This window comes from Paenibacillus sp. J31P190 (genome assembly GCF_059692075.1).
This window is the reverse complement of sequence record NZ_JCAUAS010000001.1, coordinates 115,343-173,013: the sequence shown is the minus strand read 5'-3', so window position 1 is coordinate 173,013 and position 57,671 is coordinate 115,343. Positions and strand designations below refer to the sequence as shown.

Below are 57,671 nucleotides of genomic sequence, written 5' to 3'. Positions count from 1 at the left end.
CTCCAGAAGGGGTTGATAGAGCGCGTGAACTCGATGTGACGATTGCTGTCTATAGTAGGGATGTTCTCGAAAAGCTTTGTTTTCAGGGGCAAATGAAAGACGAGGCGCTTCAAAAGAAGCTAAAGATCCATATTAAGCTGGATACTGGCATGGGGCGGCTTGGTTTGCACACGGAAGAGGATGCTATTCCATTCATTGAGGAAGCGTTGACGCTGCCGAATGTGGAAGTTGAGGGTTTATTCACGCATTACGCGAATGCAGATGAAGTAGATAAGAGCTATACAATGGAGCAATATCGCCGTTTTGAGCGAATTGTGAGCTATTTTACGGATAAAGGTGTTACATTTCCATATATACATGCAGGCAATAGCGCAGCGGCCATAGATTTGCCGGGATTGACGTATTCGATGGTGCGTTTGGGGATTTCGATGTATGGTTTATATCCTTCTGAGGATGTCGATCAATCGAAAATTGAATTAAAGCCAGTGCTTAGTCTCAAAACAGGGATTGTTCATCTTAAAACGTTGCCTCCAGGCTCTGGGGTTAGCTATGGAACGATCTATCACACCAAGGGCGAAGAACAAATTGGGACACTGCCGATTGGCTATGCGGATGGGTATTCTCGGATGCTTTCGGGTAAAGCTGAGGTTCTTGTTCGGGGCAAAAGAGTGCCAATCGTCGGTAAAATCTGCATGGATCAATGTATGATTAATGTATCGAATGTGCCAGATGTTCAGTCTCTGGACGAGGTTGTGGTGATCGGGGAGCAAGGCGGAGAGCGCATTACAGTTGAAGATGTGGCTCATCAGCTCGGTACTGTTAACTATGAAATCATTTGTATGATTTCACATCGTGTTGCTCGCGTGTATGTTCGCGACGGCAAACGTATAGATGCAATTAATCCTCTCATGCGGCATCGCTACTAAAAATATCAGATTAAATTACCATTTATTTTTTGTTCTGCATGGAGAGGATTTTCCGAATTGGCCATCGAATACTATGTAAGTAGGATTCTTATATCCAAGTGTGTAACATATTTGATATACTGGATGCATATATCTATTGTATAAATTGGTTTTTGGAATGACATACTGGTAATATTGTCTTTGTATCGTTTCTGGGGGTGCGAAAGTGTGAGCAATGCGCATAATACGAAAAGGATCATGATTAGCTTGCCTGACAATCTGTTGCAAGAAGTGGATGGTATTGTCGAGAAGGAGAATTCTAATCGCAGCGAATTTATTCGCCAGGCAATGAAGCTGTATTTAATTGAACGTAAAAAGCGCAGTCTACGCGAATCCATGCAGCGTGGGTATATGGAGATGGCGAAAATAAATCTCAGCATGGCATCTGAAGCTTTTCAAGCGGAGGAAGAAGCGGACGGTACGCTTGATCGCTTAGTAAGCGGGGTGTAAGCAGTGATTGTCAAACGTGGAGATGTTTTTTTCGCAGATCTTTCGCCGGTTGTAGGGTCGGAGCAGGGAGGGGTTCGTCCTGTTCTAGTGATCCAAAATGATATCGGCAACCGCTTTAGCCCAACCGTGATTGTTGCAGCGATTACCGCTCAAATCCAGAAGGCGAAGCTTCCCACGCATGTGGAAATCGATGCGGAAACGCATGGTTTCGACCGAGATTCGGTGATTCTGCTTGAACAAATCAGAACGATCGATAAGCAACGGCTAACGGACAAAATTACGCATTTGGATGAAGAAACGATGCGCAAGGTGGACGACGCTTTGCAGATTAGTGTGGGACTGATAGAATTTTGAATAAGATCAGGAACGGACGAGGGTGATAGGTTCCCTCGTTTTTTGGTTTGTATACATACATATGAATAAAAATGAATAGAAGTGGGGGAACTGTTTGTGGCAAATACGGAAGAGTTGAAGATTAAGGATAATGAAATGGAAGAGCAACAGTTGAGCGAGACTGAGGGAAAGAAGATAAAGGCTAGTGAAGTGGATGAGACAGAGGGGAAAAAGACAAAGGCTAGTGAGTATGAGGAACCAAGGGAGAAAGTACAGATCTCTGAAGAAAAGAAAGCAGAGATCCAGGAGCGTATCCTGAAGCAGATCTCTGCTGAATTGCAGCTGCCCGCTGGCAAAGTGAAGACAACGATGGGGCTGCTGGATGAGGGCAACACGATTCCGTTCATCGCACGTTACCGCAAAGAGATGACAGGCGAGCTAGATGAGAATCAGCTGCGAGATATCGAGGAGCGCTTGCAGTACTTGCGCAACCTAGAGGATCGTAAGATCGAGGTTGTTCGTTTGATTGATGAGCAGGGCAAGTTGACGGATGAACTGCGCAAATCGATTGAAGGCGCTGCGAAGCTGCAGGAAATCGAGGATTTGTACAGACCGTTCCGTCAAAAGCGCAAAACGAGAGCGAGCGTTGCCAAAGAGCGCGGTCTCGAGCCGTTAGCGGAATGGATTTGGAAGCAGCCTCGCCAAGGCTCGCTGGATCAAGAAGCTGCGCGTTATGTGAACGCGGACAAGCAGGTAGGAAGCGCCGCGGACGCGATTCAAGGCGCAATGGATATTCTTGCGGAGAATATCGCGGATGATGCTAAGATTCGAGCTTGGGTGCGTAGGTATACGCATGATCAGGGGATTTTGCGTACCGAGGCAAAAGATGCTAAGGCTGAATCCGTATATGAGATGTACTATGCCTATCAAGAGCCTGTCAAACGCTTGCCGCCTCACCGCATTCTCGCGATTAATCGCGGGGAGCGGGAGGATGTCTTGAAGGTTGGATTGGATGTTGCCGTTGATAAAATTCACGATTATATGGCTAGGCAGGTCGTCAAAGGCGATTCTGTTGTTCGCGAAGTGCTTCGCTCCGTTGTAGAGGATGCTTATAAAAGGTTACTCGCACCTTCTATTGAGCGCGAAGTGCGTGGTGAAATGACTGAGATGGGCGAGGAGCAAGCGATTAAGATTTTCGCAGAAAATCTGCGGAATCTGCTGCTCCAAGCCCCGGTCAAAGGGCACGTGGTGCTGGGTGTCGATCCAGCTTACCGGACAGGCTGTAAGCTGGCCGTCATTGACGACACCGGTAAAATGCTTGAAATCGCCGTCACCTACCCGACGCCACCGAATAATAAGGTGGCGGAAGCGAAGGCGAAGTTCAAGCAGCTGATCAGCAAGCACGGCGTCGAGCTGATCGTGATCGGTAATGGGACGGCTTCCCGTGAAACGGAGCAGTTTGTTGCGGAGCTGATTAGCGAGATCAAGGAGCAGAAGCTCAAGTACTTGATCGTAAGCGAAGCGGGGGCGAGCGTGTACTCCGCGTCGAAGCTGGCGCAGACGGAGTTCCCGGAGCTCGACGTAGCCGAGCGCAGCGCGATCTCGATCGCGCGGAGGCTGCAGGACCCGCTCGCGGAGCTTGTGAAGATCGAGCCGAAGGCGATCGGCGTCGGGCAGTACCAGCATGACGTTTCGCAGAAACGTCTGGACGAGAACTTGAAGGCCGTCGTAGAGTCGGCCGTTAACCATGTCGGCGTGGACCTGAACACGGCGTCCCCGTCCTTGCTCTCGTACGTGTCGGGCGTGAACGCGACACTGGCGAAGAACATCGTCAAGTATCGCGAGGAGAACGGCAAGTTCAGCTCCCGACAGGAGCTGTCGAAGGTTCCGCGCCTTGGCGCGAAAACCTTCGAGCAGTGTGTCGGGTTCATGCGGATTCCGGGCGGCCGGAACCCGCTCGACAACACCCCGATCCATCCGGAGTCTTACGACGTGGTGGATCGGCTGTTCAAGGAGCTGCGCCTGGAGCTCTCGCAGCTTGGCTCACAGCAGCTGCTAGCGCTGCTGCAGACGCTGGAGCCAGAGGAACTGGCTCCTAAGCTGGGCGTAGGTGTCCCGACGATGCGGGACATCCTAGACAGCCTGCAGCGGCCTGGGCGAGATCCGCGGGACGAAGTCCCTGCGCCGATCTTCCGCACTGATGTGCTGCAGCTTGAAGACCTTGTGCCGGGCATGGAATTGACCGGCACGGTGCGCAACGTTATCGACTTCGGCGCCTTCGTCGATATCGGCATAAAGAACGATGGGCTGGTGCACATCTCCCAGCTCAAGAACGGCTTCGTGAAACACCCCATGGATGTGGTGTCCGTTGGGGACATCGTCCAAGTCTGGGTGCTTAACGTAGACGAGAAAAAAGGTCGCGTTGGCTTGACCATGAAAAAGCCTCAGCAATAAGAATCAGCAGCAGTTGGTAGCGTTATGCTCCCAGCTGCTTTTTTTTGTTGGCTGATCGCTGGACAATTAGAGTCTCCAAAGACTGCTATTCCTCCTGTGTTATGCCATATTCGATAAATAGAAGCTCCTAGGGACTCTTATTCTGATATAAATAAGAATTTTAATAATGAAATTTACAAATAAGAGCTTTTAGAGACTTCTATTTCAATATTTTTGATCGAAATTGCTCAAATAACAGCCTTTAGGGACTCCTATTCGGGATCGAGGGGGTTGGATTAGGGCGTTATTCGTACGCCTAACCAATACCGCTACCAACATCAGCCAAACTCCACATCATCCTTACTTAAGTTACTCTCACGCCCGATCAAAAGACGTTACCAACATCAGCCGAACTCCACATCATCCTTACTTAAGTTACTCTCACGCCCGATCAAAAGACGTTACCAACATCAGCCAAACTCCACATCATCCTTCCTTAAGCTACTCATACGCCCAACCCAAGAGGCGTTACCAACATCACTCAAACTCCACATCATCCTTCCTTAAGCTACTCATACGCCCAACCCAAGAGGCGTTACCAACATCAGCCAAACTCCACATCATCCTTCCTTAAGTTACTCTCACGCCCAATCAAAAGACGTTACAAACATCAGCTAAGCTCCACATCATCCTTCCTTATGTTACTCTCACGCCTAACCAAGAGGCGTTACCAACATCAGCCAACCTCCAGCCAACCTCCACATCATCCTTCCTTAAGTTACTCACACGCCCAATTAAAAGACGTTACCAACATCAGCTAAGCTCCACATCATCCTTCCTTAAGCTACTCTCACGCCTAACCAAGAGGCGTTGCCAACATCATCTAAACTCCACATCATCCTTTCTTAAGCTACTCACAACGCCCACCTCCGAGCGTCATCTCCCTCACTTACCCGACATCATCCTCTCCAACAAGTATCATCAATACTCCCCGACCTGGGAGGTAAGAGTTTATTTATGAACTCGCCCCACATCTTTCAAAGAATAAACCATTACATTCCGCTGACCAGCGACAAGAGATAGCATCCCCTCCAGGGATAGTCGTTTCAACCATTCTGCAGCGATACGAATATTTACATTGCATTCGGCAGCGACGTCCTGCAGTCGAACTTTGCCACTGTGACGCTTGGCTATTTGGATGACTAGTTGCTTCCGCAACACCCACTTGTCAGCTTCTAGGATGGCGATAGGTGAGAGAGGCGGTATTTTAGCAGGAGCCTTTCGCGGTAACAAGGGATAAACATTATCTTTCTGATCTACACTTTTCTTGCCTTGCGCTAATCCTGAATGTTCTTGAACTACACTCATTTTGCCTTGCGCTAATCCTGAATGTTCTTGAACTACATTCATTTTGCCTTGCGCTAATCCTGGATGTTCTTGAACTACACTCATCTTGCCTTCTACTAATCTTGCTTGCTCATGTACAGCGTTCAACTTGCCTTGAACAAATGCAGGATGTTCTTGAACTTCACCTATCTTGCCCTGGACCAATCCCAAGTGCCCAAGAACAGCACAGTTCCTGCCCTCCCTCTCCTGAACTAACGCCATCTCTCTTAAATTCCCCCGCTGAACCATCCTTTCAGAACCACTCATCCAACCACCAAACCCGTGACGCCCCAATCCAAGTTCACGCATTTTTCTCAACCAACCTCTTGTTTTACGTGGCATAATAATCGACTCCCCTTTTTTATGTACGAAAAAAAGCACACCCGAACTGCAGAAATTCTGCAAGATCGAGTGTGCTTCACTCCGATAATCTATTACATTTATTTACAGTATAGAGGGCACATTTCAAATATGCAACCTTTTTTTAACAAATGTTTACTTTTCTCTGCAAGCAGTAAGTTGCTTTGTTTTGAATTTTTCTCTCCAAGCAGTAAGTTGCTTTTGAATTCACTTTTCTCAGCAAGTAGTACTTTACCCTGTTTCACTATATAAATCAGCATTGCAAAAAAGCCAGCACCCGCTTCGCAAGTACTAGCTCTTTTATCAAAATTTACGCTTGCCCGGTCCGTCCGTCGATTGGGTATCAGGCCACTCTTCTTGTGAGCGGCGGGTGCGGTAAAAGTACCAGCTATCATTCAGCAATCGGATTTGTCTGCGGTTTTTGTTCTGGAAGGCCCGCATTAATTGATTACAGAGCCATTGCGGCATATGCCCATCCCCTTCTTCGCCATGTAATAATAGCATATGAAGGATTTCTTCGATGGGTGCAGGTCCTTTTGATTTGCGTTACTTTTTGGGTTTGTCTTTCTTTATTGCTTTGCCGTACTCTTGCTTTTCCCTACTCTTGCTTTTCCCTACTCTTGTTTTGTCTTACTCTTGTTTTGTCTTACTCTTGTTTTGTCTTACTCTTGCTTTGTGTCTTACTCTTGCTTTGCCTTACTCTTGCTTGCCCTACTTTTTGCTTTGTGTGTTTAATCGCACTTTTAAAGATTAACCCTCAAATTCCTCTTCATACCACTGTTCCAGTTGGGCTTGAAGCGCGCGAATTTCAGTCAATAAGGAAATAAGCGGATACGACTTTTCCTGGATGCCTGCGAAGGTCTTTTCCAAATGATTGATGTAATCTAAACCTTGAATGAGGGTATGCGCTGTGCCAACCAATTCCAAGTCGTCGCATTCTGCAATAACACGTGGAAGCTGAGGGACAGAGTCAGCGGTCAATTTCTCTAATTCTTTGTGTAATCTTTGATTCAGAGCTGTCAATTGATAAGAGTAGGAAGATGGCATCTCAACGAATTCTACTTGTTGTTCGAGCTTAAGAATGACATATCGCATTTGCGGCATAAGGGTGTTCAAATCCTTTCTTTAGAAAGCTTTCGATCTTCTTTTCTACTTGACAGTATAGCCGTACATACGGTACAAATTCAAGTGAGAACTTGTCAAAGGAGCGAATGGGGATGGAGGATCGGGAGCTGCAGCAATGGATCGAGCAGATCTCTATGGCATCGTTTGGGAGGCCTTTTGTACATCAGGCGCGATTTAACCGGAGGTTAAGGTCGACGGGCGGGCGCTATTTTACCAAATCCCATGATATCGAGATCAGCTGGATGCAGTGGGAGACGTTTGGACGAGATGAGATTGAGAAGATCATTAAGCACGAACTTTGTCATTATCATTTGCATATATTAAAGCGTGGCTACCAGCATCGCGACAATGATTTCAAAACCTTGCTGGCGCAAGTCGGAGGTACCCGGTTCTGTCGTTCGCTGCCGCGGGCTTCCCAGAAACAGTCCTATAAATATAGGCTGGAATGCGTCAATTGCAAAACCGAATACTTCCGCAAACGCAAAATGGATGTACGGAAATATGCATGTGGAAAATGTAAGGGAAAATTGAAATCGTATACACTTGACTTAGGGACGCCTTCATAATAAAATAAAAGTTGTTCATTCCCTGATAGCTCAGTTGGTAGAGCACTCGACTGTTAATCGAGTTGTCACAGGTTCGAGTCCTGTTCGGGGAGCCATATCTTTGGAGAGATACCCAAGTGGCTATAAGGGGACCCTCTGCTAAGGGGTTAGACTGCGTAAGCGGTGCGAGGGTTCGAATCCCTCTCTCTCCGTATCAGAATTAGCTGGAATTAAGCTCAATGGCATTCATGCCGTTGAGCTTATTTTTGTTAGCTAATCACATTCATTTTTAACAGTTTTCTAACATCTATCAAACGATTTTCCGTTATAGTAATCAAAAATAGATCAATGATGGGGGCAAATTTTGTGGCAAAATTGTTATCTATACGTGTACGACTCCTTTTATTGCTATTAGTTCCATCCATGCTGTATTTAGGCACAAGTGTGTTTTTACTGCAGCAAAGTAAGTCCAATACGAAAGTATTGGCTTCATCCCTTTATGAGACCACGAATAAAAGCACTTCGCTTATCTTGAATGCCGATCGTGATATGTATCAGGCATTGACGGCCTACCAGCTGTTGGTTTCGGGAACGTTAACTGCGGAAGAGAAGACGAAGCAGCTTAAAGCTTTAAAAGACAATATCGATCAAACGAATACAAGGGTTGGACAAGCGGCTGATATTATGAATGCTAAACAGTTGTTACAAACAGCACATACAGAGACGAAGCTAACCATTGAGCAGAACATAGCTGGCTTTCATACGTCTTTTGACCAATGGGCGAAAGAAGCGAATGCTGTTGTTCAGTCCTCGAGTACAGGAAAAGGCGTTATTAATGATGCTAAATTAATAGCAACTTTCGAAAAAGGCCGCGAGGGCATGAATCAAATCGGTGAAATTTTGGATGCCTATGCGAAATCAAGTATTGAAGAGATTGAGAATCAAAATGATAAAATGGCAAAAACGATTTACATATCTATCGCAATTATTATCATTTTGCTCATGACAGCAGGCTGGATGGTTATTAGTCAAATAATGAAAACGGTCAAAAACATCGTGAAAATTACCGGCCAAGTAGCGGCAGGAGATCTTCGTCATGAGCCTCAGGTCAAGTATACCAAGTGCGAACTAGGGAAAATTACAGAATCAGTAGATATTATGGTTTCGAAAATTAAAGGGCTGATCGGTACGATCGCTCACAATACGCAGTTCGTACATGACGCTTCCATCGAGCTCTCAGATAGTTCTAAGGAATCGGCAACGGCCTCTGAGCATGTCGCTACCAGTATTCAAGAAATGACGCAGGATGTCGAGATGCAGGCAAGAAGCAGCGCAGAAACGAGCCGAGCTATTGAGGAAATGACAATTGGGATTCAAAGAGTGGCTGAAAATTCAGGTGTAATGGCAGAGCATTCCTCCCTAACTTCACGTCATGCCGAACTTGGCAATGACTTGCTTGGGAAGCTGCAGCAGCAGATCGTGAACATGTTGAGATCGGTCGAGCAGCTCTCACAAACTGTACAATCCTTAACACGTAAATCCGATGAGATTGGTCTTATTGCATCGAGCATTACCACGTTTGCGAATCAAACGAATCTGTTGTCACTGAATGCTTCCATTGAAGCAGCTAGAGCGGGTGAGCATGGCAAAGGGTTCAACGTTGTTGCGAATGAGATTCGTAAGCTTGCCTCGCAATCTATCGAGTCAGCAGAGGGAATTAATCAGTTGATTCATGAGACGAGAGTCGAGATCGCCAGTGTTTCTAATTCCATGAATGCAACCAAGCAGGAGGCTAGTGCCGGATCGAGCATGATGCAGGAAGTGAACCAAAGCTTCCATACCATCATGCAATCGGTGACACACATTGTGACTCAAATTCATGAGACATCGGCGATCACCCAGCAAATGTCGGCAAGCTCCGAGGAGATTTCTGCGACTATGGACCAAGCGGCAGCGAGTTCCACGCATATTTTGAACAAATCCCAAGGGGTTGCTGCTGCAACGGAGGAGCAGTTAGCGATGATGCAGAATATTGCTGCTGCCTCCGAACAGCTCAGGTCCGTAGTAAATACTTTGAATGAATCTGTTGCTTACTTTAAAATGAAATAGCTGCTAATAGGAAAAAGGCATTCCCTGTGATTGGTGGTTCACGGTGGAGTGCCTTTTTTCGTTAAAACCAATGCTTACGTTTGAAGTAGTACCACATAATACCGCTTAAGATGAGCATTAGAATCCAAACATACATATACCCATAATCCCAACTCAGTTCTGGAATATATTTGAAATTCATGCCGTATAGTCCAACGATAAAAGTCAGAGGAAGAAAGATCGTACTAAAGATCGTTAAAGTCTTCATGATTTCATTCATCCGGTCGGACTTCATACTCATTTGGAGCTCGAGAAGACCAGTTAGCGATTCTCGAAAAATGTCTAAAGAATCCACGACTCGTGAGATGTGGTCCATGATATCTAGGAAATAGACATCATCTTCTTCACGTGTGTAAGGGAAGGAGTGGTGCGCGATAGCGGAAAGGGTAATTCGTTCCTCCACAATGACGCGGCGCAGCTGATGCATAGTTCGTTTGAGTTGGAAAACATCCTGTGCAATGCGAATTTTAGGGTTGCGATACACAGCTTGTTCCATGCTACTCAAACGTTCATCAAAATGATCTGCAACGACGGAATAATCATCAACACAACGATCGAGTATCGCATGTAGAATGGCTCCTGGATGACGTAATCGACTTTCTACTTCTTGGCAGGTAAGGTAAAGTTGATCTATGAAGGGGAGTTTATCCTTGTATACGGTTATCACAAAATTCGATCCGATGACAATTCCTATTTCCTGCGGCTCAAGCTGCTCGGATACCGCGAAGAAGGTTAGAAAAATATGATTCTTATACGTATCCATCTTTGGTCGTTGGTTCAGCTTAATCGCATCCTCGATGAGTAGAGGGTGGCACTTGTATAAATCTCCTAAGACATGTTTAACCTCGTCAGGAGAGGGGTTCTCCATTCTCACCCAAGCTACTTCGTTCGAACCGGGAACGCGTACCGTTTCCTCATGGACCGTTCCATGAGTAGATTCATAAATTAACATGAATGACAAGCACCTCGAGTATTTTGAATTGGACTCAGCATACCATATTTGCCCATAAGCATTCCAGATTTTGTGCTTGTCAACTGCGACAGAATCTATTATAATTACAAATGTCGTCAAAATGGGCTGCAAAGGCTTACAGACATTCGTGGCCCGTTGGTCAAGTGGTTAAGACACCTCCCTTTCACGGAGGTAACAGGGGTTCGAGTCCCCTACGGGTCATTTTTACTTTACTACCTCGCGGTCGTGGTGGAACGGCAGACACACCATCTTGAGGGGGTGGCGCTCACAAGGCGTGAGGGTTCAAATCCCTCCGACCGCATCCCAAGAAAAACCCTTGATTATCAAGGGTTTTTCTTATTTTTACTTATATGATTAAGCATCGAATAAGCGCTGTATTTAAGTGCTTGGGGACGAATTGGGGACGAAACTTTTTTCGGTAATGTACGCGGGGTTAAGGCCATCAAATTTATTAGCAGCTTCGCGGCTGATTTTTCGTGTAACATGGGTGTAAATATTTGCGGTGGTCGCGAAATTAGCATGGCGAAGCCTTTCTTGAATTGTTTTCATATCTGTTTGTTTTTCAAGCAAAATGGTTGCAGTTGTATGCCTTAAACCGTGGAGCGAAATCTTTTTGAGATTGTGTCTATCAGTAAACCTCCGCCACCATTCGGAAGGGTACGTATAATACAGTGGTTTTCCAAAACCTCCGTGAAACACATAACTATGCTCTGCTCCGATCCATAAATCTTTAACAGCTCTTTTATTTTCTTCCCATTCAATATGATAAAGTCTTAATAATTCTATAAACCATAAAGGCATATCCACTTTTGCAATAGAGCTCTTGCTCTTAGGTTCTCCCAGAATCGCTTGACCGTTTTCTGTAAGTGAAATGCTTTTGTTGATCCAAATAGATTGTTCGTCAAAATTAACATCAGACCACTCCAGAGCAACCAACTCTCCCCTTCTGAAACCTCCGATTAAAGCCGCAGTGCAATATACCCTCCACATTAATGGCTCTTGACTTAAAGCCTTAATGACCTCTTGTGCTTCTACTTCTGAATAGTATTCGATCTCATTAGAAACAACCTTAGGTTTTTTAATTCCCGCCATTGGGTGTGATTTTAACAGTTTCCAATGGATTGCTTGATTAAACACATTTTTTATGACTCTATATATGTACTGGATTGTTCCGCTTGATAGTAATTGTCCTCGACCATCTTTGCGTGCACCGTTCTTCCCGAGATCTTCAAGTAATGACAGAATATGCATGGGTTGTATTTGATCTATTTGTTTATGGCCAATGACAGGCAGGATGTGATTCTTTAAGTGTACCAAATAATTTTTTAATGTTTTGGGTGCAAGTTCTTTTGAAGCGTACTTCTTCTTCCATTCCTCAACAAAGGAATTGAAAGACATTTTCTGAGGTGCGATGAATTCGCCGATTTCGATTTCTGTGACAAATTTGGCGAGTTCTTTTTCGGCCTCACGTTTTGTCATACTAGAAACGGTTTTTCTTCTTCGTATCCGTTTACCATTTGTATCAAATCCAAGTTCTACTGTAAGCCTCCATGAATCTGGTCCTCGCTTTTCTAAAGTTGCCAATACAAACCCTCCATATTTTCTAAGTTGGGTGTTAGTATTAACATTTAATTTGAAATAAAGACTTACATTTTTCCGAATAATTCCTATATTTAAAAAAGTATCGACCGAGAATGCTGTGATTTTTTATTTTTCTCTTTAATATTAATTTATTTGAAGTGGTCCAGAGAAAGCCGACTTGCTTCTTGAACTGAAAGGAACAACCATGGCAAGATTCCAAAGTCAAATTAATATAGCAATCTGATAGGTACCTTGGACGAGGCACAACTTTTCATACTTGAACCTCCAAGTACTCAAGTCCCCATTAGGAGAGCTTATGCAGCTCAAGTCCGTGATTAAGTACATCCAATTTGTGCTCCGGCATTCAATATTTAATAGTTAATAGCTGACTCATTGGTGGTATACTTAATAAAATTCATGGGAAAGAGCCGTCCGTATTCCCAAAAGAAAATTGCAAAATTACAAACGAGTTGAATCTGCAACTAGGGGGATGACACGTGAATATTAAAATTATCGTTAATCATAGCGATCGAAAGTCAAAAACCGCTTGCTATAAATATCTAATCGACAAATATAAAAAAACAGGAAAAGACCTTATGCTGGCAAGAGAGCAGGTTAATGATTCTGCAAAAAAATAATATATTGTTAATTCACTTGAGTGCCTGATATCGTTCACTATAATCCATCGCAGGTTTATTATGAATGATATCAGGCTCATTATATTTATAGAAACATACATTCGCTTTACTTGTGAAATCCTCTTGAAGGGGCTAGTTTTTGTCCGATCTTCAAATCGAGGGTAAAAGTTTCGATTACTTGCGTAAATGTAAAGAAGCCCTCGTCGGGTAGGCGAGGCTTCGTAAGTTTATTCATCTAATGTACCAGCAGAAACCATCGTTTGTGTCCAAACATTCCAAGTGCGGTTGTAAGTCGGTACGCAAACCTCTACCTCAAAGGGATACTGGAATAATACATCCAATTGCCGCTTAATACTTGAACCTTCCAGAACAGTAATCACGAGTTTCCTGCCCTGGAGAATAGAGCGGCACCTCTCGTGTAGCTGATACCGATCCTGGTCGGAAATCACATTATCAATCAACATTTCTACTTGGTTAAGGGGCTTTTGAAACGCCTTATCTGCAAATCGCAGCAGCATTTCATCCTTCCATACATGTAAACCTAGAAGCAGTAGACCGTCTTCGAACATCGTTTCCGGGTCAGGAATCCAACTATGACATGAGAAATGTTCCGCGTGCCCCCAGGGAATCAACGACCATCGAGCTACTCCATTCTCAGATAGTAACAACGTACCTTCTAGATTAACGAGACCTCCTTCATACGGATGGCTTTGTCCAATAAGGATTTGAGCAGTAATAGCTCCCATGTTACATCCCCCCTTTCAAAGAGGAAGTAACCGCTGTGGTATTCTGCAACTCCTCTATGCGCTTCTGTAAGGTCTCAGCGTACTTGAGCGATAGCGCCTTTGCGCCTTCCATAATGATATCCGCATAATCGCGATGCGGCGGGACCTCCTGTGCCAACTTGTTGGTCACCTCATAGGTGATCGCTGGGAAGAACAATCCATCGCACACAATGGGGACGGGAATTCGCCGATAACATAATGGCGCACCCTCCCTCTGGTCAAGCGTTTCCATCTGATCCTGAGGAATTAAGTAAAGAATCCCCTCAGCAACTTCACGAATCGCTGGGATCAAATCGGCTACACCACCAGACCGACTATTGGAATATCGGGTGAAGGCAACACGATAGCCCGGAATCTCCACCCGGCCAACCATCTGATACCCTGCTACCGTATTGGCTAAGGAAGCCTCACTCATGCAGCTACCATATGCAACGTAAGGCACTCGATCTTGACCGGAGCCCTGTGGCCATAGGCCAGCAGGTAATAACTCGTCTAGCGACAGTTCTTCTTTTCGCCCATTCGGAAACCGGTACATTTCACACGAGACAGATTCACCATCCATGGTAACCGCCATTGTAGTGATCCGTTCATACAAACCAGACGTGGGCCTCGCATGAATTACTCCCTCCAATTGGTCCATTGACTGGAACGCATCCTCTACCAATTCCGGAAGAAATTCCACAAGCTCTCCGTATACCCAACCGCTACCTTCTACAACTGCAGGGAATGGACCCAGGTTATAAAGCCACCCGCGCACCGCCGCTGGGGTTACACTTGCAATGTAATGCTCGATCAGTTGATGGTTGCCTTGGCCCCTTTTTAACGTACCGTAAACAAAGACTTTTCTCTTATGTGCCATTGTCATTTCCTCCTCAGTATTTGATAGCGAATCAACACTATCAGGATACCAAGGGTCATCTGACACGATCTGACTCTTTCCATTGAAGATCCAAGTCATGCTCCAAGCTTTCAGGATAGAGTAGGCAATACGTCGTACCAGGTGCCAGGGAATACCGTACAAAGGATAGAACTTTGGCCGAGAGCAATTTGCGCAACCTGCCGATGTATTTATCGATCCGATTTCGGGGTGCACGCTCTCCCTGGGGGAATTTCTCCCCATATCTTGCTAAATATATATTTGCGATGCTGCATTCCGAGCCTTTCAGTATCATCATTGCCAGTACGTTGGCGTCAACTCGTTTCAAAACTGTCAGTTTTCCAAATACGAAATATTGTTCCTGCACGAAGTCAATAAAAATGTCATATTGCTCCGGCCTTTGCCTCTGTCTCCAAAGCAGTTCTTGCCGGCCGCTAAGAAGTGATTGACTGTGTCTTCTTTCGGAAGTATAAGCGATCAATTCAGCCGCGTCGCTATCAGCATCCTCATCGGCAAATTCGTCTTCATAAATTGCAGTAAGATCCACTTGTTCCTGAAGCTGTTTGGCAGTCGGATCGGTGCTGGCATTTAAGCGTTCAAACAGCGGTTGGACTTCTTTGCTTCTAATGAAATCCTGAAAGTAAGCCAAAATGTAACCGCAAGAACGATCCCGAATATAATCCTCCTGATCCTCCGAACGAATCAGATTCATAAACATTGGATACGCCTCGGACTTCCTGCGAAGCGCATACAACAGCACCGCCTTTCGATACAACTGCAAGGGCCTCAACTCTGCCACACGTTCCAGTAAGGTCAATTTATGAAAGGCATTCTCCCTCAGATGCATAAAACGTTTCTCATATTCGACCTGCTGATCTGTCCATCGAATGAGAGCGGCAAGATCATCTTCTTCCCTGGTTTCGTCATACTTCTTTTGCAATGCGTGGTATTGTTTATAAAACTCTTCCTCTGAAACTCCGAAAAACATACCGTATCACCACCCAAATTAATCGCTGTTGTAATCCTTCCACCGTTTAGTAGCATCACTATGTATGAAGCGTCCGGTTCTATCAAAACTTGAATTGACAGGATTCTGTCTGACCGTTGATCTTTTGGTATCCGCTTTAATATCCCTTTCGATCATCTTCGATTTGGGTAACTGTTTCTGTGAATTGGTCAGCTTCGGTTGATTCGCACCTGTTATTGATATTGTTGTTTTGACCGGGATTATATAAGTTTTATATTTGTTTTGGATCGTTGTGTATGTATCTTTCGTAAGAAACCATTTGGAGCATGCAGAACAAAATAATGCTCGTGTTCTTTCTTCCAATTCCCTTTGAATATTGTTGGTTTTGATCATGAGTATGATTTTTTTCTTTGATAGTCCTCTTTTGCAAGTTGTGCATTCAGCACCTTTAGTAAGAATGTGTTGAATCTCTCTTACCACAATCCGGTTATCATTTGGGATTTTCGGGGCAGGCACAGCAGCAGGGGATTTGGACTTAATATCCTTAACAGGTGCAGCAGGCTCAAGAGCAATCCATAGTTTCCCATGCTGGTCTGTTGTTATCCTGAAAGCTTCCAAAAGATAACCCCGAGCACACCTTTCGCAAAACAACACATCAGTCAAAAGGTTTGCGGTAATTTTGCTGTTATCTATATTTCGGTAAGTCGCATCTAGCTTGTAGGCATTTAAAGGAAAAGAGCAGTCAGTACATGATGAGATTATATTTTTAATAAAATGAATTTTCTGTATTTTCGTCATAATCCTTCTCCTTCAGGCATTCTTAGCAAATGACATGTGTCCTAATCTATTTCGACTAATTCTTTTTTCTTCCTGCACTATTTATAAGGATACTACCTGAAAATGGTAGAGGGAAGGGTGAGGTCTGATAATCGAAAGTAATTCCAATTCCATTTTGATGTGTCTTTCTTTAAGCGGGAGGGATTGTTGAGGTGATACTTATCACAATTATTGGCTTTGGCAAGACCAAGGGATGAAATATTTAACGAGCTGCAATTGCTAAAAGGTAGAATGAATACGGGGTACTATCGTAACAAGGAGACGTGTGACTTTTTCGGTCCAAGTCTTTTTTATACGAACGAACATTCTCTGACATCATGTTGACCAAAGCCTATGCTACATTCATATCAAGAGATCAGATGAGAGAGGATTGTTGCACATGAGTTCACCTATCCAAACGACCCATGCATGGAATAAGGAGTATTGGCCAACGGGAGGAACAGAGAAAGCATTCTTGCTACTCGAAATGAAAGGGAGTGCTGGTATTCAATCGGAGCGGGCACCGATGAATGTATCTCTAGTCATGGATCGCAGTGGATCCATGTCAGGGCCGCCGCTTGAATTTAGTAAGAAGGCTTGTCAGTTCGTTGTAGATCAAATGAGTCAGGTTGATCAACTCAGTATTGTGGCATTTGATAATGAAGTCGATACAATATTTACTCCTCAGCCTGTGACGCATAAGGATTTATTGAAACAGAGGATAAATAACATCCGAACGGGAGGCTCGACTAATTTAAGTGGGGGACTGCTGCAAGGCATTCAATATGTGGTGCAGGGGAAAGTTGACGGCAGCGTAAACAGAGTTCTCTTATTGTCAGACGGACATGCAAATGCCGGCATCACGGATCCTGCTATGCTGCAATCCATTGCGAAGGAATTCCATAGCATGGGAGTCGGAGTCACCACGATGGGTGTCGGGGATGGCTTTGATGAAGAGCTCTTGGAGGGCATTGCTGACCAAGGTGGTGGCAACTTTTATTTTATTGAGCACCCGGAAGATATACCTGGGATTTTCTCAAAAGAACTAGACGGTCTATCCTCTGTCGTGGCACAAAATGTACAGTTAACCATACGACCATCAGGTACAACTCAAATCACCAACATATTCGGTTACAAAGCCCAGGATGTTAAAGAGGGATTGAAGTTGTCATTAGGGGATGTATTTGATCAAGAAGTGAAGTCCATCTTAATTGAATTTGCTTTCTTTCCGCACACTGCTGGGATTCATAAAATTGTTGATCTGCAATGGGACTTTGTTGATGTGACTGAGGGGGCTAAGATAGTTACCCTTCAGCATACGGTGGAATCCCATTTCACGAATGACCTCAATTTAATTGCAAATTCTTCGAACCCTCATGTAGAGAAACAAGTGAAAATTACCGAATCTGCGATTGTTATTGAGCACGCAATTACTGCTTTTGATAGAGGTGATGAGGAAACGGGGATCATGCTTCTTCAGCAGCAAGCTGATGAGATGTTGGTGGCTGCTGTTAAATCGGAGGATGCAGAGTTACGTGAGGAAGCACAAATGTTGTACAGCCAGCTAGAAAATTTCACTTTTTCAAGTAAAACAAGAAAGACACTTCATGAACAGAAGTACAGGCAAATGAAAAGAAAGAAATAGGCAGGACTCTCCTAACCGTAGGTCGAATTTACTATATCTAGTAGTTTGGGTATAAAGAACTAAAAGGGAGAGTAAACGACGTGAAAGAACGATTAATTCGGCTAATGCGAATGATTAATTTGATACAATCCAAACCTGGCATATTGGCAAGGGAGCTAGCGGATCGCTGTGAAACAACAGAAAGAACCATATATCGTGATATCTTGGCGCTACATGCGATGAATATCCCTATTTCAAATCACGGGCATGGGAAAGGTTATGCATTTATTAGTAATTTCTCCATGTACCCGCTAGATTGGACGGAGCAGGAAGCTTTGTCATTCTCGATGTTACCCTCTGTAATGGAACAAATGAAGTCATTATTACCGGAAGGTTTTGATTCTGCCTTGGAAAAGGTCATGGGTGTTCACAAGAAAGAGAAATCGAAGCGAGCCGATATTTTACAGCATGTGACGGATGTTATCCAAATGGGTACCCCCGCCTATCGCGAGGAAGACGGAAGTGCTTCGTTCCTATACGATATTATTCAAGCCAGGTTATCTCAGCAAACGATACGAACTGTGTATTACACACAAAGCCGCAATGAGGAGTCTCAGAGAGACATTGATCCTTATTATTTAGTACCTCGAGACCATCGGTTTTACTTAATTGGTTATTGTCATTCTGCAGGGGATATCCGAACTTTCCGAATCAGTCGGTTTCGGGATGTTATGCTGCTAAGTGAAACCTTCGATAAAGGTGATTTTAATTTGAAAACCTATATGAAGAACACATGGTCCATTGAGCGAGGCGCAGACCAGATTCGTTTTAAAGTAAAATTCCATGCGAACATCGCTCGCTATGTGAAGGAAGAAGAGCTTTTTGTGAAGCCGAAATTGACGCCTCAGAAGGATGGAAGTCTACTCTTTGAAGTGACGGTGAATCATGAACGTGAATTTATGAACTGGTTAAGTCAATATGGTCCGGAAGCGGAAATTCTAGAGCCTAAAGTGTATCGGGATGTCATGAGGCAGAAGCTAGATCAATGGAGAACCTTATACGAGTAAAAAGGAGCGAAATAGCATGGTATCAGCTTTTATTAGTAACTTACATGAGAGCTTCCGGACATTTCCGTTAACTAAAAAGGTACTTATTGCGCCACGTTTCGCTGACGGACAGATGTGGTTGCATCAAGTCTGTCGTGCCTACGGCCACGTTTTGAATGTTGAAGTACAAACGATAGAAAGTCTGGCGTTGAAACAGGCTGCACTTAAGATTTTTCAGCTAAAGAAAACAGTTATTCGGCCCCAGCAGTCGTTTTGGATTATTCAGCAAATCATGATGGAACTAACCAAGGGTGAGGATCCCTACCTAACGGAGGCGATGATCACGCCAGGCATGGTCTCCTGTTTTCATCGTTCCATTGAAGATTTACGGCAAGCCTTTGTTCAGGCCAAAGACTTAGAACTGTCTTATTTCATTGACCACCGTAAGGGGACGTATTTGAGGGAAGTCCTTCTACGATACGAGAAGATGCTACAGGCGCATCATTTCGTAGATCATATGCTAGTAACCCAGCTAGTAGATGCTGAAAAGGATGGCACGATCTTTATCATGCCTGAGAATAGCTTGCTTACCAAAGTACAGCAGACGATCCTGCAGACGATAGCTGGAGAAAGCTTAGTGAAGCCGATGTTTGGCTTACCGTTTACAGCATCTGAATCTGATTTCCCTGCAGATAAGGCACAGCTGTTCCATGCAACGGGTACACTAGCTGAGGTTCGCGAAGTGATGCGAAGGGTATTATTCAATGAAAATCCACTTGATCAGGTCGAAGTTATTGCATCGAACTATGAGGCATACGCGAGTGCGATTCATACTCTGAGCTCTGAGTTGGATATTTCTTGTACGTATGGGGGCGGGTTGCCGCTTCAATACGCTCGAATGGGCTGTACCTTACTAAAGTTGGTTCATTGGCTCGAAAATGATTTTCCCATTACGGATTTCATTGCTTTGCTGCGGGATGGAGGATTATCGTTTCGGAATATGGATGATAGCATTCGATCATCGGAGTGGATCCGTACATTAGAGAATCTCCATATAGGTTGGGGCAAAGAGAGGTATTTAGATTTGCTCGAATCGATTGAAGAAGAGGGAGCTACTGAAGAGAAGCCTCTGCTGGTGAATCTTCGAAAGGTATTTCAAGGGATATTTGCAAATTGGCCGAGTGAAAATGCATGGAGTCCAGCTTTTATCATGAGATGGTTACAGCAGATTGTCACGAAGTACGGTACGATTCAGAACGAAGATGATGCTGTTATTGTAAAAGAAATGGATGAGCTGGTAGCCTCACTATCTTCTGTGGATGCGATTTTGCCCAACCTGATGAAGAAAGACGTTGCGCTACAATATGTTTCACAGCTCATTTCAGGAATTCGTGTGAGTGCCACTTCAACACCTTCCCCTGGTGCTATCCACATTTCATCGCTTTCGGGTGGTGGCTTAACGGGAAGGTCATTCACGTATATGGTTGGCATGGATGAACATAACTGGTCTGTGGCTTCTCGTCAGGATCCGGTTCTTTTAGATGAAGAAAGGCAAAATATTAGTGCTCATCTTGCGTTGGCATCGGTAAATGGAAGACTTGTGAAAATAAATCAACATAAAAGGCTCGGGAGCCTAACTGGGCTTGTAACTTTGAGCTACTCTTCTTATCAGGTAGCAGAAGGAAAGCAAGCGAGTCCTGCTTTTGAGTTTCTGCAGATCTTCCGAATCAAGCATCAAATGTCTGATGCAGATTACAGCGTTATGGGAGAAGCACTCGGCATGCCAGTCAGTTATTTATCCCATAAGTCACTCAATGAGGAGAACATCCTGCATGTAGATAGTTCGGATTTGTGGACTGCAGCGTTGATGGATGGGTCTAATCGGATGCGTAACGGACGAGACATGTTGAATGCTGAATATCCTCATATGAGCAGAGGTAGTCAAGCTGTGATGAATCGCGTTTCGAACGCGATCAGCGCGTATGATGGCTACATTCAATCTGACACGTTAGTCACAGAAATGGGTCAACGAGCATTTAGTGCAAGTCAGTTGGAACGGTATGCCGAATGCCCAATGAGATTCTACTTTGGTTATGTACTAGGGATATGGTCCAAAGATGAAGCTTCCTATGACCGAACACGTTGGTTGGAACCCATGGATCGCGGGAACTTATTACATCGTATTTTCTACGAGTATTTAAAACAAATTACGTCGGGTGGCTCACTGCCAGCGAATCATGACAGACGTATTATGCAGTCCATAACAGAAGAGCAATTGGCGGATTACCAGCGAATAGTTCCCGCACCGAGTCAGCATATCCTGCAAAAAGAGTCTAACGAGATTCGTCAGGATGTGGAATGGTTCTATAACGAAGAACTAACAAAGACGACACGTCCTCTCTATTTCGAGCAAGAACTTACAATTGATGGAGAACCCATGCAGCTAAAGCTGACTGATGGTTCCTTCCTTACGTTAAAAGGATTTATTGACCGTATAGATCAAATTGGGCCGCATTCCTACCGGATCATAGACTATAAGACGGGGAGCCCAGGTAAATATCGCGACAATGCATATTTGGCAGGCGGAACGCAGCTTCAACATGCGCTGTATGCGTTAGCCGCGGAGCAGTGGTTGAAGGAAACGGGGAGAGATAAGGATGCACAGGTTACGGAGTCAGCTTACTATTTTCCGACGGCTAGAGGTGTTGGTCGGGAAGTGGTGCGTTTGCAAGATAAGCGTGAGGTGCTGACTGGAGTTGTGAGAAATTTGCTGACCTCCATGGAACAGGGTGTGTACATACCGACAGAGGATACGAAGCGTTGCCGTTATTGCGATTATGCGACAGTTTGTGTGAATCATGCATCCTTTATGGGAGATAAAAAGAAAGATCCCGACAATGCAGTGAGGCTGAAAGAGCTCTTGGAGGTGGAAGCCATTGACTAGACCTAGCGATTGGGAAGCTAGAAACCGTATCGTAGTTGATCTTGAGTCCAACTTATTAGTTGAAGCGGGAGCGGGTTCTGGTAAAACAACGAGTCTCGTAGGCCGAATGGTGTCTCTGATTCGAACAGGGAACGCACAGGTAGATCGAATAGCGGCGATCACCTTTACGAATAAAGCGGCAGATGAGCTCCGGGAGCGTTTTCGTTTGGCAATGGAAAAGTCGCTGAGCAGCGCGAAAGATGCTGAGGAAAAGCAGCGTTATGCTGCCGCGATGGAAGGGCTAGATCAGAATTTCATAGGTACCATTCATGCATTCTGTGGCATGTTGCTTCGTGAGCGTCCCGTAGAGGCGGGGTTGGATCCAGCCTTTAGAGAGTTAGACGAAATAGAGGGGGAGGAATTCCAAAGCCGTTGTTGGGACGATTATTTACTGCAGCTTGAAGAGCTTGGTCGGGTAAACGAGTTGGAGGAGCTTCAGCGGTATGGTATCAACGTGAACACACTGAAAGCTGTGTATGATCGCGTTTCCTTGTTTAGTGATGTGCGGGTATATGCGCCTGAAGTACCGCGTCCTGATTTCGATTTGATTCGTTTGTCTTTGCCTCGCTTGATGACAGAGGCGTGGCGCTATATGCCGACCTATGAGCCGGAGAGAGGTTGGGATGCTCTACAAAAAGTCCTGCGCTTAATTAAGCAAAAAGAGCGAAATTGGAGCTGGGAAAACGACTTTCATGTACTCTCGATGGCTATGGAATTCGATAAGAAGCTGGACGTCACGCAAAATCGCTGGACAGAGAAGGCAATGGCCAAGGAAATGCGGGATCGATTTCAAGACTGGCAGATAACCGTTCTCTTCCCCTTCCTGAGATCTTGGCGAGAATACTTGTATCCGAAGTTCATTCGTTTTGTCATGCCAGCGGTTGACTATGCCCAGCAGAGAAGAACGGAGTCGGGGGTAGTCAGTTTTCAAGATTTACTCGAGAAGGCGACATCAATGCTGCGGGAATCCTCAGCTGTGAGAGGTTATTTTGCAAATAGATTCCAGCGGCTGCTCGTGGATGAATTCCAAGATACGGATCCGATTCAAGCGGAGATGATGTTTCTTTTGACTGGAACCGGGGAGCGTGAAGGGGAAAAAGATTGGCGCAAGCTACAACCGCGTCCAGGCTCCTTATTTATTGTAGGTGATCCCAAACAATCGATCTATCGTTTCCGCCGTGCGGATATTTCCATCTATAACGAAGTAAAACGTAGAATAGCAGAGTCTGGCGATGTGCTGCAGCTTCATGCCAATTTCCGATCTGTGCAGGCGATTGGTGACTACGTGAACTATCAGTTTGAGTCGAAATTTCCGAAGGAAGCGAGCGAGGAGCAGGCTGCCTTCGTGCAGATGCAGACGCGGTCTCCGAATCCTACGGCTAAGAAAAAGGCAACACATGGCATTCATACCTTGACCTATCCGAAAATGGCAGGAGGCAAGGCAGCCGTTGCAAACGAAGATGCTGGAAGAGTATCTGTTTATATCGCTTGGGCTTGTGGTAAGAACGGGTTGAACATCCAGGAGCGAGATGTGAATGGTGATTATCAGGTGCGGAGAGCTGTACCGAGTGATTTTCTTATTTTGCTAAAAACGAGAGAATTTATCAGTCTGTATGCGGAAGCACTGGATCGTTGCGGAATTCCGGCAGATACGGCTGGCAGCGCAGCTATTTACCCGGAAATGTTCAGTTTGTCGCAACTGTCTGCCAGCCTAGCAGATCCTTCGAATAAAATTGCACTCCTTTCCGTGCTGCGAGGCGAGTTATTCGGCATAAGTGATCAGGAGCTTTATGATTATAAAAAGGCGGGGCATCCATTCCACTATCTGGCTATACCCGATGAAGGCGTAGAAATGCGAGAAGCGATGCCGGTATACGCTGTGCTGGAGAAGCTACGCACCTACTATGCATGGACTCGTAAGCTGCCGGCAGTAACGGCGGTAACTCGTATTATGGAGGATATGGGCCTACTTGTTCATGCCTCACAGAAAGAAGCGGGATCGACACGCGCGGGAACACTAATTAAGCTTTTGCAGCAGTTACAAGATGAAATCAACAGCGCTGCGGGATGGGGCGCTTTGGCAGAGACACTCGCGGAGTGGTGCCAAGGTAGAGGTGTAGAAACCTCAAGTTTGTATGCGGGGCGGAATCAGTCTGTGCGTATTATGAACCTGCATAAGGCCAAAGGGTTGGAAGCGCCTGTGGTATTCCTCGCATGCCCTTGTGGCGAATCGGATCACGATGCAACCGAATATGTCGACCGGACCGTCGACCCAGCTGTTGGCTATTTTACCATCTCGCAGCAAAAGTATGATTTCGTCAAAGTGGTCTTGGCTCAACCGGTTGGTTGGGAGACGATGAACCTCAGAGAGCGAGAATTTATGAACGCTGAAAGGGATCGTTTGCTGTATGTGGCGGCTACGCGCGCGAAGCAAATGCTGGTTATCAGCCAGTATCCGGAGCAGCCAGCGAAATGTCCGTGGAGTCCGCTCCTGCTGGGCATGGAAATGGTTCCAGAGCTTGAAGTCCCTGCTTTTGTGGCGGAGGAACGAGCAGAATATAGAGGGCAGTTGGATGTGGCTGCATTCATGTCAGACCGAGCTGCGAAAGTGGTGCGAATGGGGCAGTCTTCCTACTCACGTGCATCTGTCACTGGTCTGACTAAGAGTTCGGGAGAAGTACCCGAGTGGTCGTCGGAAGGACGCGGCATGGCTTATGGCAGTCTCGTGCATATGGGTATCGAAGCTGTCGGTAAAGGCATGGAAGGTGAGCAGCTTCTAGCCTATATGGAAATGCTGGCAGGTCAGCTCAAGGTGAAGGGTGATTTGGTAGTGGATGCTGTTCTTGCCGTGGTTGCTTTCACGAACAGCGATCTATGGCAGCGAGCGCTTCGAGCGAGAACACGCCTGCATGAGGTCAGGCTTTTGTTTAAAAAGAATTCAGAGGAGATCGCTGTCGAGGCTGTGTCTGACCCTGAAGTTGCTGTTTGTATCGAAGAATGGACATTGCCAGACACTGTACGTACTGTCTATGTCGAAGGTGTCATCGACTTCTTGTTTGAAGAAGAGGACGGTTGGGTGATCGTTGACTTCAAGACGGACCAGTTCGAGGTGGGGAAGGAAGAAGCTTTTGTTCGCTTCTATCGGCCGCAGGTGATGACCTATGCACGGGAGTGGGAGCAGACATTTGGGCATAGGGTAAAGGAAGCAGGGCTTTATTTTGTGGGGTATGAGAGGTATGTAGGGTTGTAATAGGTGATTTGACAAAAAAAGGGGAATCCGTATGAATCAAACACAGAAGTGGGTCTTAACTAAAGAAGATTACAAAGTACTGATTAATTATTTTGGATGCGGAAATTTCCCTGAAGCTAAGATACTCTTTTTCGGAAATGAGGAAGGGGTCGGAGGAAATGAACTCGAAGCGAATCTCATTTCGCGTATTGAAAAGTTTGGTCAGTATGACGAAAATGGACATCTACGATCTTCATTAAAGTCACCCCATAAAGAGGCTGGATATTGGGAACCTAGTGGAGCTCTAGGTGGAGATAAAGTACACGCCTATTTGTATGCACAAGGTCGTGTAAGTGAAGAGCAAAGAAAACCTTTTAAGGAAGGCTTTTTCTTGCCCATGGCGGCTAGAATTTGTTTGGATCTGGAGAACCCACAGGTAGACCCAACGCACTGGTTTCAACCAGCGGATAACAGAGATGCCAAGAACGAAATCGACAATTTTATCTTAGAACATCTATTTCAGAAACGAGAATGTGGCATACAAACAGCATTAACGGATTGGCGTCCTTTACCTCGCGTTACGGAGGAGGATTCACCCGAAGAATATGCTGGGATAGATTGGAAAAAATATGATCGAGCTTTCGGTAACCCAAATCGTACGCAAGTTATTCAGGATGAATTTACTTGTTATTCAGATGACGCGAAGCATAGAGCAGCGATTCTGCAAGAGTTATTACTAACATTCAAAATTCCAGTCATGATTGGATTTGGTGCTGTTCCTACGAAAATGAAACTATTAACTCATATTTTTCCAGGGACGAAGTTTGAAACGATGGCTTCAGAAGTGTTCCCGAATCATAAAGGTGTGCAGGCAACGATACATCTTCAAAATCATAATATGTACGTGATGTTGTTACCTTTCCCCGATCCCAAAACACCGACTTGGTTCGGTCTTCCGAAAGAAGACAAATATAAGACAATGCTAGCCTATTTTAGTGAAATGGTTCGAACGTATATTAAGCCAGCAATGAAATAAATGCTGTCACATTCATTTTGATACAGAGAAGGGAAAAACGAGAAGAATGAGCTATGACCCTATCGTTGAAAAAGCTTTCCAAATGGTTTTAAATCGAAGTGAAAGCGATGATTTAGATGCATTAGGGACACTTAATGAATTCCATAAAAGAATTGAAGAGTGGAATTGACAAACATTGGAAGGTTTATCGTTTGTTAGAGATTACTTAGTTGGTAATCATATGAATAAAATTATTGTAAAAGGGTTCGACATCTGGAGGTACAGAGCAGTTCATTCACTTAATCTCGACAGAATCGAATATACAAAGTAAGATTGCAGAGCTTTTTCGAATTCGAAAAAGCGGTACTTTAGCGTCTTGTCTCGTACATCGTATTCATGATGTTAAGTTTATTCAAACCGGTTTAACTCATTCTAACGTAGTTGGAGCAAGCCCTGAACAGTACACGCATCGGTTCTATTGTTGTATCTTTATCGAAATCATTACAGCAATTGCAAAACGCAGTCAACTGAATAAAACGGCAGAAATTTTAGAAATAACGAGACCTAATGGATTATCCTTTACCCATTTACAAATTCAAGTTAGAGGGAGAGTAAGGGAAAGACTAAGAAATCTAGGGTTAGAAAATGAGTATAATCACTTAGATACATTCAGAAAGTCGATCGTTGCCTATCACATCGTCGAAGCTCAACAATCACTGAGTTGGCGATAATCATACTCGAAATGATAAGGGGGAGAACGAATGACCAGCATTCAAGCTAAGCATTTACTCTATATCCGTATGGCAGCTAGAAAAATGGGAAACGGGATAAAGGCAGGTAATGTCGATGTCGACCAGAACACGCCGCATCTGCTTTTCATACGTAAATATATGGCGTATTTGAAAGCTACTTTAACAAAGATATCTGGACATAAACAGAGAAAATTGCTTGAGTTTCGTAGATTGGAAAACCGAATTAATCGTACCAGTAGACTTTTGGATTTAGGTGCGCCGCAGATTATCATACAAAACGAAATTCGCCAACTCATTGCATATATTGATCTGGTGGAAGAGATTCTGAATGGAATCATTCCTAGACTCTCTCATCGACAAAAGGATGAGTTGCTATCTGAGAACGTCATGTTCGAAGATCCTACTCATCGGAACTACATCATGAATGAGCATTACTTGGGCTATCGTCTCTAACTAATGCAACAAAAAACCTCATCCCTCACGCATTCATCGTGGTGGCTGAGGTTTTTAATCGTTTCTAATCCGAGTTACAAAAACCGCCGATGATGCTTCTTCCCGTCAATGCTAAACAACACCGGCTTATCCTCGACGACCGTATGCATGTGAATGGTCTTTCCCCACAGCTTATCGGAAAAAGAAGTTTAAGTTTTAATAAATTTTTTTAAAAAATAAACACTTTACTTTTTAAAATTATAGTGTTATATTTATCCCAAGGAATTAAAAATAAAACGTTTACTTTTGAAAGTGAGGGAAATATAATGGAAAATAACATTCGCTCAATGAAACAAGAAAACCAAAAGGTGAAGGTAATGCCTCAAAACACTTTAAGAGCAGTTCGCGATTTACTGTATCAAGGGAAAGGTTCAATTATCCCACAATTTCGGAAACGGTTTGATTCTGATTCGCTGATGGCCGCGCGGTTTACTGACACCAATGAAGGAGCACCCGACGTATTAGATCTTGTTGCCTTTAAAGCTCCCGAAGAGAAACGCTATCTTATTGAAATGCAGCTAGGTACTAAAGAAATCCCAACAGATATCGAAAAAAGAATTATGGATGAAAAAGCTTACTTGGTAATGGCCATTAAAGGGACTTTTGATTCTTCCAAATTGGAGTTCTTAACTTGGGTGGATAGACTGGAAAATCCAATGATTGTTCAACCTATATATGATCGTCATATGTTTGCTGAGCCTGTGCTTGTACATAGCGAAAGAAGATCAGTAAATTTCCAACGCTGCATTCGCAGATAAGATATCCAAAGGAGCTAACATAAAATGGTCACCAATAAATCGGAAGCAGCATTATTCGGAATGGCTGATAAGCTTAGAAGTACGATGTTAACGGCTGATAAATATGATAACGTGATTGTTCCTTTATTTTCACTTCGCTATGGATACATATTTCAAGAAAAGTATGCACTTCATTTCTCCATGCCATGGTCAGAGATTTCTGGTGACAGATCTGGAAACAAAGTCATGCATGCACTAAATGAACTAGCTGCTCAGCGGCCGGATATTCAACAGGGTTTAATGCTGTTCGACATAGAAAGCTGTAGAGGCATTTTACCAGAACTAATGTACCTGTTAGAAAAAATAGAATTTAAAGAAGACAGTAGCGTATTATTAGAAACGTATTTTCAAACAGGAGCAAAATTTCGTAGTAAATATGGTATGTTAGTCGAACCAAATGAAATCAATGAATTAGCAGTGAGAATTTTGGATGTGAAACCGAACACTTCTGTCTACGACATGGCAGCAGGATATGCCAGATCTCTTGTAATAGCAGCACAATCAACTTCGAATGTGTATGTGCATGGAAATGACATTAATAATGAAGCTGTGGGAATTGGGCAACAATACTGTTTTATGTCTGGCATACAGGAATTTCACTATGAGCAAAATGATGTTTTTAACTTACTTAGCAACGAATTAAATTCTGAACGGAAATATAATTATGTATTATCGCATCCTCCCCTAGGATTTAAAATAGATCAAGAAATCCGCACCAAATATGGGGTTATTAGAAAAGAAGCCACAATGGGTTTTGTTATTCATGCCTTAGATTCATTAAAGGAAAATGGTAAAGCCGTTGTAACAGTGTCCAATAGTGTGTTATTTCAAGGAGCAGCTACCGGGGAAATTCGCAGAGTCTTGGTAGAGGATGACCTAATCGATGCAGTTATTACCTTACCAGCAGGTATATTTATGGGAACGGCTATTCCGATTACCATGCTCGTGTTAGATAAAAATAAAACCCCTGAGCGTAAAGGTAAAGTGCAAATCATAGATGCCACCTCATTCGGAGAGCGCAAACGTGGAACAACAATCATTTCATCTGCCGAGATTGATCAAATTATGGATCGATACACCTATTTCAAAGAGGATAATAAATTAAGCAGGATTTTGGATGTATTCGAAATTCGACAAAACAACTACAATTTATTACCTGGCTCTTATGTCCAAATGGAAGATGCTAAATCCATCATAGGAGAAGTACAAATTGATCGCTCAGCCTTTGAAAAAAATACAAAAACGGTGCCTTTACGGCAGGTAGTAGATATCTTTAGGGGACTAAATACGGCAGGGAGTTTGGATACGGACACCAAGAAGGCCAAAGTAATTCAACTAGCAGACGTTCAAGACGGTGTCTTGGATCTAGATAAGGTTGAAACCTACGGATTGAAAGCAACGACCAAAGAAGAGGAAGGCGAAATAAAAGCCGGAGACGTGTTGTTAACGAGCAGAGGAATCGCTATGAAATTTGCAGTTGTACCCGAGCTTCCAGGAAATGAGACTTATTATTTATCAGCGAATTTTATAGGAATTCGCCCTTTACCTGGAGTTAATCCTTACTTTCTCTTAGCTTTCTTCGAGAGTCCTATTGGAGAATCCTATATTCGTTCTTTGAGAAAAGGAGCAGCTTTGCCCATTTTAAATGTTAAAGACATACAGGATATTCCTATTCCTAAATTGACTCCAAATGAGATGGAGCAGATTGGAAGTCAATATAAGAAAGCTTCAAGGGACTATGTAGAGGCAATTTTGGCTGCTGAATGTATGCGTATTAATCAATTGGAACAGGTATACGCCAACATTGGAATAAGTGAAGGTTATAAGAGAAAATCTAATTAATCTGTCCAGTTGACGAAAAATCGCCATATCTATAACTACAAGGGTTAATTTGGCATTACATTAGTATCATTAAAAAGAGGGTTGCTTACATTTTTGTCGAATAATATCCAAATTAAGTAGTTCTTCAGTCATTGAAGCATGTCTGATATAAATTTGAGACACGAGTGTCATTTATATAGGACAATCGTGTCCTTTTTGTTGATAAGAACGTATGTTTTCTGACAGATTGCTGTCAAAGCAGTAATGTAATATTTATAGTAATCAAGTTAACGAGAAGAAGTGTGAGGACAACATGAAAGCGAAAGAAGAGTTATTTTCTTTTTTGCAAACCGAATATCAAGATCTTGCTGAGTTAGCGGCTAGTATTGAGCGAAGTGTTTATGCGGATCCCCATGTTGTTCTTGTCAAAGCAAGACTATTTGGAGAAAAGTTCGCGAAACTCGTCATGAAGCAAGAGGATATCAACGAGGTATTCGATGTCAAACAGGTAGATCGAATTCATAAGTTAGCTCGACTACAAGTCATTAACGACGACGTCCGGAGTAGTTTGGAGTGGTTGAGACTACAAGGGAATAAAGCTGCCCACGAAACAGAATACGGAACTGTCGAGTTATCATTGAACGCACATAGAATTCTTTACGATTTGTCCTCTTGGCTATTTGAAGTTTATGGGGATTTAGCGTTTAAGGCTCCGGCATACAGACTTCCTATTATGGAACGAGCAGGGAGCATCGATAAAGATGAAATAAGTGCCTTAATCTCTCAAGTGTTGAAGAGTACGCTAGAGAATACACTAATGCCTTCTATTCAAAGTACGATTCGTCAAATGCAAGAAGAGGTCATGCGTTCCTCCATTGTAAGCACTGTAATGCAATTAGAGGACGTGAAAGAAATTGTCCAAGAAGCTAAGAATACGAAACAATTTGAAGTGGAAGCACCTAAACAAATAAAGATAGAAGATTTTAATCTAATCGAATATCTTAAGGAAAATACAATTGAGTCGATTGATAAGCGAGATGTTGGTGGAGCTCTTTGGATTGTTGGGGGCTGGGGTCTTAATAAAATTCTATTTCCGTTAAAAGAACACGGGATCTATTTCAAATTCACCCCCAAAGGAAGCGGAGCCACGAAGAAAAAACCGGGATGGTTTTTGTTAGGTAAAAAAGAAACCTCCACTGAAAATGAATCTATTGAAATCAAGCCGGTAAATGAAGTCGTAGAATCTCAAATCATAATACCAACTTATCTTATGCAAACAAAGCTTGAGGAATATTCTTCTGGACCGGTGACCGAGTTAGTTGGATTCTTTGGCATTCATTATTTCAAAGAAATTACAGATGAACATTTAAGAACGATTTACGCGAAAGATCAGCAGAAATTTTACGATATCATTACGCATCTGTGGTTTCTAGGATCTCGGTTCATAGGAAAGCTTGCAGGGCTGCTTACTCTAAATCATGAAGAAAACACAATCACTTTACATACAGCCAAGCCTTTGAGTGGTGAAATTCGTGAGTTTTTGCCTGCGAATATGGCGGAAAGATTCCTCCACTATGGCATTCATCGCCTATCGCAATTGAATTATATTCCGATTCCATCCTTGCAGTGGTTGATGAATACGCATTATGAAGAAGTGTTCGCCAAACTTAAACCTTACTTCTATGAGGAAGAACAAGTAATTGAAGAACTTGAAGAACTTGAAGAACTTGAAGAAGTTGAAGAAGTAGAGATAGAAGCAGAACAAGAACAAGTAAACAGTGCTACGCCGGAAGTAACGGTCAAACAAGTTTGCTTTTCTGGAGAATGTGTCTTTATTACACCGGAGAAATCAGCGTTCCCTATCAACTATGAAACCTTTAAGGGTTGCAATAAATTAGTTTGGTATTTACAAAAGAACGACATGGAAACAATCGGAGATCTGCCTACAGAGCTTCAGCCATTCGAAGGGATGAAAGGGATAGGTACTAACTATCTACGTAAGTTTTTCGGCGAATTGATACGTATAGTTGCTGAAGATGAAATGGACGCTAGTCTTTTCATCAAGCAAGAGATAGCTACAACGGATCCTAGTGAGGGCAAAAGAATCAGTTATGAGAAGCAATATGTAGACTTACCTAACACAATCTTAGATGTGAAAATGGACGTGAAGGATTTCCTAACCTGTCAGTTGCTCATCTCTAGATTGGCATTTAAAAAGCTAGATACTTATGGACAGTTACCGGGGAATCTTGTTGAGTTAACACGTATACCCTCTGTTGGTAAAGGAGTGGTCGCCAAGTTCTTTGAACATCTGAAACTCAAATTAGAGAAATGGCACGAGGAGCAGTTAGAACTTGAGAGGACCAGCCTCATACCTCAAGATGAGCTGGAAAACCACTATTTTCAGCAATTCGCCACTTCGATAGAGGACATGATTACATCAGATACAATATGCCAACAATTGGATATTGAGCCTAGGACATTAGAAGTCCTTCTGGAAAGATTCCAGAGTGTTCAGAATGGGAAGCGATTCACTTTAGAAGAATGTGGTCAAAAGTATGGATTGACGCGTGAACGCATCCGTCAGATTATCAAAAAAACAGTTTCGAAAATTGGCCTTAGCGGTAACAACTGGATAGCTATGCTGAAAGTGCGATTAGAAGAGCAAAAGGGACTCGTATTAAACCAAGTGCTCAAGAATGACAACTTCAGTGATCATTTGATTATTGAAGCATTGGAGAATGAGGGGATTTACCTTATCTACGGCTGCAATGTCTTCTCTACCTACAGCAAAGCAGAGTTAGCTGCTCTCGAGAAGGAACTTGATAGTTGGTTGGGTAGGCAATGTGCCGGAAGACTTCTTGATGAAACGCAGCTAAATGTGACACTGTCCTTACGATCTAACGAGACAGGGATCTCCGCTGAAGTTAACCACTTTATGGTCGAGCCGTACTTTACGCAAACAGCCTCGGGGCAATTCATCCTGGCGAATTATTCGAAAGTTGACCTTGTATCCCTCGTCATGCAGCAGTATCCGGAAGGTGTGGAAATATATAAAAATGGCGCTGAACTCCTAGATAAAGGAAATCAGATTGTTCCCCACTCGTTCCAGAAGGATCGAGATTTTTATTCCGTTGTAACTAGGGATGAACAATCGGATAAATTCTACTTATGGGGCCGCGGCGTCTATATTCATCATTCTTTCGTGCTACCTGATATGGAAATATTAGAAAAAGTCGCAAAAGAAATTGCCCTGCAATTGGAAAATCAACGAACCATTTCGGTTGGAGGGGTTTACCGGATTTTCGAATCGGAGTTGAAAGAGAGGGGCATTCCGAACGAATATGCCCTCTACACCTTGCTGAGAATGCACTTCTCTACCTACTTTACTGTGCCTAAGTTCCCGAAGATCACACGATTTGGTGATACAGGAAGCATTAGAAACAGTGATTTAATAAAAGAATATATCCGTGAGCAGGGGACCCATGTGACGCGGAAACAGCTATTTTCCGAATTTGTGGAGAATAAGGGCTGGAAGTCGTTCACTTTGGAAATCAATTTATCTACGGACCCGGAGATTATTCAAGTTGATCACGGTTCTTATGGATTGATTGAATTCTATGCCCATCTTGATGACACATCACTTAGGCAAATTAGCAACAAAATCGTGATGCTTCTTACATACAATACTTCCATTGATGTAAAAAGGGTATTCGATGAAATGGAGTCAGAATGTCTCTCCTTGCATATTAACACTCCCTATTTACTTTATAGTCTGCTTAGGGAGTATTGCCAAGAACAATTCTCATGTCCACGAACGCCTCATATCGTTCAGAAAGGGATGGAGGAAGAGCAAGTTTCCTTTACATCACTGATTGAAAACTATCTTCTGGAACGAGAAGAAGTCGTATCTCGAGAAGAAATGTTGCACTGGCTAACGGAAGAGATAGGAACATCATACTTGAAATTAGAGATGGCACTTAGTGAGTCATCTAGGATCTTCTACTACACCCGTGGACAACAAGGGGAATACATTCATGAGGATGTACTTGGCTGGAATGATCAACTGAAAGAGAAACTACGTCTTTATATGAACGCTAGATTAAATAAAGAGTATGCAGCTTCTGTTAGGCCTTTTGTAGTGATCAGTGATTGCTTCGAAACGGAACATCTACCTAAGTTGACTGGAAGCTTGCGGTGGTCTCGAGATCTGTTTTTGGATTGTTTGAAAAGGGATGATAACTTCATTCTTCTAGGCTCTAAGGGGCATATAGTACTGAAGAGAAAGAATCCGTCTTTTATTGAGACGAATACTGATTTTATTGCTTATGTGCTTCGCAAAGAGTTTGGGGGATCGGCCCCCGCAGCGGATTTGAAAAAGAAGTTACGAGATGACGCTTACTCGCATACAGGGGATTTTCTTCAGGATACGGAGATTCTAATGGATGCGGCAGCAGCACCATTTAGATTGGTGGATGGGGTTTATCGGATTATTACTTAAAAATTTAAACGGAACAAGAGGGATTACACAATAATGAATATACTTCAATATGAATCGAAAATTTGGGCGACAGCCGACTTATTACGCGGTAGTGGTATTAAAGAATCTGAATGGCCATCCTATATGATGCCGTTTTTTGCCTTGGCTATGATTGAAAGCCGATTGGTAAGAATGTTTGATGATGAAAAAGCAATGATCGGTGAAGAAGCATTTGATAATATTGATAAAAATGACCTGTATGAGTTAATTCAAGATAAAGGACAAGGCTACAATCACTATATCTTTGAGCATAACAAAACTTTAGTAGACATTTGTAAGAACGACAAGTCCTTCGAAATTGATTTTGACGCCTATCTGCATGGTTTTGATGGGGAGACCAAAGATTTACTTGGTGTTGATGCAAGCGAAGGTGAAAAATTTCTTGATATCAAAGGTGTTATCACCAAACTTAAAGCGAAAAAGGTGTTGTTAGGTTACACCAAATTATGGAGTGAGATCGATCTTAAGCCATTTAATAACTCCGAAATCACGACACTTGAAGAGCACATCAAACGCAAATGGGCAGATATTTCTGCGGAAACGGCAGGGGAGCAATACACACCAGACGATGTGATTGCGCTTATTGCTGAAATCATTGCATCAAAAATAGAAGAATCGGATAAACTGCTCAAAATTTATGATTGTACATGTGGCGGCGGAAACATGTTGTTTGGGGTTGAAGACCGTATTAATGACAAGTTTAAACGTCTTACTCAAACCTACGGCCAAGATTGGAACGATGCTCTCTACGCTCTTGCCAAGATTGAGAGTCGGTTTCGTAAAGACTCTAAAATCGAACATGGTAACACTTTGGTGGAAGACAAGTTCTACAACGAAGAATTTGATGTGGTTATCGCTAATCCACCTTATGGTGTAAGTTGGAAAGGTTATCAAAAAGATATTGAAAATGATAAAACAGATCGGTTTAAGTTCATACCTTCAATCTCCGATGGGCAACTACTGTTCATGCAGCACCTTATATCTAAACTTGATTCTAATGGTATGGGAGTAGTGGTACATAACGGATCTACCCTATTTAGTGGTGATGCGGGTTCAGCAGAGAGTAATATCCGCAAATGGATGCTCGATATTGACATTGTGGAAGCTGTGATACAGTTACCTACGGATGAATTTTTTAATACAGGGATTTACACCTATCTATGGGTACTGAATAAGAACAAACAGCCACAGCACAAAGACAAAGTCATGTTAATCAATGCCAGTGAAAAGTTCAAACCACTTAAGAAGAGCAAAGGCTCCAAGCGTAAACAAGTGGATGAAACCAGCCGCTTAGAAATTGTTGAGACTCTTACTCAATACGTGAACACAGATTACGCGAAAGTATTCGACAAAGAGCACTTCTATTTTAATAAACAAGCGATCATGCTTACAAATCTAGATGAATATGGGAAAAGTTTTGAAGCGAGGTTAAAAGAAGGGAAAACGAGCGAAAAGCTCACGCCAGTTAAACTTTCCAACGATGAAAGAGAGCTAGTCGAGTTTGTAATCACGAACTTTGATACTGAAAAATATAGTTCATTAGCTGATGCCTTTGAACAGGATATAAAACCCTTTATTTTCTCGTTAGATTATAAGGAACAGCCGTTGGTGATTACAACTTCGACAGCAAAGTATTGGTTTGATGCAGAGCAAGAAACTTTAATTAAAGAAATAGATGGTAAGAAAGATGTGCTAGGCTGCGGGAAAATCGTGGTGAAATCTGCCTATAAAAACGCCAATAAAACACATCCAGAGCGAATAGAAATAAGCGTAGAACTTACGCCTGATTACCAAAAAGATTACGAGATTATTTCCTTTTATAAAAACGAAGCAGACAATCAAGCTGCAATAGCAGACTTTATGGCGAAATATATCACCAAGCCTTTTTCCTACTTAGAAAATGTTGTGGGTGCTGCACTGAACTTTAATAAGATTTTTTATAAGCCAGAGAAACTGCGAGAAGTGGAGAATATCTTGGCTGAAATTAATGCGATTGATGAAGAGTTGAAGGTGTTAGAAGCGGGGTTGATGTTATGAAGAATCACGTGTTTAAAAAATATGATGTTTATAAAGATAGCGAGATTGATTCGCTTGGGGATTTACCGAAACATTGGACAATTCTCAGGGCTAAAGATACTGTTAATAAAATCGGTAATGGTGTTACACCTAAGGGAGGTAGCGAAGTTTATACTGATCAAGGGATCCCATTTTTACGAAGTCAAAATGTATATGATGAGGGGTTGAGACTTGCAGAAGTTTCTTTTATTTCTGAGGAAATACACAGTGAGATGAAGGGGTCTCAACTTAAAGAGGGAGATATTTTATTCAATATTACAGGCGCATCGATAGGAAGAACTTGTGTTGTTCCTGTTGGACTTGGTATCGCAAATATTAACCAGCATGTTGCTTTTTTGAGAACAAAACATTGGTTTAATACTAGATATATATCTCTATTCCTTAAATCTGATTTTATTAAAAGATACATTCAATTTGAGCAGAATGGAGCGTCTAAAGAAGCTTTCAATCTTGCTCAAATCGCTAAAATTCCTATTATATTGCCAAAGCTAGATGAACAAAAAAATATTGGTATTTATCTTGACAAAAATACTGCACAGATTGATCGCAATATAGACCTGCTCACCCAAAAGGCGACTCAATACAGCGAACTCAAAAAATCCCTCATAAATGAAACCGTCACCCTTGGATTAGTTAAAACTGTGGCTTTGAAATCTAGTGGAGTTGAGTGGATTGGGGAAGTGCCAGTGCATTGGGAAAAAAAACGAGTAAAAGATCTTTTTTTAGAATCAAAAAGAAAGAGTATATCTGGAGAGGAAACATTGCTTTCTGTCTCTGAATATAGTGGTGTGACGCAAAAAAAAGACAATATCGAAGATGACGAATTTTTGACAAATGCCACAACTCTCGTTGGTTACAAAATTTGTAACGTTGGTGAGTTGGTTATTAATATTATGCTTGCATGGAAAAGGGGATTAGGGGTTTCACCCTTTGATGGGATAGTTAGCCCATCATATGCGGTTTACACGCCATATAAGTCAACCTGCTCAGCTTATTTTCATTATCTGTTTCGATCCGAAAGGGCAATTGCAGAGTTCAAGCGTAATTCGACTGGAATCATTGAGTCACGATTGAGGTTGTATACTGATAGTTTTTATTCTATTGATGTTGTTATTCCTGAATATAAAGAACAAAAAGCCATCGCCGATTACCTTGACATCAAAACGGCACACATTGACCGGATTGTTGAAACCATTAATACTCAAATCGACAAACTCAAAGAACTACGTAAGACTCTTATTAACGATGTCGTAACCGGAAAGATTAAAGTGTCACCGGAAGGAGAGAAAGATGAACGAACTCCACCTACAAGACAAGTTTCTGCTGCCCTTCTTTAGAGAAGGGCTTGGCTATCGAGAGGTGAAAGCCAACACGGTGACAAACTCTCTTATAATTGAAGAAGACTTAGAGGAATTTATCTCTCAGACTGAGTTGAATAGAAAGTCTTACGAGGTTTTGCTAAAAAAATATAGTGGCAACAAGAATAAATTATTAAATGAGTTCATTGAACTAATTAAAGAACGTAGTGCTAGTAGCCGCAATATGGCACTATTTCTGAATGCCAATAAGTCTATCACTTTTCAGGGTGTTAAGATTCATCTCTTCTACACGGGAGATAGTGTGATTCATAATAATGACCTCTTTGATGAGAACATTTTCTCCGTGGTGCAGGAACTCCCTTATAAATATAGTTATGAAGGTCAACAGATATTCTCTTTCCGTCCAGACATAGCGCTCTTCGTGAATGGCATTTATTTGGGTTACAGTGAATTAAAGTCCAACTATACCAATCAAAGTGCTAGTAAGAATGGCCGCGGTAAGGTGATTAAGGATTATTTTGAAGCTGTTAAAATCTATCATCAACATTTTGATAGTAATAATATGCTTAGCGAAAAAGAGAAGGAATCATACCGTAAAGACTTCTTGAAAATTTTTGAAAAAGCCATTCATATTACAACGTCCGACATAGGTGAAACCTATGTTATTCGTACTATTAGCGATTATTTTGACGAAATGATCGCAACATGTCGTGAAGGTAAATTTGATCGTGAAGAGATTGAGAAAAGAGTAAATAGTGTCTTTAAGCCGTACCCATTGCTGAAACCCGAAGCGGATAAAAAAGAGAAACTGAAAGAGTTATTCACCGCACTCTACGGTAAGACTTTTATAGAGAAAGAAATTCTGTATTACAATTTCATTGAGCGCGATGTTTATGTTACCAGTAATGGTAAAGAGCTGAAGAACGAGCAGGGTCATTTGATCTCACCACGTCCAAAGCAGAAATTCGGTACAGATAAGATCATTGCCAAAATTGATGAGTTTCTTGCACATGAGCAAGAGACTGATTATTTTGAGAGATTGCTAGAAAAACAGCTGCTTGGTGTATCGGAAGCAAAGAAAAAAGAATTGCTAGAGAAACGCAAGGCGTATTCTAATAATAAGAATGTTTATTCCTTGCTAATGCAGTACGCTGCAGGATTTGGCAAATCAAATATTATAGGTTGGTCTGCCCTCCAGCTTAAAGATCTCCGCCGCGATGGTGAGTATGTGTATGACAAAATTATGATCGTTGTTGATAGATTACAACTTCGCGGACAAATCGATTCCAAAATGCTCAATATGAATATTGACAACCGCATGTACGTTGAAGCTAGTAATAAAAAGACTTTTCAAGATGCTCTTGCTTCTGACACGCGTTTGGTCATTGTGAATTTGCAGAAGTTTGGTTCCGTTCGAGACATGCTAGATGCTGAAATTATGCAAAACCTAGCAAAAATGCGCATTGTTTTTCTAATCGATGAAATCCACCGTTCCAATAGTGGCGAGCAGCATGAAGGAATGGTGAGTATCTTTGATGAATTACAATCGCCATTTGATAATCATGCACAAAGTGGTCAAGTACATAAAAAGAAGAATCTGATCATCGGTTTTACAGCTACGCCTGACGACCATACGCTTGCTCGTTTTGGAGAATTCAGTGGGTATGCAGAGAGTGAGAAGCTGTGGAGACCCTTTGATTCTTACACCATGAAAGAAGCGATCGAAGACGGTTTCATTCTTAATCCTCTTAAGAATATCGTGCCAGTTGCATCCAGGATGTTATTTGATCTGCCGAACAATCTTTTGGAAGGCTTCACAGAGAAAGAATACAAAGACGCACAAAAAAAGCAAGTGTATGAAAACAGAGACCGCATTGATGCGATTGCGAAGTATGTGGCGGATTTACTGGTCAAAGACGTATATCGCCAAATTCGAGGAACGGGTAAGGCCATGCTGGCTGTTCATTCCATTAAAGCTGCGATAGCATATCAGCAAGCAGTGACCAAACACTTCAATGTATTGGTACAAGAACCTAAATACGCTAAATACGTAGATGCGCCGATTCATGTTGTGTATTCTAGTAATCAGGACGAGCAAAGTGCAACCGGTCTTAATGGTGGTATGAGTGAAGAGAAGGTGTTAGAAAGCTTTGCGCTAAAGAAGAACGGTCTGATGATTGTCGTGGCGAAACTGCAAACGGGATTTGATGAGAAAAAGCTGCATACGCTGTTTTTGGATAAAGAGGTCAAAGGTATCAGCGCGATTCAAACGATATCTCGTGTAAATAGGACGACCAAATACAAAAACGATTGTAAAATTGTTGATTTTTCCTATAACAATGTGAATGTGCAAAATATTAAAGATGCCTTTGAGCATTTCTCTGATGTGGTCGTAAGTGACTTCGATCCTTTTGGAGACAAGAAGATATTGGATTTATTACTGATCGAGTTGAAGAAATCAGACACCTTCGATAAGTTCTTTAAAGTGTATACGGCTATTTATAAAGACAAAGCAAAGCGAGATAACCCGGAAAGCTATCTGGATTTAGAAAGCAGTTTGAAAAAATACATCGATGCAAATCCTCAGCGTACGACAGATACAAAGGCAAAGGCGGCTCAGTATTTTACAATTCTGAACCGAATTGAGTATGTGATTGACCTTGACGCGAAGTATAGCGAACCTAGCTTCTTATCCTTCTGGAGAAAATTTAATACATTGTACAACATGCTGCACAGAAGCGAGGATATTAAAGATCCAATTGAAGTTTATTTCGACAATCAAATTGGCATTATTGAGGTAGAGACAGAAGAATCAAAGGAAAAGAAAAAGAAGCCTACGCAAATAGCGGAAGCAAAAGCACCTTATGGTAGCCACCAGTTTGACATTCTTGCTATTATTGAAGCCCGTAACGAGCTAGAAGCAAAGAAAGGCTCACAAATTCAAGACTTTGAATCCAAGATTAAAGAGTTTTTTGAATATGTACTTAAATCGATTGAAGGCGAACGCTTAATCGTAAAGATGAAATCGCATGTTACGGAAGCCGAGATCTATGATGATTTTGCAAAAATATATCGCCGATACAAAGCACTCAATCGCCAAAGAGTAGGGGACTATTTCTTTAAAGAGATGGATGATTTAGTTAATAAACTGTGTGATGATTTTGAAAAGCATCTGTTTGAGCAAGATAGCATATAGGTCACTATGTCCAAATATCTATGTAATGGTCTTATAATAATTCTATTCCTACTTTTATTGAGTTCGTGCTCAACCAATGGTAATGCAATTAAGTACACACAATCTTCTGAGATTTTATTCAAAGCAAATATTGCTGGCAAAGAAGTACAGAAGCCGCAGGAGTCACCGCGAATAAGTGAGAATATAGATGATGAAGTTGAAGGTATGCCAGTAGAGCATCATATAGATGTTCCTTCCATGTCGCAGTACCCCGAGTACGTAAATGGCTGCGAGATTACGAGCTTGGCCATGCTATCCAATTACCTGAAACTCCCCTACGACAGGCAGGAACTTATCAATATGTTAGCTATGGATAATACTCCACGGCAGCATGGTCAAGATGGTTCAATTGAAGTATGGGGAGATCCTAACCAAGGTTTTGTTGGTGATATTACTGGAAGTGATATGGGCTATGGGGTGTATCATAAGCCTATAAGAGATTTACTTGAACAAATATATATTAACCACGCACTTGATATGACGGGCCATGAATTCAGTGAGGTTGAGAAACAAGTTGCTCTCGACCATCCTGTGATTGTTTGGACAACATCGAACTTCAATCCTTCAAATGAATGGGTTGAATGGAAGACCAATGATGGCAGCATAATTCATGCTACTTTTGAAGAACACGCAGTTTTGCTAGTAGGTTATGATGAGGAGTTTGTGTACGTAGATAACCCTCTCAACGGAAAAAAAGCAGAGAAAATAGCAAAACAACCATTCATCGAAAGCTGGAAGCAGCTAGGGAAGCAGGCTGTCACCTATGTCTACTGACCACAAGTTCGGGGGATTTAGCTTGTTAGTAGTAACCAAAAGGAAAGTGTCTTCCCAACGGGAGCAAAGTGCAATCGAAATTTGTTCAATATAATTGAATGTACCTTCATTAGTGTAAATTTATACCAGTAGAAATAGGGAGGAATACCCACTTTTCTTGTCGAATTTAACATACGCAGTACTTTATGTGTAGTAGTTCCGACTCATAGTTTCAGTTGGACACAGCGCTCAGAAGAGAGCTGTGTCTATTTCATTTCTACAGTACCATTTCAACTAACAATGAACTTATATTTGGAGGCTACTAAGTTATGACTACAGCGGTACCTTACCTGCTAATCGGTACAATGATTATCATTTTTTTCGGAGGTTTGTGGAAAATCTTTTTGTCCTATATCGCAGCCCAGCGTTCTTCCATTCGAATCCAGAAGAAGCTTGAGGAGCTTCAGTCGGAGATATCTCAGTTAGAAAGATTTCATCAATTTGACGAGTGGCTGCAGGAAGAGCAAAACAATTCGTATATAAACGATACGATCATGCCTGCATGGAAATCTTTTTACGGAAAATTCATGCAGTATCAACAAAGTGGAGTAGCATTGACCCCGGATATTCTAGATTTCTTCCAGGAAGAAAGGTTCGTCCATCGTTATGGCAAGCGCAAGTTGGCTGAAATAATGCCTGGTATATTTCTTGCACTTGGAATTATCGGTACTTTCTGGGGGATTGCAGTAGGGGTAAACGGCCTTGATCCTAATGGAGATTCAGGTGCATTAAAAGCGGGTATCGGTACATTGCTTTCCGGGATGAAGGCCAAGTTCATGTCCTCTATTGTGGGTATTCTGGCCTCGCTGATTTGGCAGGCGTTGGATAAAATTGCATTTCTCCCTAGATTAGTGGATGCTTTTTCACGTGTACAAGAGTCCTTGGACGAGACATTCCCTACACAAGAGGAATCAACCGTATTATCACGGATGCTAAACAACCAAGAAAAGCATATGTTGGACTTTCAGACATTTATGTCCGAACAGCTTATTCCACAAATGATGACGGGGATAGCACATTCCTTTCAACAGGTCATTACCCCGCACATGGAACAAATGCATCAGACAGCAGCTGTTCAACAACTAAGTCAGGAGAAGCAATCCGATTTATTACAATCCTTAATGACCAAGACGCAAGGAACTATGGATGAGCTCCTCCAGACGGCCAACTATGAATCACAACAGAACGAGAATCGAATGAAAGGACTCCAGAATTTCATGGCGGATCAACTTGTTCCGCAGATGACCTCCGGGTTTTCTCATACGTTAAATGAATCATTGACCCCACATTTGCAGCAAACCCAAGATATGATTAAGGAAATGCTCGAAAGCGCCAGTGCAAATCAATCAGAGGGCATGAGTGAGATGATAAATACGTTCGTCACCCAGCTTAATGAGTTGACAGGTGATCATATGCGCGATTTAGGTGAGGCTCTTCGGACAACGATTGATTGGCAGAAACGTGTACATGAAGATATGGGAAGCTTAGTACAATCGTTGCAAGATTCAGCTAAGCAGCAGTCAGAGATGGCTGAGAAGACTACAGAACTTACGGAGCAAATTCATGGACACACTTCCCAACTTACGGAACATCATAACGTGTTAGAAAAGACGGTTGCACAGCTCAGTCTCACGGCAGAGAAGCACAGCGACTTGCATGATGCAACTTCAGGTCTATTGGAACGCATGGTAGAAGAGCGAGGAGTCTTCCATACGCATTTTGACGAAAATGTCCGTAGCCTTGAACAAAATGTAGTTTCTATTGCTGAGCAAACGATGCTTCAAATTGAGCTGCAGCAAAAGCTTGGTCAGAATCTGAGTGGAATGATTGATACTACTCAGAGCCAAGAAGCATTAGTTGAAGCTTTATCGCAACATGCAACTCAGACAGAAAGTTCAACTGAATCATTGGCCAAACTCGTTGAGAGTGTTGTCAAACACGAAGAATCCTACAGTGTCATGCAAACATCTATAGGCTCCTTGCATGATGCAACTTCAGATTTGCTGGAAAGAATGGTTGAAGAGCGAAATATGTTCCATGCACAATTCTATGAGAATATGGAATCACTAGGGCGAAATACTACCACATTCGTGCATCAGACCGAGCTTCAGCTTCAATTACAGGAAAAGATCGAGCAAAATCTACGTGGCATGACCGATATTACACAGAGTCAGGATGCATTGGCGTCGACATTATCCGAATACTCAGATCATACACAGAAATCAAACGAACAATTAGCTAATTTAATCGATAAAGTTGTTCAAAATGCAGAGACATTTAGTGAACTGCAGTCATCTATGAGTACTGTGCTTAAGCAAACTGAAAGTGAGCGTAAGCGGATGGATGGAATTTTACAAGAAGCAATAGAAGGCTACTCCAAACAACTTGGTGATATGGACAGTAGAGTAATTATTTTGAAGCAGCATTGGGATTCCACGAGCGATGTGATGACTAAGATGAACAACCAGCTGACAAAATCGATGTCACAATTTACCGATGATATGCACCGAGGTCTTAAGCATACCTTTACTATGTTTGATGAAGAGCTTAATACAACTGTGAGTTTATTGCATCGGGTAGTTCGAGCCATTCAAGACAGTCTTGAGGATCTACCGGATGAGGTTCAGATCTTGAAGCAAACGGTACAAGAACTAAATAAACATGCCAAACGGATGTCTAATCCAATATAAGGAGTAGGAGTAAATGTCTCGAGGATATCGTAATATCAAACGTTTTCCCACTCATCGAAATGAAGGAGAGAATGAGAGCTTCTGGGTATCTTATACGGACCTTATGTCTGCTTTATTGATAGTATTTGCTCTTGTACTCATGATTACTATGTTCGACACTCAATCAGCTTTTGAAGAGGCAAAGTCGGCCGTGGATGAGAAGGCTGAAGCTATGCAGGAGAAAGAAGCTGCAATCAAGCAGAAAGACAAGCTTATTGAGGAAGTTCTTGGTGTAAAATCTAAGATCATCTCGGAGTTGGTGAAGGCGTTTAAAGACTCGGATTTGAATCTTGAGGTAGACCAACAGACAGGTGCTATTCGTTTCTCTGGTGGTGTCTTTTTTGAATCTGGAAGTAGTGCAGTATCGGATACTGGAAAAGGTTATTTAACACGATTTATTCCCAAGTATAACGCCATTTTATTATCCGAGCAGTTCCGCGATCAAATTGCACAGATCATTGTTGAAGGACACACAGATACAGATGGTACTTATTTGTTCAATTTAAAGCTTTCACAGGATCGCGCACTTTCAGTAGTGCAAAGCATCTTTTCTCCCTCGTTTCCAGTCTTTAAGTACCAAGAGGATTTGAAACAGGTTATTACAGCTAATGGCCGATCCTTTGCAGTTCCGGTCTATCGGAAAGATGGAACTATTGATGCGGATAAATCCAGACGAGTGGAATTCAAGTTTCGATTAAAAGATGAGCAGCTACTCGACAAGCTTCAAGGATTGATGTTAACCGATGGAAAATAGAACGTATTATCATTACACATTCGCACCTAGCAAATTGATAGAAAGTCGTAAAGAAATAGAAAAAGCTTTTCATAATGTCGAAGAAAGGCTATTTAAGAAAGTAGGCCGTAATCGTCTTCCTCGTCTTTTAGAACAGATTCGTAAAATTTCTTTTGAGGCAGTAGAGGACTTTGCCCGGAGTTTAGAGCGAACTGAAGTGCGTGTGTTATTGTACAATTATCCTTTTGTGGAAGAAAGCAATCAGACGCGGCGTAAAATTAACCTAATCCTTACTTATCGTTATTCACCAACTGTTGGTAAAATAGCTTGGGATTTATTTCAGAATGAGCCTGAAGATGTGTTTCTTCAAGATTTATTAAGACTTGTTTATAACGCTGATAATTTTGAGTTTCTGACAACTGATGAGAAGTGGAAAGATTCTTTCAGAAGCGCGCTAATAGACCGAGATGGTATTGTAAACGGTTTTGCTAAAGTGTTATCTTCTATGGACATTTCCACTCCCGAGCTAATGAAGCAGCTTAAGATTAAGCCAGATGCTGCGCTTGAGGAAAGACTTATTTGGGGTATTCTACTACATGGCTTGGGTGGAAAAATTTTAGTTAAGCGTGATGGAGCTGATTATATTGCTGGACGTCTAGAGCGATATAATATGGACGAGTATAAGCAACTTTTCTCAACTTATGTAGAACCAAGGGCATACACAGAATTCGACTATGTGCTGTTAGAGCAATCATTGCGTCGACTTGATAATCCTAAAGAACGAATTAAACATTGGGATTTTCTCTCTCCTAAGGCGATGGAGCAAGTTCATAAGTGGCTGTTGCAGAATAAGCTGAAGAAGTTTTTCGAAGAGGATGAGAACAACAGTCGGTTTGATTACTGGAAAGGATATTTGAATCATGGGCATATTTTGGATGTCGATGTTATCAAAGATCCGAAGTCAGCGTTTATTTATTTCGAACACTTTGTTGTTGTTGAATTTGGTATCATTGGAGCCGCGTATTTTTACCATAAAGCTGGTTTTGAGAAATATATTAAGGCTATCCCGAATTCGCAAAAATTTCGAAGTAGCGGCCGGTCTAAGCGTGAAGAGATGCTTAAGCAAAAATACAAAGAAATTGGTGGAGTGCGCTTATTTATAGATAAACATGGCCACTATGGTTCACACTGGACACAAAAATTTACTGCATTTATGCGTAATTATTTGGATGGTCGGTTCTAGTGGGGAGGAGACAACATGTCCTTATTCAGGCGTTTATTGGGGAAAGATACTAAGCAACAATTATATGCACCTATTGAAGTTGATATGGAACGGACTGAGGCAGGGCTTCATTTCAATTTATCCCGTAATGGAAAAGCAGATAAGGTCTGCTTCCCTTTAACGCTCACCATAACCCAACTACGACAAGAACCTCAGTTGGATCTTTTAGAGGCCTTGGAAGTGTTATGGTACGATGAGCAGCTTCAAGGATCTGAAGGTGGTTATCATCTTAGTTATGAGCAATTGCTTAACGTGACTCCAGAAATGCTGAGTTTGTTTGATATACCGGAACCCTCATTATTAGAACTTTTCCTTTCTCATGAGGGAGCGGTGGGCGCGGCACACTTTAAATTCGATCTTCAGATGCATTACGGGGCCTGGAAGCACTTGGAGCGAACGTCACAGTCCAAAGGACCGTGGTTGATTTTGCCTGATCGAACAGTTCTTCTCAAACAGGCTGACGTTTTTGAGTTAGAAAGGCTGATTCAACAGCGACCTGATGCCATGGATCCGGAGCGTATTTTTGCCTATGTGGCAGAAGTCCGTCAAAGAGCTATGAAATTAGGGATTGCCATGGATTCTTATCTAGAGCGTCAACAATACCTATTTGTCGACCAAATGGAGCTTGAGCTTGAGTACAATACTGATGGAATCCAAGTAAACCCTGTATACCAATCCATCACAGTAGATCATCAATTTCTTAGAGATATGAGTAAGCAAAGCGCCAAGTTCGCGGTTGGATCGAATCGTGAGAAAGTATTTGTATCTCAACAAGTCTGGGAGCAAGGTCGCTCGATCAAAGAGATGCCTGTTATTCAAGGAGATGACATTCCGAGATTCGCAGAGAATCCAGAAGCTTTTTTACCGGATCTAGAAGGATTGGATCTGTCACTATTCGGTGAACGTGTAAAGTCATTGGGGATTCGTGTATACCGTACACAACCTTTTGTTCATGCGAAAGAGTCGGACCGAGGTTGGTTTCAGATCGAAACAGGGTTTTCAGCCGTTAATGAGACAGGGGAAGTTTGGCAGTCTTTCAAACAAGACGAGTTTCAGCAGCTTATTCAGGAAGCCAGAAACAATGGAAATGAGTATTTTGAATGGAATGGCAATTGGTTGCGAATTCCAGCAGAAGTAGAGGATTTTATCCAATCGACTGGAGAAGTCCAGAAACGTTTTGGGGATAACCCGGTTGTCGACATCACTTCACTTCCTTATATATTAGAAATTTACGAAAACATTAGTCAACTCGAATTCAATAAACCAATCTTACAGGCACATCAAGAGTTGCATGATCAGGGTGTATTAGAACGTACACCGCCAGATTCATTCCAGGCCACGTTAAAGCCATTTCAGCAAGATGGTTATGTATGGATGAAAATGCTGCACTTCCGGAAGTGGGGTGGATTGTTAGCTGATGACATGGGTCTTGGTAAGACCATTCAAGTTATTTCACTGTTGTCTTATCTTCAGCATACGAATCGTTTAACGCCTACTTTAATTGTGGTGCCTAAGACCTTAATTGATAATTGGGAGAAGGAGTTAATGAAATTTGCTCCATTTCTACTACCCAGTTTGTATCTGCACCGAGGCACTGACAGAATCAAATCACCAGAGGCATTGAGACAGATTGGAATTACGATTACAACGTATCATACGTTAGTTCGTGATCAGCTTGCTTTTGGACAAGTGGAGTGGCAGGCAATTATTTGCGATGAAGCCCAAGCGATAAAGAATCCATCAACCGCGGCGAGCCACGTCTTGAAAGCGATGAAGTCAAAATTCCGATTAGCCATGACAGGTACCCCTGTTGAGAATGGCTTAAGTGAGCTGTGGTCGATTATGGACTATGTTCAACCTGGATTATTAGGAAGCTTAAGTGAGTTTAAACGGGAGTTCATTACCCCCCTTGAGGCTGGGGAGGGAGACTCTGTTGTCGAGCAACGGTTGTTAGCCAAGTTATCTTCTGTCTATAAGAGAAGGACGAAATCAGAGGAGTTGGCGGGGCAACTACCTCCCAAGCATCATCATGTTATACAAGTTCCTCTGGGTGATGCTCAGAAACGGTTATATGCCGAAATCCTTGAGTTGGTAAAATCAAAAATGATGGATGGTTTGCAGGCTATTCAACGGTTAAAACTTTTAAGTTCACACCCAGGACTCATCGCGCCTGAATGGGTTAATCTGCCTCCAGAAATGGTGCCTAAACTATTGCACACTCTTCAAATTATAGATGACGTTAAATCTAAAGGTGAAAAAGTACTCATTTTTACAGAGTACCTCAAAATGCAGGACATCTTAAAATCAGCAATTCGAGATCGATTTGGTATAAGTTCTTTTATCATTAACGGCATGACTGATCGTAGACAATTGGTTGTCGATGAGTTTAACCGAAAGCCAGGATTTGATGTCTTAATTTTGTCTCCAAAAGCTGCCGGTACGGGTTTGACGATCACGTCAGCAAATCACGTCATCCATTATACACGTTGGTGGAATCCTGCCGTAGAGAATCAAGCAACAGATCGTGCATACCGGATAGGTCAAGATAAACCTGTTCATGTGTATTGTCCCATTGTCACAGACAATGAAGGTGTGTTGAAGCAGGGGACCGTTGAGGAGATCGTACATCGTATTTTATCCGAGAAACAAGAACTAGCTTCATCCATTATTGTTTCGAGTCGAAAGCTTGATTTGGAAAATGAAATATTACAGCAGTTTCGAAATTAATGAGAAAGTGTGTTCCCTGACAACGTGTTGTCGGGGCTTTCTTGTATAGTAGTAAACAGCAAGGGTTATTAAGAAAAATTATTCCTTGGAGGGAATTCAGAATGGTGACATTGACAGAGAACAAAGATACAGGTACTTTCTACCCTAGATTATTGGAACTTAATAACTATGATGAAACAATGCAAAAATGTATAACAAAAACAGTTGAAAAGCTGCAGTCTGAAGATACAACTAAACGTCCAGGGATGTTGCTTGGGAAAATTCAATCCGGTAAGACGCGGACGTTTATTGGGGTAATGGCTTATGCTTATGATAATGGATTCGATATTGTTATAATTTTGACTAAAAATTCTAACGCATTAGCCCAACAAACGACGGAACGATTAACTCGTGAGTTTAAAGAGTTAATAGAAAATGAGCTTATGCGTGTTTATGACATTATGAAATTACCAGATCATTTAAAAAAGTATGCTTTAAGACAAAAATTAGCTTTCGTCGTCAAAAAAGAAACTAAAAATATGGATCGTCTTCGTAAAGCCTTCTTTGAGCAGTACCCAGCTTTAGCTGAGAAGAGAATTCTGTTTATTGATGATGAGGCTGACTTAGCCAGTATTTCTTTTGAGAAAGACAAAGAAAGTAATATTGTTGAGTTGAGGACAATTGCAAATAAAATTGACAAAATGAGGGCAGATCTTAGTGATTCTTCCTTTTTACAAGTGACGGCTACTCCATACTCACTTTATTTACAACCTGAAGAACTGTCAGTCCATGAGTTTAAAAAGTATGAACCTACTCGCCCTGCTTTTACAGAGTTGGTGCCTATTCACGATAAATACATTGGTGGTGAAATGTATTTTGAAAACTCTCAAGTTGATGGTCATATGGCTCAGTTCTTGTTTGAAGAGGTCACTGAGAGTGAGCTAGATGTTTTAAAAAAAATAGATAAGCGACGAACACGTGGGGACTCACTAATAAAGCATAAAAATGTACTTTCTATGCGAAAGGCGCTTGTGAATTTTTTAGTTGGCGGGGGAATTCGCCGTTGGCAGCAGCAGCAATTCCAACAGAAACAGAAAAAGTATTCGTTAATTGTGCATACGGAGAGAGGAAAGGGTGCACATGCGTGGCAGGAATACTTAATGACAATCTTGGAAGAGGAATTAAGAATTGCTGCTGAAGGGAATCAACCTGTATTTAAAGAGTTAATCGAAGAGGCCTATAATAATTTATTGTGTTCATTAACTACTATAGATGTTATTATTCCGTCATTTGAAGAAATTTTGGAACTTGTAAGAGAGGCTCTAATTGAAGAAGAAGTAACCATATCGATCGTCAACTCTGAAAAAGATGTTGATCGCTTGCTAGATGAAACAGGTCAACTAAGATTAGATTCGCCATTTAATATATTCATTGGAGGACAGATTCTGGATCGTGGGGTTACAATCGACAACCTAATTGGATTCTTTTACGGTCGAAATCCTAAACAATTTCAACAAGATACAGTGCTTCAACACTCACGAATGTATGGTGCGCGTCCACTTGAGGACGTAGCTGTTACACGCTTTTATACTACCCAGCATATCTGGAACATTATGAGTAAGATTCATGAATTTGATAGTGCCCTTCGTGAAGCATTTGTACGTGGGGGACATGAGCAAGGTATTATTTTTATTCAGAAAGATCTAGCTGACAAAATTGTTCCATGTAGTCCCAATAAAATAATGCTTTCGCAACTTACTGTTTTGAAGCCCCATAAACGAATCTTGCCGATAGGTTTTAATACAAAATCTAAAACGGCGATTGAACGAACCGTCAATCAAATCACTCAGTTGTTAGATGAAGCGGAGCGGATGAGTATTCTTAAGGACGATTCCAATTTTACAATATCTGTCGAACTAGCAAAAAAGATTTTATCTCTAGCACATTCAACAGTAGAAATGGAAGATGGATACGTTTGGGATATCGGCGAGTATCACTCCATATTGGATTATCTAACAAAGGAAGTGGAGCAGAATCCAGAAAGTCTTGTTTGGGTTGTCCGACGAGAAAATCGCAACATAAAACGAATCGATGATAATAATAAATTTGAAAATTCACCTGATACACCAAAGGGAGAAAAAGGGGAATTAACAGTTGCTAGACGATTAACATCACACTTCCCGGCGTTAATTATGTTGTGTCAAAATGGATCAGTTGAAAATAAATGGCGCGGCGCGAATTTTTGGTGGCCTGTTTTGGTTGTGCCACAGCACATAACTACAACTATCTATTCCAAGAAAACAACTAATTTATAGAATATGAATGAGAGTGCCTTCTTTCTGGTTTTTAGAAGGGAAGGCTCTTTTTACTATTCGACCTACCTTAAATTAATTTGGCGAGCATTAGAAAGTTCTGACGTAATGAGAAAAATTTTAAATACTATAAACTGGGTGAGGGATTCGATGATTGACGAAATCCGAAAGACGTATATATATCGAGTAATTATGTTCATTCTTGCGTTGGAGGAAACAAATTATGAATCACAAGAGGCTAGTTCCGGTCTGGAGGAGGACTTGTCGAAGCTGGAGGATGAGGTAGCTCCATTCAATGTTGTTGTGTCTCCCAATGATGTGTATAAAGATGTTCCGACACGACGTAAGGCTAGCCGGAGGCCGATCTATTTTATCGATAAGAATTCCTTACAGTACCTCGACCACCGTATCCCTCTGCCTGAGCAAATTCCTCAGAGCTTTAATTTCGATTTCGAATACATTCCGAAAACAGAGCTATATCCTCATCAATGGGTGCTGTTTTACTATTTGATGCAGCATGACGATCTGCTGATTGCTGATGAGGAAGGTGTCGGTAAAACGCCGCCTATACTTTGCTCCCACGAATATAAGATGCGACTTCGTCTTGCTGGTAGAGGCATGTTTGTTACAAAGGCAAGTCTGATTTACGATGTGAGCAACCAGGCATCACGGTTTACTAATTTAAGAATGCTTGTGATCAAGGGAAGCGCTTCTGAGCGAGAGCAGATGTACCGTGATATGGAAGCTCGTAGATTTGATATGTTGGTTATCTCCTATGAGACGTTGCGTGAGGATCAGGAGCTAATCGTTCCTCTTGTGGAGCGGGGCGTGATTGATTGCTGCTACCTGGATGAGGTTCATAAGATAAAGAATCCGGATGCGCAGTTGAGTCGATGCATTATGAGGCTGGAGCCGTTGTCACGTTATGCGATTTCTGCGACACCAGTCATCAACTCTCCCGGAGATCTCTATCAAGTGTTGACGTGGTTGCGAACGGCAGACATACCTGACATTTTTGATCGTACAAAACTATTGAATTCGAACAAGCTAAAGAGCACCCTGGAGAGCAAAATGGTACGGCGACTTAAATCGGAAGTTCTCCGTCTGCCGCCAGTAAATTTTCGTGAGCATTATTGCGAGCTCACGGCTCACCAGCATGCCGTCTATGAGCAGGTCAAAATCGCTAGACCGAGCGATCAATTCGAGCATCTTAGGTTTAGCCATATCCCTAACGCGCTTGCTCGGTACTTAAGGCTCGGTCAAATAGCAGAATCATTCGAAATTGTAGGCGGTGTTCCTGGAACGGCAGGCAGCAGTAAGCTCGAAGAGCTCGAGGAATTGCTGGAGGAAATCGTCATGCGTCGCGAGAAGGTGGTGCTTTTCAGTCGCTCTCTCGAATTCGTACATATTGTGACGGACTACTTCGAAAAGTATAACCCCGCAGTGCTGCACGGCAGTATCCGCGACCGGCAGGCAGAGGTCGATAAGTTTATGAATGATCCTACCTGCTGGATGATTATGTGCTCCGAACAGGCGAGTCGAGAAGGATGGACTGGGACGGTTGCGAATCATGTGATATTTACCAGTAAACCTTGGTCGCCTGCCTATATTTCACAGTGTATCGGAAGGGTGTGGCGTTTTGGCGCGGAGCGACATGACCAAATCCATGTGCACTCCTTGATTGCTGCAGATACTGTAGACGAGACGCATGAGGAAATTCTGGATTATAAAAAAACGGTCATTCAAGAGTTTGTTGGTCGGCATCAGGGAAAATCGCTTTCGACAAATGATTATATTAAGAAGCTGATTGCAGCGGAGGAACGAAAGGTCCATGAATCGGCTTAAGCACCGCGTCGGTCATTAAACAGCGATTGGATCTCATGGTCTTCGAGCAGCTGCTCGATCAACACAAAGTCATAATGTTCATTCCTAAGGCAGTATCGAACAACCACATCGCGAGGGATTGTTGTGCTCATAGAGTATCCCGCTTTATCTAACATTTCCTCCGCTGCTTCTTCGCTTGCAGTCTGCTCCAGTAATCCCTGCTGATTTGTCCAAGCTCAAATTTATCTTACCTAAGCGTAAAAAGAAGACACACTCTTTCAATGCGATCTGTGAACTACAAAGAGTTGAGAAGCAGAGATTTTGGCGGTTGCATTTAATGAGCAACGTTATCTTGATGGAATTTACAAGACGATCCCTGACCTAATGTGTCGGGGAATTTTTGTATGCTAGTAAGAACTGGGGGAACTGGGACTTATGATCCAAATAAAGAGGGAAATGTTGGAATGTGTCGAATGAATATTACTAAACAATAAATTAGTAAAAGAACGCATGTTTCATGACAGATAGTCGTCATAGCATCATGATAGACTAAAGAAAAATAGTCCTAATGAGGTGTTAGGAATGCCGCTTTCAGTTGATGATTTAACAAACAACGTACAATGGTTTCTTATTGCATATCCACGTAAGCATCAAATTCGGTTGTCATATGCTCATAGGACTATTGAGAAAGCTCTAGGTGAGCAGATAAGTTCTGCCCTAATATATGAATTTCTAAAAAAACATCAATATAAGCATGTTCAGGTAGATATTGATATGTATTCCAAACCTAGCGAACCAGAATTGAAGAAAGCAGAACATAATAGTGTGAAAAAGGAAGAAGATGCTTGGGATGATATCGATGATTTACTAAATCGTCCCCTTGTGCCTAATGATGGTGGCATTTCCAACACAGGTGATGCTACTTATGCGGAAAATGATCGTATGATACAAGAATATCAACGCACCGGAAGCAAAATCATCCTGAACCATATTATTAATGCCAATATGAAACTAGTACACAATATCGCGGTTAAATGTAAAAGCTATATGAATCATGATTTGTCTGTTGACGATCTTATTCATGAAGGTATATTCGGATTAATAGAAGCAATTGAAAAATATGATCACACATACGGCGGACAGTTATCGACATATGCTACTCATTGGATCAAGCAGCGTATTATAAGGGCAATTGGTAACACGGGTACAACAGTAAGAGTACCAATACACATGCTAGAGCGAATTCGAGCGATTAAAAAGGTAGAAGCTAATTTTCGTCTAGATGAGAAAATGAATATTGTACCTATTAACGAGGTTTGTTCAACATTAAATATTACAATAGAGCAATACCGAGATGCCAAAGTTACAGAACACCGTTTTTTAGCATTTACATCTTTAAACCAACGTGTGGGTGAAGGTGAACAAGATTCTGAATTACTTGATTTTATCCCCAATGATCGATTAGAAGTTATTAGTACTCTTCCACAAGAATTTCAAGATCCAGCTCTTGTTGTAGAACATCGTGTAGTAAAACAAAATATTCAACATGTGTTAGATATTCTAACAGAAAGACAACGGTTGGTCATTGAATACCGTTTTGGTCTTAGAGACGGTAATTATCGTACATTAGAAGAAGTCGGAAAGATGTTTGCTCTTACACGTGAACGTATACGTCAAATTGAAGCACAAGCACTCCGACGGCTGCGTGCTATTCGAAACAAACAAAAATGGATCTGGATTTCCTGAAAGGTGGTTAGTGAATTGAACGAGCTCTTACATAAACATCTATTTGAATTTCAAGCCAAGCAGAATCAAAGGCCTATTTTAATTGTGTTTCAAGGATTTAATGAGCAGTTTTTGACTCCACTTCAAGCCAATAAACTTTTTGATTTTCCAGTAAAAGGTTCGTTAGAAAACCTTTCAACACGAAAGGCAGAGCTCATTCCCCAATTATTTCAAGCTCCATCTGGTCTGGATTGGTTTTGGTGTACACGTGAGGAAATGATCGCAGTGGGTGAGGAGTTATTACCTCTTTACTTCACAGTCTACGTCTTAAGTAATAACTTATATGATCGTACGTTCCCTTCTTTGTATTCTTTTGACACCGAGCCTCAAGTTATTGAATTAGTTGGCATAGATGAAACAGAAGTAGATGATAATGGAAACGAACAGGTTGCGATATTAAGTCGATTCTACGGAAATATTCGAATGATTGGAGGTAGGCATTATGTTACATATGCTGAAACAATCAAAGAGGCAACGCCATATTATCCTACATCAGTCTCACTAACAAGTGAGATTGTAAAGGAAACTTATAATATTCACCTTGAATTGTCTGACTCAGAAGATGACTTTCTTCTAATGCAGGATCGTGTTATAAATGGATTGTTCAATGATAAGAAAATCATGGTTGCTTTGTCCGGTGAGCTTGATCTTGCCCCTCATCATTACCACGAACGGTTATGCGCGCTACAGATCGTTCTTCAAGGACAGTACCAATTTGTAATAGCTCTAAAGGAAACCGTAAAGAAACCTACTCAAGATGAATCAGCATATCAGTTGATTTTAAAAAAATACTGGGGACATTCAGGGTTTCGTTCACTACGAATGTATCGTAACATTCATAGTCGCAGCAGGGATAAATCTACTGTTGACATTTCCCAAAGCCAGATTATTGACGATATTGTTCAAGAGTCACTTAAGGCCAAAGAAGGTAAGGATTACAAGGACTTATTCGTAACATCTCCAACAGGCGCCGGGAAATCTGTTATGTTTCAAATTCCAGCCATATATTTAGCAGAACGGCACCAACTTATGACGATTGTTATCTCCCCGCTTATTGGTCTTATGACTGATCAAGTTCAAGGCTTAGTTTCGAGAAATGTTGAGATAAGTGCAACTATTAACTCTAACATTACTCCGGTTGAAAGAATGGAAATTCGTAATCGGATACAGGAAGGTAAAGTATCTATTCTCTATATATCACCTGAAACTTTGTTAAGTAGATCGGATATCGCACAGTTGATTGGTGAAAGGAAAGTTGGGTTATTTGTTATTGATGAAGCTCATATCGTCACCACGTGGGGAAAAGCTTTTCGATCCGATTATTGGTACCTCGGTACATATTTAACCAAACTCCGTCAATCCTTGAACTTTCCAATTGCCACTTTCACAGCGACTGCTATATATGGTGGTCTTGAGGATATGTATGAAGAAACCCGGAATAGTCTAAATATGATTACACCGATTTGTTATTTTGGTTATGTGCGTCGTGATAATTTGGAAATAAGGATCAAGAAGAAGATCGATGAAGATAAGAAATTTAAAGAATATTTAACTGAAAAGAACACGATATTGATGCGTAGACTCGAAAAGTTTGTAAGTCAGCGGAAGAAGACACTAGTTTATTTTCCAACTGTAAAATCAATCTTAGACTTTAAACAGTTTGTACAACTTTATGGAAATGATGAAGTACGTGGAAATCTTGCAATATATTATGGACCGCTTGAGAAGGAACAAAAGCAGGAGAATTATCTTAGATATAAGCGAAATGACTCGATAGTCATGCTCGCTACTAAGGCGTTTGGTATGGGGATAGATATCCCTGATATAGAAAATGTTTATCATTATGCTCCAACGGGCAATGTCTGTGACTTTGTTCAGGAGATCGGTCGTGCAGCACGTGATTTACCGACTGGATACGCTTATTTCGACTTTCTTCCAAAGGATTTTGTTCATGTTCAGCGTCTTCATGGAATTTCAACGATTAGAAAAAACCAATTGATTGAAGTTATCCGAAAGATACTTGCCATTCTCGACCAACACCGAGGTTCCAATATCCGAAACTTATTAATAAGTGCAGATGAGTTTCGATATATATTCCAAGACGGAGGAAATCGGGACCAACAAGACGATATTGATAATAAAATTAAAACAGCATTGTTGATCATCGAGAAAGATT

At 42.0% G+C, this 57,671-nt stretch carries 37 protein-coding genes, 4 tRNA genes and 1 pseudogene (2 of these 42 running past the window's edge); 32 read left to right on the top strand and 10 right to left on the bottom strand.

All coding sequences use genetic code 11. From position 1 onward, the window contains the following. The 4 genes from alr to AC58U0_RS00705 all read left to right on the top strand — a co-directional run. Positions 1 to 926 carry the 3' portion of an alanine racemase gene (gene alr / locus AC58U0_RS00720; protein ID WP_497377095.1) on the top strand. The gene continues 265 nt to the left of window position 1, outside the view, so 926 of the gene's 1,191 nt are visible here — the last part of the coding sequence; its start codon lies beyond the left edge, outside the window; its stop codon occupies positions 924 to 926. Positions 927 to 1,133: 207 nt separating this feature from the next. After that, positions 1,134 to 1,415, top strand: a complete 282-nt coding sequence (locus tag AC58U0_RS00715) for a CopG family ribbon-helix-helix protein (protein ID WP_028553892.1) — start codon at positions 1,134 to 1,136, stop codon at positions 1,413 to 1,415. A 3-nt stretch (positions 1,416 to 1,418) separates the two neighbouring features. After that, entirely contained in the window at positions 1,419 to 1,769 is a 351-nt protein-coding gene (locus AC58U0_RS00710) for a type II toxin-antitoxin system PemK/MazF family toxin (protein ID WP_028553893.1), read from the top strand. Between the two features lie 135 nt (positions 1,770 to 1,904). Then, positions 1,905 to 4,202 (top strand): Tex family protein, encoded by a 2,298-nt coding sequence (locus tag AC58U0_RS00705; protein WP_497377666.1) that lies wholly within the window; start codon positions 1,905 to 1,907, stop codon positions 4,200 to 4,202. 990 nt (positions 4,203 to 5,192) lie between these two features. Here the strand turns inward: AC58U0_RS00705 and AC58U0_RS00700 are convergent. From AC58U0_RS00700 to AC58U0_RS00690, 3 genes are all read right to left on the bottom strand, one after another. Then, positions 5,193 to 5,909, bottom strand: coding sequence for a hypothetical protein (locus AC58U0_RS00700; protein WP_497377094.1), 717 nt, complete (start codon positions 5,907 to 5,909; stop codon positions 5,193 to 5,195). Between the two features lie 321 nt (positions 5,910 to 6,230). Continuing rightward, a complete protein-coding gene (gene cmpA, locus AC58U0_RS00695; protein ID WP_090818813.1) occupies positions 6,231 to 6,395 on the bottom strand; it encodes a cortex morphogenetic protein CmpA in 165 nt (54 codons plus the stop codon). Positions 6,396 to 6,677: 282 nt separating this feature from the next. Beyond that, complete coding sequence (locus tag AC58U0_RS00690; protein ID WP_057304982.1) at positions 6,678 to 7,031, bottom strand: hypothetical protein; 354 nt, start codon at positions 7,029 to 7,031, stop codon at positions 6,678 to 6,680. Positions 7,032 to 7,144: 113 nt separating this feature from the next. Here AC58U0_RS00690 and AC58U0_RS00685 point away from each other — a divergent pair, with 113 nt between their 5' ends. The 4 genes from AC58U0_RS00685 to AC58U0_RS00670 all read left to right on the top strand — a co-directional run bounded on the left by AC58U0_RS00685 (position 7,145) and on the right by AC58U0_RS00670 (position 9,706). Beyond that, positions 7,145 to 7,618, top strand: coding sequence for a SprT family protein (locus AC58U0_RS00685; RefSeq protein WP_057304983.1), 474 nt, complete (start codon positions 7,145 to 7,147; stop codon positions 7,616 to 7,618). 19 nt (positions 7,619 to 7,637) lie between these two features. Beyond that, a tRNA-Asn gene (locus tag AC58U0_RS00680) sits at positions 7,638 to 7,713 on the top strand. A gap of 7 nt (positions 7,714 to 7,720) precedes the next feature. Then, positions 7,721 to 7,809: transfer RNA gene (locus tag AC58U0_RS00675), tRNA-Ser, on the top strand. Positions 7,810 to 7,963: 154 nt separating this feature from the next. Beyond that, complete coding sequence (locus AC58U0_RS00670) at positions 7,964 to 9,706, top strand: methyl-accepting chemotaxis protein (RefSeq protein ID WP_497377093.1); 1,743 nt, start codon at positions 7,964 to 7,966, stop codon at positions 9,704 to 9,706. A gap of 61 nt (positions 9,707 to 9,767) precedes the next feature. Here the strand turns inward: AC58U0_RS00670 and corA are convergent, their stop codons facing one another. Further along, positions 9,768 to 10,697: a magnesium/cobalt transporter CorA gene (gene corA, locus AC58U0_RS00665; RefSeq protein WP_497377092.1), complete on the bottom strand. Its 930-nt coding sequence runs from the start codon at positions 10,695 to 10,697 to the stop codon at positions 9,768 to 9,770. 150 nt (positions 10,698 to 10,847) lie between these two features. On the opposite strand from corA, the gene AC58U0_RS00660 reads away from it, so the two are divergent. Together AC58U0_RS00660 and AC58U0_RS00655 are read left to right on the top strand one after the other, a co-directional pair. Beyond that, positions 10,848 to 10,919, top strand: a tRNA-Glu gene (locus AC58U0_RS00660). An 18-nt stretch (positions 10,920 to 10,937) separates the two neighbouring features. Continuing rightward, a tRNA-Leu gene (locus AC58U0_RS00655) sits at positions 10,938 to 11,019 on the top strand. Positions 11,020 to 11,096: 77 nt separating this feature from the next. Here the strand turns inward: AC58U0_RS00655 and AC58U0_RS00650 are convergent. Continuing rightward, entirely contained in the window at positions 11,097 to 12,302 is a 1,206-nt protein-coding gene (locus AC58U0_RS00650; RefSeq protein ID WP_497377091.1) for a tyrosine-type recombinase/integrase, read from the bottom strand. A gap of 494 nt (positions 12,303 to 12,796) precedes the next feature. On the opposite strand from AC58U0_RS00650, the gene AC58U0_RS00645 reads away from it, so the two are divergent. Next, on the top strand, positions 12,797 to 12,937 hold the full coding sequence (locus tag AC58U0_RS00645) for a hypothetical protein (protein ID WP_497377090.1): 141 nt from the start codon (positions 12,797 to 12,799) through the stop codon (positions 12,935 to 12,937). Positions 12,938 to 13,164: 227 nt separating this feature from the next. Here the strand turns inward: AC58U0_RS00645 and AC58U0_RS00640 are convergent, their stop codons facing one another. Genes AC58U0_RS00640 through AC58U0_RS00625 form a run of 4 tightly spaced genes read right to left on the bottom strand, consistent with a single transcriptional unit; the run spans position 13,165 to position 16,364 of the window. Further along, positions 13,165 to 13,683 (bottom strand): hypothetical protein, encoded by a 519-nt coding sequence (locus AC58U0_RS00640; RefSeq protein WP_497377089.1) that lies wholly within the window; start codon positions 13,681 to 13,683, stop codon positions 13,165 to 13,167. Position 13,684: 1 nt separating this feature from the next. Then, positions 13,685 to 14,581, bottom strand: coding sequence for a gamma-glutamylcyclotransferase family protein (locus AC58U0_RS00635; protein WP_497377088.1), 897 nt, complete (start codon positions 14,579 to 14,581; stop codon positions 13,685 to 13,687). Between the two features lie 55 nt (positions 14,582 to 14,636). Beyond that, positions 14,637 to 15,587, bottom strand: coding sequence for a hypothetical protein (locus AC58U0_RS00630; protein WP_497377087.1), 951 nt, complete (start codon positions 15,585 to 15,587; stop codon positions 14,637 to 14,639). A gap of 18 nt (positions 15,588 to 15,605) precedes the next feature. Continuing rightward, entirely contained in the window at positions 15,606 to 16,364 is a 759-nt protein-coding gene (locus AC58U0_RS00625) for a hypothetical protein (protein WP_497377086.1), read from the bottom strand. A 418-nt stretch (positions 16,365 to 16,782) separates the two neighbouring features. On the opposite strand from AC58U0_RS00625, the gene AC58U0_RS00620 reads away from it, so the two are divergent. The 19 genes and pseudogenes from AC58U0_RS00620 to AC58U0_RS00530 all read left to right on the top strand — a co-directional run bounded on the left by AC58U0_RS00620 (position 16,783) and on the right by AC58U0_RS00530 (position 53,731). Beyond that, positions 16,783 to 18,027, top strand: a complete 1,245-nt coding sequence (locus tag AC58U0_RS00620) for a vWA domain-containing protein (RefSeq protein ID WP_497377085.1) — start codon at positions 16,783 to 16,785, stop codon at positions 18,025 to 18,027. Positions 18,028 to 18,107: 80 nt separating this feature from the next. Continuing rightward, a complete protein-coding gene (locus tag AC58U0_RS00615; protein ID WP_497377084.1) occupies positions 18,108 to 19,073 on the top strand; it encodes a helix-turn-helix transcriptional regulator in 966 nt (321 codons plus the stop codon). A 16-nt stretch (positions 19,074 to 19,089) separates the two neighbouring features. Further along, positions 19,090 to 21,996 carry a PD-(D/E)XK nuclease family protein gene (locus tag AC58U0_RS00610; protein ID WP_497377083.1) on the top strand — a complete coding sequence of 969 codons (2,907 nt, stop codon included), beginning with the start codon at positions 19,090 to 19,092 and terminating at the stop codon, positions 21,994 to 21,996. Beyond that, positions 21,989 to 25,285, top strand: a complete 3,297-nt coding sequence (locus tag AC58U0_RS00605; RefSeq protein ID WP_497377082.1) for a UvrD-helicase domain-containing protein — start codon at positions 21,989 to 21,991, stop codon at positions 25,283 to 25,285. Before AC58U0_RS00610 ends, AC58U0_RS00605 begins: the two co-directional genes overlap by 8 nt. 31 nt (positions 25,286 to 25,316) lie before the next feature. Then, positions 25,317 to 26,300, top strand: a complete 984-nt coding sequence (locus tag AC58U0_RS00600; RefSeq protein ID WP_497377081.1) for a hypothetical protein — start codon at positions 25,317 to 25,319, stop codon at positions 26,298 to 26,300. A gap of 932 nt (positions 26,301 to 27,232) precedes the next feature. Then, a pseudogene (locus tag AC58U0_RS00595) lies at positions 27,233 to 27,340 on the top strand (hypothetical protein); the annotation flags it as partial. A gap of 449 nt (positions 27,341 to 27,789) precedes the next feature. Further along, a complete protein-coding gene (locus tag AC58U0_RS00590; RefSeq protein ID WP_497377080.1) occupies positions 27,790 to 28,281 on the top strand; it encodes a hypothetical protein in 492 nt (163 codons plus the stop codon). Positions 28,282 to 28,305: 24 nt separating this feature from the next. Further along, complete coding sequence (locus AC58U0_RS00585; RefSeq protein ID WP_497377079.1) at positions 28,306 to 30,162, top strand: N-6 DNA methylase; 1,857 nt, start codon at positions 28,306 to 28,308, stop codon at positions 30,160 to 30,162. 292 nt (positions 30,163 to 30,454) lie between these two features. Further along, the gene (locus AC58U0_RS00580) at positions 30,455 to 34,642 is read left to right on the top strand and encodes a sigma factor-like helix-turn-helix DNA-binding protein (protein ID WP_497377078.1); all 4,188 of its coding nucleotides are present in this window, start codon (positions 30,455 to 30,457) and stop codon (positions 34,640 to 34,642) included. Positions 34,643 to 34,675: 33 nt separating this feature from the next. After that, positions 34,676 to 36,718 carry an HsdM family class I SAM-dependent methyltransferase gene (locus tag AC58U0_RS00575; RefSeq protein WP_497377077.1) on the top strand — a complete coding sequence of 681 codons (2,043 nt, stop codon included), beginning with the start codon at positions 34,676 to 34,678 and terminating at the stop codon, positions 36,716 to 36,718. Next, positions 36,715 to 38,094, top strand: a complete 1,380-nt coding sequence (locus AC58U0_RS00570; RefSeq protein WP_497377076.1) for a restriction endonuclease subunit S — start codon at positions 36,715 to 36,717, stop codon at positions 38,092 to 38,094. The genes AC58U0_RS00575 and AC58U0_RS00570 overlap by 4 nt, the downstream gene beginning before the upstream one ends. Further along, positions 38,048 to 41,272 carry a DEAD/DEAH box helicase family protein gene (locus tag AC58U0_RS00565; RefSeq protein WP_497377075.1) on the top strand — a complete coding sequence of 1,075 codons (3,225 nt, stop codon included), beginning with the start codon at positions 38,048 to 38,050 and terminating at the stop codon, positions 41,270 to 41,272. The genes AC58U0_RS00570 and AC58U0_RS00565 overlap by 47 nt, the downstream gene beginning before the upstream one ends. A 6-nt stretch (positions 41,273 to 41,278) precedes the next feature. Next, a complete protein-coding gene (locus tag AC58U0_RS00560; RefSeq protein WP_497377074.1) occupies positions 41,279 to 42,085 on the top strand; it encodes a C39 family peptidase in 807 nt (268 codons plus the stop codon). A gap of 308 nt (positions 42,086 to 42,393) precedes the next feature. Next, the gene (locus tag AC58U0_RS00555) at positions 42,394 to 44,814 is read left to right on the top strand and encodes an anti-phage protein ZorA-like protein (RefSeq protein ID WP_497377073.1); all 2,421 of its coding nucleotides are present in this window, start codon (positions 42,394 to 42,396) and stop codon (positions 44,812 to 44,814) included. Positions 44,815 to 44,827: 13 nt separating this feature from the next. Then, on the top strand, positions 44,828 to 45,607 hold the full coding sequence (locus AC58U0_RS00550; RefSeq protein WP_497377072.1) for an OmpA/MotB family protein: 780 nt from the start codon (positions 44,828 to 44,830) through the stop codon (positions 45,605 to 45,607). Further along, complete coding sequence (locus tag AC58U0_RS00545; protein WP_497377071.1) at positions 45,597 to 46,829, top strand: hypothetical protein; 1,233 nt, start codon at positions 45,597 to 45,599, stop codon at positions 46,827 to 46,829. Before AC58U0_RS00550 ends, AC58U0_RS00545 begins: the two co-directional genes overlap by 11 nt. A 15-nt stretch (positions 46,830 to 46,844) precedes the next feature. Next, positions 46,845 to 49,595, top strand: coding sequence for a DEAD/DEAH box helicase (locus AC58U0_RS00540; protein ID WP_497377070.1), 2,751 nt, complete (start codon positions 46,845 to 46,847; stop codon positions 49,593 to 49,595). Between the two features lie 101 nt (positions 49,596 to 49,696). After that, positions 49,697 to 51,889 carry a Z1 domain-containing protein gene (locus tag AC58U0_RS00535; protein ID WP_497377069.1) on the top strand — a complete coding sequence of 731 codons (2,193 nt, stop codon included), beginning with the start codon at positions 49,697 to 49,699 and terminating at the stop codon, positions 51,887 to 51,889. 147 nt (positions 51,890 to 52,036) lie between these two features. Further along, complete coding sequence (locus AC58U0_RS00530) at positions 52,037 to 53,731, top strand: DEAD/DEAH box helicase (protein WP_497377068.1); 1,695 nt, start codon at positions 52,037 to 52,039, stop codon at positions 53,729 to 53,731. Here AC58U0_RS00530 and AC58U0_RS00525 read toward each other — a convergent pair. Then, positions 53,728 to 53,862, bottom strand: a complete 135-nt coding sequence (locus tag AC58U0_RS00525) for a hypothetical protein (protein ID WP_497377067.1) — start codon at positions 53,860 to 53,862, stop codon at positions 53,728 to 53,730. The two genes, AC58U0_RS00530 and AC58U0_RS00525, sit on opposite strands and share 4 nt — an antisense overlap. A 430-nt stretch (positions 53,863 to 54,292) precedes the next feature. Here AC58U0_RS00525 and AC58U0_RS00520 point away from each other — a divergent pair, with 430 nt between their 5' ends. Together AC58U0_RS00520 and AC58U0_RS00515 are read left to right on the top strand one after the other, a co-directional pair. Then, on the top strand, positions 54,293 to 55,456 hold the full coding sequence (locus AC58U0_RS00520; protein ID WP_497377066.1) for a sigma-70 family RNA polymerase sigma factor: 1,164 nt from the start codon (positions 54,293 to 54,295) through the stop codon (positions 55,454 to 55,456). A gap of 15 nt (positions 55,457 to 55,471) precedes the next feature. Then, positions 55,472 to 57,671, top strand: the 5' portion of a protein-coding gene (locus tag AC58U0_RS00515) for a DEAD/DEAH box helicase (protein ID WP_497377065.1). Its footprint extends 1,055 nt past the window's final position; only the first 2,200 of its 3,255 coding nucleotides appear in the window; it begins with the start codon at positions 55,472 to 55,474; its stop codon lies beyond the right edge, outside the window.

Bases quoted from the DNA above. Each gene is read 5' to 3' on its own strand.
- AC58U0_RS00705 (WP_497377666.1), top strand. From the start codon at position 1,905: ATGGAAGAGCAACAGTTGAGCGAGACTGAGGGAAAGAAGATAAAGGCT.
- AC58U0_RS00700 (WP_497377094.1), bottom strand. From the start codon at position 5,909: ATGCCACGTAAAACAAGAGGTTGGTTGAGAAAAATGCGTGAACTTGGA.
- cmpA (WP_090818813.1), bottom strand. From the start codon at position 6,395: ATGCCGCAATGGCTCTGTAATCAATTAATGCGGGCCTTCCAGAACAAA.
- AC58U0_RS00690 (WP_057304982.1), bottom strand. From the start codon at position 7,031: ATGCCGCAAATGCGATATGTCATTCTTAAGCTCGAACAACAAGTAGAA.
- AC58U0_RS00685 (WP_057304983.1), top strand. From the start codon at position 7,145: ATGGAGGATCGGGAGCTGCAGCAATGGATCGAGCAGATCTCTATGGCA.
- corA (WP_497377092.1), bottom strand. From the start codon at position 10,697: ATGTTAATTTATGAATCTACTCATGGAACGGTCCATGAGGAAACGGTA.
- AC58U0_RS00640 (WP_497377089.1), bottom strand. From the start codon at position 13,683: ATGGGAGCTATTACTGCTCAAATCCTTATTGGACAAAGCCATCCGTAT.
- AC58U0_RS00635 (WP_497377088.1), bottom strand. From the start codon at position 14,581: ATGGCACATAAGAGAAAAGTCTTTGTTTACGGTACGTTAAAAAGGGGC.
- AC58U0_RS00630 (WP_497377087.1), bottom strand. From the start codon at position 15,587: ATGTTTTTCGGAGTTTCAGAGGAAGAGTTTTATAAACAATACCACGCA.
- AC58U0_RS00625 (WP_497377086.1), bottom strand. From the start codon at position 16,364: ATGACGAAAATACAGAAAATTCATTTTATTAAAAATATAATCTCATCA.
- AC58U0_RS00620 (WP_497377085.1), top strand. From the start codon at position 16,783: ATGAGTTCACCTATCCAAACGACCCATGCATGGAATAAGGAGTATTGG.
- AC58U0_RS00610 (WP_497377083.1), top strand. From the start codon at position 19,090: ATGGTATCAGCTTTTATTAGTAACTTACATGAGAGCTTCCGGACATTT.
- AC58U0_RS00600 (WP_497377081.1), top strand. From the start codon at position 25,317: ATGAATCAAACACAGAAGTGGGTCTTAACTAAAGAAGATTACAAAGTA.
- AC58U0_RS00590 (WP_497377080.1), top strand. From the start codon at position 27,790: ATGGAAAATAACATTCGCTCAATGAAACAAGAAAACCAAAAGGTGAAG.
- AC58U0_RS00585 (WP_497377079.1), top strand. From the start codon at position 28,306: ATGGTCACCAATAAATCGGAAGCAGCATTATTCGGAATGGCTGATAAG.
- AC58U0_RS00580 (WP_497377078.1), top strand. From the start codon at position 30,455: ATGAAAGCGAAAGAAGAGTTATTTTCTTTTTTGCAAACCGAATATCAA.
- AC58U0_RS00575 (WP_497377077.1), top strand. From the start codon at position 34,676: ATGAATATACTTCAATATGAATCGAAAATTTGGGCGACAGCCGACTTA.
- AC58U0_RS00570 (WP_497377076.1), top strand. From the start codon at position 36,715: ATGAAGAATCACGTGTTTAAAAAATATGATGTTTATAAAGATAGCGAG.
- AC58U0_RS00565 (WP_497377075.1), top strand. From the start codon at position 38,048: ATGAACGAACTCCACCTACAAGACAAGTTTCTGCTGCCCTTCTTTAGA.
- AC58U0_RS00560 (WP_497377074.1), top strand. From the start codon at position 41,279: ATGTCCAAATATCTATGTAATGGTCTTATAATAATTCTATTCCTACTT.
- AC58U0_RS00555 (WP_497377073.1), top strand. From the start codon at position 42,394: ATGACTACAGCGGTACCTTACCTGCTAATCGGTACAATGATTATCATT.
- AC58U0_RS00550 (WP_497377072.1), top strand. From the start codon at position 44,828: ATGTCTCGAGGATATCGTAATATCAAACGTTTTCCCACTCATCGAAAT.
- AC58U0_RS00545 (WP_497377071.1), top strand. From the start codon at position 45,597: ATGGAAAATAGAACGTATTATCATTACACATTCGCACCTAGCAAATTG.
- AC58U0_RS00540 (WP_497377070.1), top strand. From the start codon at position 46,845: ATGTCCTTATTCAGGCGTTTATTGGGGAAAGATACTAAGCAACAATTA.
- AC58U0_RS00535 (WP_497377069.1), top strand. From the start codon at position 49,697: ATGGTGACATTGACAGAGAACAAAGATACAGGTACTTTCTACCCTAGA.
- AC58U0_RS00530 (WP_497377068.1), top strand. From the start codon at position 52,037: ATGATTGACGAAATCCGAAAGACGTATATATATCGAGTAATTATGTTC.
- AC58U0_RS00525 (WP_497377067.1), bottom strand. From the start codon at position 53,862: ATGAGCACAACAATCCCTCGCGATGTGGTTGTTCGATACTGCCTTAGG.
- AC58U0_RS00520 (WP_497377066.1), top strand. From the start codon at position 54,293: ATGCCGCTTTCAGTTGATGATTTAACAAACAACGTACAATGGTTTCTT.